At 40.4% G+C, this 52,691-nt stretch carries 47 protein-coding genes and 2 tRNA genes; 25 read left to right on the top strand and 24 right to left on the bottom strand.

Going from position 1 to position 52,691, the window contains the following annotated elements; all coding sequences use genetic code 11:
- The 7 genes from F1E73_RS09100 to F1E73_RS09070 form a co-directional block, all read left to right on the top strand.
- Window positions 1-1,044: sensor histidine kinase (locus F1E73_RS09100; protein WP_150451735.1), on the top strand; the 1,044-nt coding region annotated here is incomplete at its 5' end.
- Between the two features lie 25 nt (window positions 1,045-1,069).
- A complete protein-coding gene (locus F1E73_RS09095) occupies window positions 1,070-2,122 on the top strand; it encodes a response regulator (protein ID WP_150451734.1) in 1,053 nt (350 codons plus the stop codon).
- 166 nt (window positions 2,123-2,288) lie between these two features.
- The gene (locus F1E73_RS09090; RefSeq protein WP_086476992.1) at window positions 2,289-3,185 is read left to right on the top strand and encodes a universal stress protein; all 897 of its coding nucleotides are present in this window, start codon (window positions 2,289-2,291) and stop codon (window positions 3,183-3,185) included.
- A gap of 102 nt (window positions 3,186-3,287) precedes the next feature.
- Entirely contained in the window at window positions 3,288-4,133 is an 846-nt protein-coding gene (locus F1E73_RS09085; RefSeq protein ID WP_150451733.1) for a universal stress protein, read from the top strand.
- A gap of 53 nt (window positions 4,134-4,186) precedes the next feature.
- A complete protein-coding gene (locus tag F1E73_RS09080) occupies window positions 4,187-5,038 on the top strand; it encodes an ATP cone domain-containing protein (protein ID WP_086476990.1) in 852 nt (283 codons plus the stop codon).
- A gap of 91 nt (window positions 5,039-5,129) precedes the next feature.
- A complete protein-coding gene (locus F1E73_RS09075) occupies window positions 5,130-6,500 on the top strand; it encodes an MBL fold metallo-hydrolase RNA specificity domain-containing protein (protein WP_150451732.1) in 1,371 nt (456 codons plus the stop codon).
- Window positions 6,501-6,605: 105 nt separating this feature from the next.
- A complete protein-coding gene (locus tag F1E73_RS09070; protein WP_223883396.1) occupies window positions 6,606-7,241 on the top strand; it encodes a hypothetical protein in 636 nt (211 codons plus the stop codon).
- Window positions 7,242-7,367: 126 nt separating this feature from the next.
- Here F1E73_RS09070 and F1E73_RS09065 read toward each other — a convergent pair whose 3' ends face one another.
- Window positions 7,368-8,216 carry a 3-keto-disaccharide hydrolase gene (locus tag F1E73_RS09065; protein WP_150451731.1) on the bottom strand — a complete coding sequence of 283 codons (849 nt, stop codon included), beginning with the start codon at window positions 8,214-8,216 and terminating at the stop codon, window positions 7,368-7,370.
- A gap of 236 nt (window positions 8,217-8,452) precedes the next feature.
- Window positions 8,453-10,477: a S9 family peptidase gene (locus F1E73_RS09060; protein WP_150451730.1), complete on the bottom strand. Its 2,025-nt coding sequence runs from the start codon at window positions 10,475-10,477 to the stop codon at window positions 8,453-8,455.
- A gap of 364 nt (window positions 10,478-10,841) precedes the next feature.
- Between F1E73_RS09060 and F1E73_RS09055 the strand changes: the two genes are divergently transcribed.
- Window positions 10,842-11,618, top strand: a complete 777-nt coding sequence (locus tag F1E73_RS09055; RefSeq protein ID WP_150451729.1) for a DUF1206 domain-containing protein — start codon at window positions 10,842-10,844, stop codon at window positions 11,616-11,618.
- A 173-nt stretch (window positions 11,619-11,791) separates the two neighbouring features.
- On the opposite strand, the gene F1E73_RS09050 is transcribed toward F1E73_RS09055, so the two are convergent.
- The 4 genes from F1E73_RS09050 to F1E73_RS09035 form a co-directional block, all read right to left on the bottom strand.
- Window positions 11,792-12,289: a hypothetical protein gene (locus F1E73_RS09050; RefSeq protein ID WP_150451728.1), complete on the bottom strand. Its 498-nt coding sequence runs from the start codon at window positions 12,287-12,289 to the stop codon at window positions 11,792-11,794.
- Window positions 12,290-12,440: 151 nt separating this feature from the next.
- Complete coding sequence (locus F1E73_RS09045; protein WP_150451727.1) at window positions 12,441-13,142, bottom strand: LrgB family protein; 702 nt, start codon at window positions 13,140-13,142, stop codon at window positions 12,441-12,443.
- The gene (locus F1E73_RS09040; protein WP_150451726.1) at window positions 13,135-13,473 is read right to left on the bottom strand and encodes a CidA/LrgA family protein; all 339 of its coding nucleotides are present in this window, start codon (window positions 13,471-13,473) and stop codon (window positions 13,135-13,137) included. The genes F1E73_RS09045 and F1E73_RS09040 overlap by 8 nt, the downstream gene beginning before the upstream one ends.
- Window positions 13,474-13,882: 409 nt before the next feature.
- A complete protein-coding gene (locus F1E73_RS09035; RefSeq protein ID WP_150451725.1) occupies window positions 13,883-14,791 on the bottom strand; it encodes a serine hydrolase in 909 nt (302 codons plus the stop codon).
- A gap of 250 nt (window positions 14,792-15,041) precedes the next feature.
- On the opposite strand from F1E73_RS09035, the gene F1E73_RS09030 reads away from it, so the two are divergent.
- On the top strand, window positions 15,042-15,554 hold the full coding sequence (locus F1E73_RS09030; protein ID WP_150451724.1) for a YfcE family phosphodiesterase: 513 nt from the start codon (window positions 15,042-15,044) through the stop codon (window positions 15,552-15,554).
- Between the two features lie 781 nt (window positions 15,555-16,335).
- On the opposite strand, the gene F1E73_RS09025 is transcribed toward F1E73_RS09030, so the two are convergent.
- From F1E73_RS09025 to mutS, 3 genes are all read right to left on the bottom strand, one after another.
- Window positions 16,336-16,420: transfer RNA gene (locus F1E73_RS09025), tRNA-Leu, on the bottom strand.
- A 127-nt stretch (window positions 16,421-16,547) separates the two neighbouring features.
- Window positions 16,548-16,620: transfer RNA gene (locus F1E73_RS09020), tRNA-Gly, on the bottom strand.
- A gap of 167 nt (window positions 16,621-16,787) precedes the next feature.
- Complete coding sequence (gene mutS / locus F1E73_RS09015; RefSeq protein ID WP_150451723.1) at window positions 16,788-19,364, bottom strand: DNA mismatch repair protein MutS; 2,577 nt, start codon at window positions 19,362-19,364, stop codon at window positions 16,788-16,790.
- A gap of 205 nt (window positions 19,365-19,569) precedes the next feature.
- Between mutS and F1E73_RS09010 the strand changes: the two genes are divergently transcribed.
- Window positions 19,570-20,103 (top strand): RNA methyltransferase, encoded by a 534-nt coding sequence (locus tag F1E73_RS09010; RefSeq protein ID WP_150451722.1) that lies wholly within the window; start codon window positions 19,570-19,572, stop codon window positions 20,101-20,103.
- A 10-nt stretch (window positions 20,104-20,113) separates the two neighbouring features.
- Here F1E73_RS09010 and folK read toward each other — a convergent pair whose 3' ends face one another.
- Window positions 20,114-21,259 (bottom strand): 2-amino-4-hydroxy-6-hydroxymethyldihydropteridine diphosphokinase, encoded by a 1,146-nt coding sequence (folK, locus tag F1E73_RS09005; RefSeq protein ID WP_086475448.1) that lies wholly within the window; start codon window positions 21,257-21,259, stop codon window positions 20,114-20,116.
- Between the two features lie 228 nt (window positions 21,260-21,487).
- Here folK and sppA point away from each other — a divergent pair, with 228 nt between their 5' ends.
- The 3 genes from sppA (at window position 21,488) to F1E73_RS08990 (ending at window position 27,169) form a co-directional block, all read left to right on the top strand.
- Window positions 21,488-23,248, top strand: coding sequence for a signal peptide peptidase SppA (gene sppA / locus F1E73_RS09000; RefSeq protein WP_150451721.1), 1,761 nt, complete (start codon window positions 21,488-21,490; stop codon window positions 23,246-23,248).
- Window positions 23,249-23,469: 221 nt separating this feature from the next.
- Complete coding sequence (locus F1E73_RS08995) at window positions 23,470-24,189, top strand: queuosine precursor transporter (RefSeq protein WP_086475450.1); 720 nt, start codon at window positions 23,470-23,472, stop codon at window positions 24,187-24,189.
- 217 nt (window positions 24,190-24,406) lie between these two features.
- Window positions 24,407-27,169 (top strand): AsmA-like C-terminal region-containing protein, encoded by a 2,763-nt coding sequence (locus tag F1E73_RS08990; protein ID WP_150451720.1) that lies wholly within the window; start codon window positions 24,407-24,409, stop codon window positions 27,167-27,169.
- Here F1E73_RS08990 and F1E73_RS08985 read toward each other — a convergent pair.
- Window positions 27,162-27,956, bottom strand: a complete 795-nt coding sequence (locus F1E73_RS08985; protein ID WP_086475452.1) for a DUF2797 domain-containing protein — start codon at window positions 27,954-27,956, stop codon at window positions 27,162-27,164. The two genes, F1E73_RS08990 and F1E73_RS08985, sit on opposite strands and share 8 nt — an antisense overlap.
- Window positions 27,957-28,067: 111 nt before the next feature.
- On the opposite strand from F1E73_RS08985, the gene F1E73_RS08980 reads away from it, so the two are divergent.
- Together F1E73_RS08980 and F1E73_RS08975 are read left to right on the top strand one after the other, a co-directional pair.
- Entirely contained in the window at window positions 28,068-29,582 is a 1,515-nt protein-coding gene (locus F1E73_RS08980) for a GH3 auxin-responsive promoter family protein (protein WP_086475453.1), read from the top strand.
- A gap of 81 nt (window positions 29,583-29,663) precedes the next feature.
- A complete protein-coding gene (locus tag F1E73_RS08975) occupies window positions 29,664-30,209 on the top strand; it encodes a hypothetical protein (protein ID WP_150451719.1) in 546 nt (181 codons plus the stop codon).
- A 249-nt stretch (window positions 30,210-30,458) separates the two neighbouring features.
- Here the strand turns inward: F1E73_RS08975 and clpX are convergent, their stop codons facing one another.
- The 6 genes from clpX to F1E73_RS08945 all read right to left on the bottom strand — a co-directional run bounded on the left by clpX (window position 30,459) and on the right by F1E73_RS08945 (window position 36,158).
- Entirely contained in the window at window positions 30,459-31,694 is a 1,236-nt protein-coding gene (gene clpX, locus F1E73_RS08970; RefSeq protein ID WP_086475455.1) for an ATP-dependent Clp protease ATP-binding subunit ClpX, read from the bottom strand.
- 97 nt (window positions 31,695-31,791) lie between these two features.
- Window positions 31,792-32,472, bottom strand: a complete 681-nt coding sequence (gene clpP, locus F1E73_RS08965) for an ATP-dependent Clp endopeptidase proteolytic subunit ClpP (RefSeq protein ID WP_086475456.1) — start codon at window positions 32,470-32,472, stop codon at window positions 31,792-31,794.
- Between the two features lie 173 nt (window positions 32,473-32,645).
- Window positions 32,646-33,971, bottom strand: a complete 1,326-nt coding sequence (gene tig, locus F1E73_RS08960) for a trigger factor (protein WP_150451718.1) — start codon at window positions 33,969-33,971, stop codon at window positions 32,646-32,648.
- A gap of 98 nt (window positions 33,972-34,069) precedes the next feature.
- Window positions 34,070-34,420 carry a phage holin family protein gene (locus tag F1E73_RS08955; protein WP_086475458.1) on the bottom strand — a complete coding sequence of 117 codons (351 nt, stop codon included), beginning with the start codon at window positions 34,418-34,420 and terminating at the stop codon, window positions 34,070-34,072.
- Between the two features lie 250 nt (window positions 34,421-34,670).
- A complete protein-coding gene (locus tag F1E73_RS08950; RefSeq protein WP_086475459.1) occupies window positions 34,671-35,441 on the bottom strand; it encodes an alpha/beta fold hydrolase in 771 nt (256 codons plus the stop codon).
- Between the two features lie 3 nt (window positions 35,442-35,444).
- Window positions 35,445-36,158 carry a pyridoxine 5'-phosphate synthase gene (locus F1E73_RS08945; protein ID WP_150451717.1) on the bottom strand — a complete coding sequence of 238 codons (714 nt, stop codon included), beginning with the start codon at window positions 36,156-36,158 and terminating at the stop codon, window positions 35,445-35,447.
- 265 nt (window positions 36,159-36,423) lie between these two features.
- On the opposite strand from F1E73_RS08945, the gene F1E73_RS08940 reads away from it, so the two are divergent.
- The 8 genes from F1E73_RS08940 (at window position 36,424) to murI (ending at window position 44,636) form a co-directional block, all read left to right on the top strand.
- Window positions 36,424-37,080: a CBS domain-containing protein gene (locus F1E73_RS08940; protein WP_150451716.1), complete on the top strand. Its 657-nt coding sequence runs from the start codon at window positions 36,424-36,426 to the stop codon at window positions 37,078-37,080.
- 5 nt (window positions 37,081-37,085) lie between these two features.
- Window positions 37,086-37,967 carry an NAD kinase gene (locus F1E73_RS08935; protein ID WP_086475462.1) on the top strand — a complete coding sequence of 294 codons (882 nt, stop codon included), beginning with the start codon at window positions 37,086-37,088 and terminating at the stop codon, window positions 37,965-37,967.
- Between the two features lie 116 nt (window positions 37,968-38,083).
- Window positions 38,084-38,773: a type IX secretion system protein PorG gene (gene porG, locus F1E73_RS08930; RefSeq protein WP_150451715.1), complete on the top strand. Its 690-nt coding sequence runs from the start codon at window positions 38,084-38,086 to the stop codon at window positions 38,771-38,773.
- 7 nt (window positions 38,774-38,780) lie between these two features.
- Window positions 38,781-39,521, top strand: a complete 741-nt coding sequence (locus F1E73_RS08925; protein WP_150451714.1) for an isoprenyl transferase — start codon at window positions 38,781-38,783, stop codon at window positions 39,519-39,521.
- A 16-nt stretch (window positions 39,522-39,537) separates the two neighbouring features.
- A complete protein-coding gene (locus F1E73_RS08920) occupies window positions 39,538-42,105 on the top strand; it encodes a BamA/OMP85 family outer membrane protein (protein ID WP_223883397.1) in 2,568 nt (855 codons plus the stop codon).
- A 108-nt stretch (window positions 42,106-42,213) separates the two neighbouring features.
- Window positions 42,214-43,032 (top strand): OmpH family outer membrane protein, encoded by an 819-nt coding sequence (locus F1E73_RS08915; protein WP_394349914.1) that lies wholly within the window; start codon window positions 42,214-42,216, stop codon window positions 43,030-43,032.
- A 56-nt stretch (window positions 43,033-43,088) separates the two neighbouring features.
- Window positions 43,089-43,598, top strand: coding sequence for an OmpH family outer membrane protein (locus F1E73_RS08910; RefSeq protein WP_086475545.1), 510 nt, complete (start codon window positions 43,089-43,091; stop codon window positions 43,596-43,598).
- 249 nt (window positions 43,599-43,847) lie between these two features.
- On the top strand, window positions 43,848-44,636 hold the full coding sequence (gene murI, locus F1E73_RS08905) for a glutamate racemase (RefSeq protein ID WP_086475466.1): 789 nt from the start codon (window positions 43,848-43,850) through the stop codon (window positions 44,634-44,636).
- A 66-nt stretch (window positions 44,637-44,702) separates the two neighbouring features.
- Here the strand turns inward: murI and F1E73_RS08900 are convergent, their stop codons facing one another.
- Window positions 44,703-45,203 (bottom strand): dihydrofolate reductase, encoded by a 501-nt coding sequence (locus tag F1E73_RS08900; protein WP_150451712.1) that lies wholly within the window; start codon window positions 45,201-45,203, stop codon window positions 44,703-44,705.
- Window positions 45,203-45,589: a 2TM domain-containing protein gene (locus F1E73_RS08895; RefSeq protein ID WP_086475468.1), complete on the bottom strand. Its 387-nt coding sequence runs from the start codon at window positions 45,587-45,589 to the stop codon at window positions 45,203-45,205. Before F1E73_RS08895 ends, F1E73_RS08900 begins: the two co-directional genes overlap by 1 nt.
- A gap of 57 nt (window positions 45,590-45,646) precedes the next feature.
- On the opposite strand from F1E73_RS08895, the gene F1E73_RS08890 reads away from it, so the two are divergent.
- Together F1E73_RS08890 and F1E73_RS08885 are read left to right on the top strand one after the other, a co-directional pair.
- Window positions 45,647-46,723: an aminotransferase class V-fold PLP-dependent enzyme gene (locus tag F1E73_RS08890; protein ID WP_150451711.1), complete on the top strand. Its 1,077-nt coding sequence runs from the start codon at window positions 45,647-45,649 to the stop codon at window positions 46,721-46,723.
- A gap of 155 nt (window positions 46,724-46,878) precedes the next feature.
- Window positions 46,879-47,175: an isoamylase early set domain-containing protein gene (locus F1E73_RS08885; RefSeq protein WP_086475470.1), complete on the top strand. Its 297-nt coding sequence runs from the start codon at window positions 46,879-46,881 to the stop codon at window positions 47,173-47,175.
- Between the two features lie 185 nt (window positions 47,176-47,360).
- Here F1E73_RS08885 and egtD read toward each other — a convergent pair whose 3' ends face one another.
- From egtD to F1E73_RS08860, 5 genes are all read right to left on the bottom strand, one after another.
- Complete coding sequence (gene egtD, locus F1E73_RS08880; RefSeq protein WP_150451710.1) at window positions 47,361-48,344, bottom strand: L-histidine N(alpha)-methyltransferase; 984 nt, start codon at window positions 48,342-48,344, stop codon at window positions 47,361-47,363.
- A 31-nt stretch (window positions 48,345-48,375) separates the two neighbouring features.
- Complete coding sequence (gene egtB, locus F1E73_RS08875) at window positions 48,376-49,524, bottom strand: ergothioneine biosynthesis protein EgtB (RefSeq protein ID WP_150451709.1); 1,149 nt, start codon at window positions 49,522-49,524, stop codon at window positions 48,376-48,378.
- A 166-nt stretch (window positions 49,525-49,690) separates the two neighbouring features.
- A complete protein-coding gene (locus tag F1E73_RS08870) occupies window positions 49,691-50,515 on the bottom strand; it encodes a thymidylate synthase (RefSeq protein ID WP_086475473.1) in 825 nt (274 codons plus the stop codon).
- Window positions 50,516-50,792: 277 nt separating this feature from the next.
- The gene (locus F1E73_RS08865; protein ID WP_150451708.1) at window positions 50,793-52,064 is read right to left on the bottom strand and encodes an NAD(P)/FAD-dependent oxidoreductase; all 1,272 of its coding nucleotides are present in this window, start codon (window positions 52,062-52,064) and stop codon (window positions 50,793-50,795) included.
- 276 nt (window positions 52,065-52,340) lie between these two features.
- Window positions 52,341-52,691: nucleoside transporter C-terminal domain-containing protein (locus F1E73_RS08860; RefSeq protein WP_317132954.1), on the bottom strand; the 351-nt coding region annotated here is incomplete at its 5' end.

Here is a 52,691-nt window from a genome sequence, read left to right as displayed (position 1 = left end):
AAAGCGCATGATACCTATGTGGACGAGTTTAGTAAAACCCGCGATCAAAGGAGAATGGCCCATGGTAGAACACTTTACGGGAAGCGTAAGGATGGATTGCAATTTCCTATTGAGGTGGGGCTAAATCCGTTTAACTTATCTGGGGAGTCCTATGTAATGGCCCTTATTATTGATGTTACCGAAAAAAAGGAGCAGGAAAAAAAGATAAAGGACCTAAATGACCAATTAAAGCAGAAGATAAAGACGCGTACCAATGAATTGGAAGAAACCGTAGCCAAGCTCACTCAAGAAATAAAGCTGCGGGAAGCTGCGGAATCTAAAATTAAAAGTGCCCTCCAAAAGGAACGAGAGCTTAATGACCTAAAATCCGAATTCTTGTCCCTAGTCTCCCATGAGTTTAAAACACCCTTGAGCGGCATACTCACCTCGGCCACATTAGTGGGGAAATACACCAAGGAAGATCAGCAAGATAAAAGGGAAAAACACCTCCGCACTATTATTGGAGGAGTCCATCATCTTACCGGGATATTAAATGACTTTCTATCATTAGAACGATTGGAAAAGGGGAAAGAAGTGTATAAATTCACAGAGTTTTCCCTAAGTAAAGTCATAAATGAAGTGGTATATAATGCCAATATGCTCTTAAAGGACGGACAGAATATAAAATACCCTGAAAATATTGATGAAATAGAAATCTATCAGGAAGAGCGTATTATTACTTTGGTGCTTACCAATTTACTGCACAATGCCATTAAATATTCCTCGGAGGATACAGAAATAGCTATAAAGGTGGATTTACAACCCACAAAAATTATTTTTCATATTATTGACCAGGGAATAGGGATTCCTGAAAAGGCTTTGAAGTATATTTTTACCAGATACTTTAGAGCCGAAAATGCACTGCTTATACAAGGTTCGGGAATTGGCCTGAATATAGTAAAGAAGCATGTGGAGAATATAGGGGGAGACATTTATTTTAAAAGTAAGTTGGGGGAAGGATCGGAGTTCTCGGTTGAATTTCCTCTTAAGAATTCCTTAAATTAAAAGATAAATATTAAATTTACTGTTAATGAAACGTGTGTTGCTTATAGAGGACGATCCGGTATTGCGGGAAAATACCGCCGAACTTTTGGAATTGTCCGAATTCCAGGTAGTTACAGCTTCCAATGGAAACAAGGGGGTGCAACTTGCAAAAGAGCACTTGCCAGATATTATCATTTGCGATATTATGATGCCGGAGCTGGATGGCTATGGAGCCTTGCAGGCCTTGTCTCAAGAAGAGCAAACTAAACAAATCCCCTTTATTTTTCTATCTGCAAAGACAGAACGGAAAGACATACGCAAGGGTATGGATCTGGGGGCCGATGATTATATTACGAAGCCCTTTACCGAGGCAGAGCTGGTAGGAGCTATTAACAGCCGACTGGCTAGGATGAATATTTTAGCCGAGCATAGGGATACGGTTAATCCCAAATCCTCCAATATTGGCTTAGGAATGCAAACCATGGAACATCTCAAAAACCATCTGGTAGAGGAAGGGCGACCCTTCCAATTTTCCGTGGGAGAAGAGGTGTATACCGAGGGTAGCAACTCCAATTTTATTTATTTGGTAAATAAGGGGGTAGTGAAGACCCATAAATTGGATGAGTGGGGCAAGGAGTTGATTACGGGAATTTATAAGGCGGAGGATTTCTTTGGTTTTAGCTGTTTTACTAAAAATCTCCCTTACCAAGAAGCTGCAACAGCTATGGAAGAAGTGGACTTGATAGGGTTGCCGCAGGACGAATTTGTGAAATTGCTCCAAGAAAACCCTCAATTAGCCATGGAGCTTATGACCTTGCTATCGGAGAATCTAACGGACGCCAAAGAGCAATTGCTAGAGATGGCATATGGGTCGGTTAGAAGGAAAACAGCAACCACCATATTAAAATTTGCAGAGAAACTAGAAAAAGATTCACAGGGCAGATTGCATATTCTTCGGAGCGACCTAGCCAGTGTCGCTGGAATGGCAACAGAGACCCTGATAAGGACCTTGTCTAGCTTGAAAAAAGAGGGATTGATCCGCATAGAGGATCGTAAAATTCAGATTTTAGACAAAGAAGGTCTTGCAAAGGTTACCTAGCCTTATTATTCAAGTGGGTACTAAACGCATTTGAATTTTGAGGGTAAAATTATTTTTAACGCTAAAGGCCTGCTCTATTTGGAATAAAGCTACTACATGACCTTTGTCATTTAGGTTTAGGGTTTCGCGACTTACTTTTATCGAGTATAAGCAAACCCAATTAGCAATGAAGAACATTTTAGTACCTACGGATTTTTCCGAAAACAGCTTTAATGCCTTAAAATATAGTGTGCAACTGTTTAAGAAACACAGGTGTACGTTTTATTTACTGCATGTTAATCCTGTTCCCATCTATTCTAATATGGGGACTGCCATTAAGCCTTCGGAATTCCGTCCACAAAATGGTGCTCTAGAGGAAAGTCGCATAAAATTAAAGGATTGGGTGGGAAGGATTCAAGAAATCCTTCCCAATACCAAACATACCTTCCTGTCGCATACGGTACACGATTATTTTGTGGATGCCATAAAACGCGAGGTATACAACAGGGGAATAGACCTTATCGTAATGGGATGCAAGGGAGCTAGCGAAGTAAAACACGCGGCGCTTGGAACCAATACGGGGAACGTAATCACTAAGGTGAAATGTGCCCTGCTGGCAGTTCCGGAAGAAGCGATATATCAAAAGCCAATGAGGATAGCTTTCCCAACCGATTACCATTTAGGCTACGATATAAACGTATTGGAAAATCTTTTGGGCATTGTGCAATTGAACCAGTCTGCCCTGCACATAGTACATTATTCTAGAAGAAAAGAAGATTTAAGTCAGGATCAGTTGACCAATAAGGAGTTTTTAGACGATTATTTTAAGGATGTAGAACATAGCTTTTTCTCCCTTGGTGGTTCTAATTTGGATGGGGCAGTAGACTCCTTTTCAGAGGAAAGAAGCATTGATATGATTGCCATGGTAGCCAAAAATTTAAATTTCTTTCAAAAGATATTATTTAAGCCGGCATTGGATGAGATAAGCTATCATACCAAAATTCCCTTCTTTATTCTGCACGAGAAGTCTTCTTCCAATTCATTTTGGTCGGAGGTAAACAAACTTTCTAAATATAAAAACTGAAGGGGATACATAGGTTTTTGTAAACGAAAGTAGGTTCTCACCTATAGTTTGATGACGGTCTTAAAAGGTGTATGGTTTTATTAAAGGATAATTTATAGTCTTATGAGAAAAGTATTGGTACCCACAGATTTTTCGGAGAATGCCTTTAATGCATTAAAGTATGCCTGTCAGGTGTTTAAATATGAAAAGTGTGAGTTTTTTATTCTTCATGCCTTTGCAGATGAGGTGTATCGGAAAGCAGTGACAATGGATGCTGAAAGCGTGGAGGATTTAAAAGAAGAAACCCTGCAGAAAACTAAAAAGTCATTAGCGAAAGTAGTGAAGCAGTTAGCAGATTTTTCTCCTAACCCCAAACACAAGGTAAAGTCGTTAGCAGTTTTTGGTGACTTGGTAGACGAGGTAAACGAGCTGGTTAATGAGGAGAACATGGATATTGTAGTAATGGGCACCCGGGGCGATACCAATGACAGGAACCTTAGCTTTGGTAGCAACACCCTGCACCTTTTAAAATATGTACATTGCCCCGTACTGGCCATCCCGGAAGGGTATGAGTTTCATCCTCCAAAAGAAATTCTCTTTCCCACAAATTATATGGTTCCCAATAAAAGAAGGGAGCTGAAATTGCTTTGTGAAATGACGGGGTCTTTCCGCTCTACGGTGCACCTGTTGTATATAGATCCTATTACCAATCTATCTTGGAGGCAGGAGGACAATAAGGAGTTTCTGAAGAACTGTTTGAAAAAGCCTAAACTTAATTTTGAGACCACTTTAGAGAAAGATAAAACGGTAGCAATAACCAAACACATAGAACATCACGCCATCAATATGTTGGTCTTGGTCAATTCTAGACACTCCTATATGGAAGACATGTTGTACCAGTCTACCATCGATAAATTGGGGTTGCATCTTAAAATCCCCTTTATGGTACTTCAAAATGTATCCAGATAAGGTCTCTTTGTTAGGTAGCAAGGTAAGGGCCTTAATATACTTTAAATGAAGCCATGGAAAAAGTCAGTATAGATATTGTTAAATCTTCGGGAGAGAAGGTGCACTTCTCTACGGACAAGCTGCGCAGTTCCTTGGTGCAAAGTGGAGCGGATGACCAGTTGGTAGAACAGATTGTGGGGCAAGTGAAAGAGGAGCTTTATGACGGAATAACATCCAGGGAGATTTACAACCGTGCCTTTGCCCTTCTAAAGAATAAGAAATCTATTTATGCCGCCAAGTACAAAGTAAAAAGGGCAATCTTCGAATTGGGGCCTACCGGATTCCCTTTCGAGAAATTTGTTGCTGCCATTTTAGATTACTCTGGCTTTAAAACTACCGTAGGTAAAATTATGCGTGGAGTATGTGTTACCCACGAAATTGATGTTTTTGCCGAGAAAAATGATAATATCTACCTGTTGGAATGTAAATTTCATGGAGAAGAAGATCGCAATTGCAATGTGAAAGTACCGCTGTATATCAACGCTCGATTTCAAGATGTGAAACAGCAGTTGATAAAAGATGGGGAAATGGATAAAGAAAGGGTAATTGGCGGAGTGGTGACCAATACCCGTTTTACGGATGACGCCTTAAAATATGGTATCTGTATGGGATTACATCTTTTTAGTTGGGATTATCCAGAAGATGACGGACTTAAGGACCGCATTTATCGGTTGGGCCTGTATCCCATCACCGTATCCCAATTACTTACCAAAAGGGAAAAACAGTTTTTGTTGAGTCGGGATGTGGTGCTGTGTAGACAGCTAATAGAAGACCAGTTTTTCTTGGATCATTTGGGGGTTTCAGCAACGAGGAAACAAAAGATCCTCAAGGAAATAAACCAGTTATGTGGGCATGGGAAAAGGTAAACCTTCTTTCAGGCAGACCTTGTAGTAGAGTAGTTTGTTTGCAGTAGGCTTCCAATTTGGTATGGGGCAAATCTAACTTAAATCAATATCGATGAACAAGATCAAGATTCATTTTTTGGGAGCTGCGGGTACTGTTACCGGATCTAAATTCTATTTAGAAACTCCAGAACAAAACATTTTAGTGGATTGCGGAATGTTCCAAGGTCTAAAAGAATTAAGGGAGATTAATTGGCAGCCTCTTCCAATAGACGTTTCTAAAGTAGACTGTGTGCTACTAACTCATGGGCACCTAGATCATACCGGTTATTTGCCGCGTCTGGTGAAAGAAGGCTTCCATGGGGAAATAATAGGAACATCACCCACCTTAGCTATAACCGCTATAATATTACGGGATAGCGCTAAAATACATATGGAAGAAGCAGAAAGGGCCAATGAAGAGGCGTATAGTAAGCACCGTCCTGCAATTCCTTATTATACCCTGGAGGAGGCAGAAAAAACCATTGGAATGTTTAAACACGCAGAAAAGGACGAGTGGCTATTCCTATCGGAGAACATCAGGTTTAGATTTAGATATAACGGTCATATCATTGGAGCCACTTTTATTGAATTGGAACTCTGTGGTAAGCTATTTGTATTTTCTGGGGATGTAGGCCGTAGAGAGGACCCCTTGCTTTATTCTCCAGACCGACCAGAATGGGCAGATTATCTGTTTCTGGAAAGTACCTATGGGAATAAACTACACCCAGAAGAGAAGGTTGGGGATATTCTTTCAAGTTTAATAGCTAAAACCATTAACGAAGGGGGAAATTTGATTATTCCATCTTTTGCTGTAGAGCGACTCCAGACCTTAATGTACCTGCTATGGACGTTGTATAAGGAAAATAAGATTCCCAACATCCCTATTTTTATCGATAGCCCTATGGGGAACAATGTACTGTCTGTGTTTGAGACGTATCCACAATGGCATAAGCTTTCCTTAAAGGAATACCGTGCCATGTGTGACCATTTTAATATTATAACGTCCTATGGTGATACTTGGAAGACCATAGACAATCCTAGACCCAAGGTGGTGATTGCAGGAAGTGGAATGGTAACCGGAGGTAGGGTACTAACCTATCTTAAGCAGTTGGTAGATAGGGATGCTACAACCGTTTTATTGGTAGGGTATCAAGCGGAGGGAACTAGAGGCCGACAATTATTGGAAGGGGCCCATGAAATAAAACTGTTTGGAAAATATATTCCGGTTAAGGCAGAAATTCACCATCTAGAAAGTCTGTCGGCCCATGCAGACCAAGGAGAGTTATTGCACTGGCTGAAAGAAGTAAAGAATATTCCTGAAAACACCTTTTTAATTCATGGGGAGCCCAGTGCCTTGGATGCCTTTAGGGTTAAAATAAAAGATAGTCTTGGTTGGAAGGTGCAGGTGCCCCATCTTCAGGAAGTGCTGGAACTGACCATCTAATAATATAAAAGGAAATTACTAGAATAGCGTGAGATCTTCCTTTATTGGGGAGACAAAATAGAGGAGTACATCATATAAAAGTATATTCATTAACATATTTAGAAAGTGAAAAAGCTATTGGTATTTGCATTTATTATAGGAGTGTTGGGCTGTTCTTCCGTGGAAATGGTAGAGAATTACAAGAATCCAGACATCGTTTTATTTGATGCGTATAAGGTGCTTATTGTGGGGATGACCGATAATGCCGAGGTTAGGAAGGATTTTGAAACTCGATTTAAAAAAGAGTTCGATAAAAGAGGTATAGAGGCCATGAGGAGTATCGACCTGTTTGATGTAGCCTTTACCAATACCAAAAAAACGGAGGAGGAATTGGATCAATTGGAAGAACAGTTATTGGATAAAGGGTTCGATGCCATTATGTTTAGTAAGGTTTCCGGATCGGAAAACAAACAGACCTTTCGCAAGACCATGTCCGAACTTCAAAGTTTTTATGGGGGTTTTAAGGATGACTATTTGGGTAGCCAGGGAGTTTTTTACGATCGGGATTATTACGACCAATTTAAGGTATATCATGCAGAAACGTCCTTGTACTGTATCTGTGTAGATAAGGAAAGGGCATTGATATGGAGAGGGGCTATAGATATCACGGACCCCAAGAAAATAGACAAGACCTTGGAAGATTATATTAAATTGGTGGTACGGGCAATGGAAGAACAAGATCTTATTTTTCGAAATAAATAAGACTTAGGAGAAAATAGTTAGGGGTGTTGGTCCAAGGTAAAACTGGCACAACACCCCTAAATATTAATGGCTTGTTTGGTATACAGGTTAAACGCGCTCTGTTACCTTAGGGCGAAGCTCTAATCCTTACTGCTTGGGAATACGCTTCTCTGCCATTAACTTATCAATGGCTTGCTGTAATTTTTCAGGATCGTTTGCCACCTTGTCTAAATTAACAATCTCTACTTTTCTAAAATCAACTGGGTGACTCTCACTTTGTAGGGAAATGGTTCCGCCGGTTAATAGTTCCCCCTGCTTATTTCCGTCTACCGGATCTAGTTGGGGCTTGTTATAACGCATCACCTCTTCACCATTGGCATAGTGTACCACTAAAGAGTCCCTTAGGACCAACACTTCTACACGTACCCATTGGTCTCCGTGGAAGGTCTTGGAATTGGAGTTGGTGCAGTGCCTTGAAATAATCTCACCATCTTTTTCGTATTGAGTTCCTGGAGTACAAAGGTTGGCGTTAGAACGCTCATCCTTTCCGTTGCCCCCCAATAGTTGAACCTCTATGGAATTAGGGAAATCCTGGTCTAAGGTCATATCCGCTGGATCCTGACCGTGAATCATGATACCACTATTCCTATAAGCCCAACCTGGTCCGCCCTTTACTTGATCTCCCACAAAACGGTATTCTACCCCAATGAGGTAAGAAGAATAGGGCTTTTCGTAAAACAGATGTCCAAATTGCTCATCAAAGCTATCATACCCATCATATCGCACTTGTATCTGACCGTCATTTACCCTAAAAGTATTGGCGTAGTTTTCATTCAGTTGATGGTGCCTAATCTTAATATTCCAATTACTTAGGTCTTTCCCGTTAAACATTTGCTCCCACTTTAGATCTGGGGTTGTGCTGCAGCTATACAGAATAAACGAAAGCACCAAAAGGGATGCTAGTACTGGAACCGAATGGAAAGATTTATTTTTCATGGATAGGGTTTAAAATAAAACGATTTAAAATTAATTAATGAGTTTTTCGGCGGAAATCCGCCAAATGATAAAAGTATCAATTTTATTTGTAAATACCCCGGTAGATAAATCTTGGATTTTAAGATAAATACTACGCTCAATAGGATGCTGAACAATTTACATTGATTTTCAGCATCCTGTCAAGACCTTTCACCGTGCTATCGCATACAAGTTTTTTGTAAACTGGAGACTTATGATCACTCCTTATATTTATCAAACCAGGCTAGGATACTAGCAACTTTTGCGATAAAGTTACTGGGCTTATTGGCTATCCCATGGGAAGCGCCTGGTATTCTAACCATGGCAGTTTCTACATTTTCCAATTTTAAAGCCGCATAAAATTGTTCCGTTTCCGCTATAGGAGTCCTAAAATCCTCCTCCCCCGTGAGAAGCATGGTGGGCGTATTTATATTAGCCACATAGGTTAAAGGGGAGCGTTTTAAATAGCTCTCCGGATCTTCCCATGGCTTTTTATCGAACCAATATTTAGAGAAGTAGGCCACGTTATCGGCATATAATACAAAGCTATACCAGTTTATTACCGGCTTTACTACCACCGCCGCTTTAAATCGGTCTGTTTTACCTACTATCCATGCGGTAAGTACACCCCCGCCACTACCACCGGTGACAAATAAATTATCTTCATCGATAAATCCTTTTGCAATAACCGCATCTACACCAGACATAAGATCGTCATAATCGTTATTTGGATAATCGTGGTGTATCAATTGCCCAAATTCCCGACCGTAACTTGTACTTCCCCTAGGGTTGGCATAGAGCACTACATAGCCTGCTGCAGCGAATGCCTGTATTTCTGCAGAATATACAGAGCCATAACTGGTGTGTGGGCCTCCGTGGATCTCCAGAATCATTGGATATTTTTTGCTGGGATCAAAATTTGGAGGAGTTACAATCCATCCCTGTATTTTTCGATTGTCGAAGGACGATTCCCACCATATCTCCTCTACGTTCCCAAGGTTTCTAAAGGAGAATAAGTCATCATTGAGAGCGGTTAAACGCTTACTGCGCTTTGTGTCTGCCACCCCCAAGTCCGCAGGATGATCGGTTGCTCCAAGGGTATAGGCAAATTTATCGGTTTTAGAGGCACTGAAACTAGCGGCATTATAGGGCCTGCCTAAAGAAAGTCCGCCTAAACTTTCAGTGATTATAGATACCTTGCCAGCTAAAGAGATGTAGGCTAACTTGGTATCCCCCTTGTCGTCGTATTGAAAATAAAGCCCCTTGCCGTCATTTTTCCAATAAATATTTTGAATATCCCTATCAAAATCAGCAGAGATTATTTTAGAATCGCTGCCATCTATATTCATGGTGTAAAGGTTGGTCACTTGATACCCGTAATGCGTATCATCGAATCCTAAATAGGCAATCTTTTTCCCGTCTGGTGATAGTACGGGATTGGTATCAGGACCGTAGCGATTGGTGAGGGCCTTAATAGCCCCATCTTCTAAGGCTATCTGGTAGATCTCCCCATCTAGAGGCTCCATTTCTTCTGGTTTGTGGAAATTGGCACTAAAATATAATAAGGCATTGTCCTTAGACCAAATAGGGGCGCCATGATCAAAATCCGTGAAGGTTAGTTGCCTTGCGGTGCCTCCGTCTATGGGGATGGTGAATAATTGTACGTTCCCGCTTTTTAAGTATCCCTGTCCATCACCACGGTACTTTGTATCGTCAATATATATTGGGGGCGCATTCCATTTGGCTCCCTCGGGTTTATGGGGCATTTTTATGATGGATTCACGCTTCTTGGGTACAAACATGTTAAAAGCTAGGTGCTTATCGTCGTAAGACCATGCTACATCCCTGGGGACTTCGGTGCTATTGGTTATGGCAACATACTCCCTGGTATCCAACCACATCATATAGAGCTTCGTTTTGTCATCTGCCCTATTCGATTTAAAAATTATTTTTTTACCATCATGGGACCAGCGGGGATACGTGTCGTTGTGGTTTCCCGTTGTAAGAGGTCTATTGTTAGAGCCATCAAAATTTATCATCCAAAGATTAGAGAGATTTTTATCGGTCATTATATCCTTGAAGTTTCGTACGTAGATAACCTTGGTTCCATCTGGAGAAATTTGTGGATCCGATACAAACTCCATATTAAATATGTCCGTGAGTTCTAAATTGGATTGTATTTGTGCGTAACTAGAGGTAGTCATCGCTAACAAAAATGTAATGGTAACAAAGAGGTGTTTCATTATTAAACGATTTGAACTTATTGATTAATATTTTTCTGCGGAAACCCGCCAAATGATAAAAGTATCATTTTTATTCTTCATTACCCTAAAAGATAAATCCCGATCTGGTGATAGGGGCTTTTACAAACGGATCGGATTTTACTAGATGTTGTTTTCCTTATTATTTTGGATACATCCAAGATGTGATTACTGGGAGATACTATGAGATTAATAATCACTTTTCTCAAGGGGTGCTGTCACAAGTCTACTGAGATAGCTGAGATTATATCTAAACCCCTTATAATTGCATATAGTGTAGAAAGTTAGGGTATTAGGGGTAATAATATTGGCCTAAGTGGACTACCTTGAGGTCAAATTTGAAATCATGGACAAAAGAATTCGAAAAATTGCCCGAACCGGTTATGCCTCCAAGGGGGTGGTCTATGCATTGACAGGAATTTTAACGCTGGGGGCCGCCATCGGTCTTGGTAGTTCTTCCGAAGGGAAATTGGGCATCTTAAAGTTTTTGGAAGAGCAGCCCTTTGGGAAAATACTTTTGGGGCTGTTGGGCCTTGGATTGTTGTGTTACGCCTTTTGGCGCTTCTTCCAAAGCATTAAAGATCCAGAAGACATGGGTAACAGCGCGAAAGGAATTGGGAAACGCATCGGGTTATTAATTAGCGGATTGGTGTATTTAGGACTAGGAGTCTATGCGTTCTATGAAATATTTAAAGAAACTAACCAGGGGACAAATGGAAAAGTAAATATGCTCCCTTCGGAATCCCTTCCGTACCTCTTTTATGCAATTGCTGCCGGAATTGCCATCAAAGCCATTTTTCAGTTTGTACAAGCATTTAAAGGCGATTTCTTATCGAAATTTCATTTGAATACCTTATCCAACAGGAAGACCATTAAAAGCATCAAATGGCTGGGCTATGCTGGCTTAATTTCCAGGGGAATCGTAGAGGGCATCGTCGCTTACTTCTTCTTTAAGGCAGCAGATACGGCTAGTCAAGAGTCAATAAAAGGCACTTCAGAGGCGTTTTCCTTCTTGCGTCAAAATTCTGAAGGTCCTTGGCTGGTGGGTTTGGTAGCTTTTGGACTCATCTGCTATGGTGTTTATATGTTCCTTATGACCAAATATCGGGGATTTAAGGATTAATACCGTGGTCTAGATCAAAACAGGAATAATTCTATGGTCGGGATGGTTTAACAGGAAATTTTGGATGCTAAATAAAAACGGTAGAAAGATACCGGCATAGCTATGCAAAAAAATAAGGGTTCCCATAGAACTATTAAAGTCCTAAAGAAACCCTTAATTAGAAGGGCTTAAACTTATTTGGAATTGTCCATTGGTTTAAACTCTTGATTGCTGAAAGGTGAGAATTCTGGAACCTTAACAACATTATACCCCATGTCTACGGCTAGATGGCATTGGTTACAGCTTATTGTAAGCTGTTTGTAGCTCCTATTAAATAAATCGATATCCTTCTTTTCAATGGCTTTTTCAATACTATCCAAGGCCGGTTCTAACATGCCAATCATTTTAGTTTCCTCTCGGTCTGCTTGAAAGTTGAGAATGCCTTCAATAGCCTCCTCTATTTCGTGCACTTCAAAATCGGCAAGTTGCCAGTTGTGATTTTGTGCTGCAAACCATAGTTTGGCGTGATGTGTTTGTATGCTCCCCATAAAATCCCCAAATCCGGGTTTATAGGTGTTTGCAAGTTTTACTTCTAAACTGTCTATGCGGTTTTGTAAAGTTGTAATTTGGTCTTTCTGCTGATTACATGCAAAAAGTCCAAAGCTTAATAGTATGATTACTAGCTTTTTCATTTTTCCATATGTTAGATGATTCCTTAGCTAAATAGCTTTGCGTAGTGAAGATCGTTTCTTCCTTTTTTTACGTGTTTTGCGAAGATAGCAAATGATTATCGATTTCGTAAAAGTTGGGCTCCCCCATAGACCTGGGCATTTCAATGCAAGGTTATACCATAGGAAGGATTAGCTCTAGGAGGTAGGGCGTAATTAGGGCCGTTAACAAGCCATTAATGCACATGGCTAGTCCGCCATAGGCACCTGCCAACTTACCTTCGTCTAAGGCTCTGGCAGTGCCAATGCCGTGAGCAGCAGTTCCTAGGGCCGCCCCAATGGCATTTTTGTTCCTTATCCCTAAAATACGCAAAATACCAGGGCCAAAAGCATTGCCAAAGATTCCTACCGCAATTACAATCCCAGCAGCAATATAAGGCAATCCGCCAATAATTTTAGCAATTTCCAAGGCTATTGGAGTGGTGACAGACTTGGGTGCCAAGGATCGTATAATGGGTTCGGAAGCGCCAAGTAGCATAGCTAAAAGGCATACGGATAGTACGCTGATGGTGCCTCCAATGACCACCGAAGCTACAAAGGGCAGTAGGTTTAACTTTATCTGTTCGTATTTCTCGTAAAATAATACCCCCAAGGCCACCACGGTAGGCCCTAATAAAAATCCTAAATATTGGCCGCCCACATTGTACGCTTCAAAATCTATATTAAGTAGGAGCAAAAAGCCAATGATGGATACAACGGAAAGCAACACTGGATTGAAAAGTACAAACTTCCATTTACGAGCAATTATTTGGGATAATTGAAATACCAATAAGGTTATAAAAATTCCAAATAAGGGTTGTTGATAGATTTCACTCATCTTTTCCAAATTTTTGTAAGACGATACCAGTTACATACAAGGTGAGGATAGTACTTAATACCGTGCTCACTACTATGGCGACCCAATGCATTTTTAGCATGTCGTAAAAAGTCATTAAGCCTACTCCGTAGGGTATAAAAAATAAAACCATGTATTTTATAAACTGATCCGAGGCAGGCTTCACATCCTTTAATTTAATCACTTTTGTCTTTAAGGCTATAAAAATGGCAACCATGCCAACAATGTTGCCAGCAATGGGAAGATTAAATAGGGAAACTATGACTTCTCCAATTAGTAGGAATAAAAATATATATAGGACTCCTTTAAGCATTTTAATTAATTCTGATTTGGAATTGCACTCCTATTCCGGGAATATTAGAGCGAGTTATACGTAATTTAACAGGTTTATGCGATGGTTGTGAGGTGTATTTCCTTTTAACCTGAATCTTCCTGCTGCGTCCTTCTGTTTCGTACTGTGTTTTAGTTGATGTTGTGCGAACTGCAATTTTACGGGATGTACCCCTATTATCAAAAGAAACCAAAAAAAGCTTTCAAAAAAAAGTTGAAAATAACCTAATTGCGTGCAAGCTAAGTCATTCAAGAACTTCTTGATAGCACCCTATGTTGGCATGGATTTTTCAGTGGAATAAAACTCTTATCATTCAGTTTTTTTTCATGCACGCTTATATGGATTCTTCACGGATAGCCATAGACTTGCCGGTATATGGGTTTTATTGGCTTTAATTACTGCTTACATAGTCATACAAGGTTTTCGATATTCTGGCTAATTGTTCGGTCCCCTTATCAATATCTTTTAAATTCTTAGAAAGTAGTACTAATACATAGGCGTTGCCATCTGGCAAATACACAATTCCCGCATCGTGGTGAACCCCCGTTATAGATCCAGTTTTGTGCGCTACTTTCACCTCTTCGGGTAAATAAAAAGGAATTAGACTCTTATGCTGTTGATCTTTTAAGATGGTGATCATCGCCTCACAATCTTTAGGGGTTCCTGCAGAATTATTTGCGATAGATTTCATTATAACCATTAAATCCTTGGCGGTAGTAGAATTACTTAAGCCTTTTTCATACGCTTTTAGATCTTCAACGCCCCTCAAAACTTCTATGTTTTCTGCGCCTAAGTCTCGCATACTAGCGGTTACCTTTTTAGCATCTACAAGTTCAATTAATACATTGGTGGCCAAATTGCTACTTATCGTAACCATGCTATGCATTAAATCTTTGAGCGCTACTTTACTGCCAATTTGATTGTAGATAATATCGTCACTATCATCGTTTATGTCCATACGGTACAAGCTGCCATCTACAATGCTTTTAAATTCATTTTTCAAAACAATAGAATCTTGAAGATTTATTTTCCCTTGGCTAGCCTGCTTAAATAATTCGATCATCACAGGCACTTTCATGGTGCTGGCTGCATGAAACTTCTCGTCAACATTTATTAATAAACTGTCTTTGGGTTTAGATAAGCTATAAAATGCAACAGCAACGGTACCGTCTATGGAGTCTATTTGGGCCTGGATGGTCTTTTCTAATTCTTCTTTTTCAGAAGATTTAATGTGACAGGAGGTGATTAAAAGGAATAGGGAAGTTAGAGCGATGGCTAAAATAGGTTTCAATGATTTCATGGTTATTGATTAGTTTTTTTTATACCGATAAAGGATTGATGAAAATAAACTTTTAAGCTGGATTTTGAGCTAAGTAATATAGGAAGAAATTGGCTTTGGGGTGTATCTCAAAAAAAGGTTGATAGTTTATTTCAAATGAGCGACCTTATTTTTTGTAAATTAAAAGCAACTACAAAAAGTTTATGTTAGGAATGGATTAAAATCCGAGCTACAACTGTTGATGAATTAAATATTTAAAAACCCATCATCTATGAAAATCGCCATACTTTCCGATATCCACGACAACATCTGGAACCTTCAAAAAGCCTTGGCCATGCCAGCGCTACAAGCTACTGAAGCGATGCTGTTTTGTGGTGACCTCTGTTCGCCTTTTATAATACATTTATTAGGGCGTTCGTATTCCGACCCAGTTCACATGGTCTTTGGTAATAACGACGGGGATGTTGCTGCTATTATGCGTAACTCAAAGAAATATTCCCATATTCACATTCATGGGGAATATTTTAGAAGTCTTTTAGGTGGAATTTCCTTGGCCATGAATCACTACCCCGATAAAGCTAGGACAATCGCCGAGAATGGGGGATTCGATGTGGTGTGCTATGGCCATAACCATATCGTAGTAAACGATGAAATGGTAGATGACACCCTACTTATTAATCCCGGGGCCATCATGGGTTTTCACGGAGGGGATCTGGTGGAAATCCCTGCAACCTTTATGGTGTTGGATACCGTTTCACTAAAGGCGGAAGTTTATCACCTATAAATGGAAGGTTACAGTGTAATTGGCTGTTGATATTTAAATAAACCATCGTTTCTCCAAGTCCTTAAATAAGAAGACTGCGGTCTGTCTGAGGTGGCTGGTTTTGAGTAGATGGAGTAGTATGCTTAATAAAAATGGAAGGATCATTTATTGAAAAATAGTGGATTTATAACGGTCGGGTTATATTTTGAAGAATCTTAGGCAAGAAAGTGATTCTTGGGCAGGCTGGGCCTAAGCCCGTAAAATCGGATAGTTCAACCTGAGTTAGCTTAGCAACTTTATATCTATACCTCACAAACTGCCCAATGGTGCTTTCTCTATCCCACTTCATTTTATTATACCTTTTAGGGTATAAAAAGGGGTAGTAGATAGGTATTACACCCGTTTGGGTATAAATGAGAAAATTACCTTCGTAAAACATGTAGTTTGATAATGGAGATAATAAAGGAGTTAATATAACTTGGTGTTTTTTAGTAGGATCCCTGTCACAACTGAAAAAAGAGGATGTATAAAAGCCGGTTTACGAAGTATTATAAATTGGTTGGCAACTGGTTGGAATGATAGCAAAAAAACCGTAACACTTCATTTAAAAAGTTGTTACGGCATGTCTTCGTACTCGAGGCGGGAATTGCCTATCGGCGAGTCCCATTCAAACGTGTTGATAAGATAAGGCCAGTCCTTACAGGACTGCTATTTTTGTTCCTTACATGTATACCCAAATAAATTTGGTACACATGTAGAAACAAAAAAACCAAAGCTTTCACTTTGGTCTTTTCTTCATTCGTACTCGAGGCGGGACTTGAACCCGCACGGCCATAATGGCCATTGGATTTTAAGTCCAACGTGTCTACCAATTCCACCACTCGAGCCTCTGCTGTTTTGCAGGTTTCCACATCTGGTAGAACGTGGAGGTTTAATGAGCGAAAAACGGCCCCTATGCTTCGGGGGAACCCTTTGCCGACATAAATGTCGATGGAGGGCGGTTTTCGTCTTGCGAGCGAAAAACGGGATTCGAACCCGCGACCTCCACCTTGGCAAGGTGGCGCTCTACCAACTGAGCTATTTTCGCCTTTTTCTTTATGAACGTCGCATCCTTCTCGAATGCGGGAGCAAATTTAATATATTTCTACATATTGCAAAGCCTTTTTCACTAAAAAGTATCATATTCTTTCTAATTGGCATAGGATGAGTGGGTTGGGTAATAGCATCTTTCTTTCCTAGTAGGGCCAAAAGAACCTATGCATTCTTCTTTTTAGTGAGCAATCGTTTTATCTCGTTGAGCTTCATTAACGCTTCTACGGGGGTTAAGGTGTTGATATCTAGATGGGTTATCTCTTCTTTGATCTCTTCCAGTAAGGGGTCGTCCAAATTAAAGAAGCTTAGTTGCATCTCATTCTGCACCAATTGCAATTTATCCGTAAGCTCTTCGCTGGAATGTGATTTTTCCAATTTCTTAAGGATATTATTGGCTTTATGGATTACCTGTTGGGGCATTCCCGCCATTTTTGCTACATGGATCCCAAAACTATGCTCACTACCCCCTGGGGTTAGCTTTCGTAAAAAGAGTACGTTATCCTCTAATTCCTTTACCGCTACATTGTAGTTCTTTATACGTTCAAAGGTATTGGTCATTTCGTTGAGCTCGTGATAATGCGTAGCGAAAAGTGTTTTGGCCTTCGCAGGGTGCTCGTGTAAATATTCGGATATTGCCCAGGCAATGGAAATGCCATCATAGGTGCTGGTACCCCTACCTATCTCATCCAGTAAAACCAAACTGCGTTCCGAAAGGTTGTTAAGGATAGAGGCGGTCTCGTTCATTTCTACCATAAAGGTAGATTCTCCCATGGAAATATTATCACTGGCGCCTACACGGGTAAATATTTTGTCTACATAACCAATTTTGGCAGAGGTGGCAGGAACAAAGCAGCCCATCTGTGCCAAGAGGACAATAAGTGCAGTCTGTCTTAATATGGCCGATTTACCACTCATGTTGGGACCAGTAATCATGATAATCTGCTGTTCCTCCCTATTTAGGATAAGGTCGTTGGCAATGTATTCTTCTTCAAAAGGCAATTGCCTCTCAATAACAGGATGCCTACCGCCAACAATAGACAATTCAGTGGAATCGTCCATCACAGGAGCTACGTAATTATTATCAATGGCCAATTGGGTAAATCCGCATAAGCAGTCTAATTGAGCTACTAAGTGGGCATTATTCTGGACGGGAGCAATATACTCTTGCATCCATACCACCAACTGGGAGAACAGTTGCTGTTCTAACTCCAGGATACGCTCTTCTGCCCCCAGTATTTTGGCTTCGTATTCTTTTAGTTCTTCGGTAATATAACGTTCTGCGTTTACCAAGGTCTGTTTACGGATCCATTCTTCCGGAACTTTGTCCTTATGGGTGTTACGCACCTCTATATAATAACCAAAAACGTTATTGGAAGCTATTTTTAGGGAGGTAATACCTGTACGTTCGGTTTCGCGTTCCAGCATTTTGTCCAAGTAATCCTTTCCTGAAAATGCCAAATCCCGTAATTCATCCAATTCCTGGGAATACCCCTTGGCAATTGTTTTTCCCTTAGCAAGGTTTACCGGGGCCTCTTCGTTCAGCATTTTGTTGATCTTATCGCGTAACAACTCGCAACCGTGCAGCTGGTCCCCTAAAAGGGCTAATGCCTCGTTCTTGGTTTTTACGGTCAACTCCTTAATGGGGACAATGGCTTCTAGAGAATTCTTTAACTGCACCACCTCCTTGGGGTTTATTTTACCCGTAGCTACCTTGGAAATTAGTCGTTCCAAATCTCCAATTTGTTTAATGGAGTTTCTCAGTGGATGAAGCACCTCCTCATTGTCCTTTAAATGGCCAATTACCTGGTGTCTCCTGTTAATTTTCTCGATGTTTTTCAACGGTAGGGCCAACCATCTTTTTAACATCCGTCCGCCCATAGGGGATAGGGTTTTGTCTATAACATCTAGTAGGGTTACGGCATTTTGATGGGTAGAATGGTATAATTCCAAGTTTCGGATGGTAAACCGGTCCATCCAAATATGTTCTTCCTCCGCAATACGTTGTAAACTGCTTATGTGTTGTAGCTGTTTGTGTTGGGTATCGGATAGGTAGTGCATTATCACCCCCGCAGCCACAACCCCATGGCTTAAGTGATCTACCCCAAAGCCTTTTAAGCTCTTGGTCTGGAAGTGGTTGGTGAGCGATTCTAAGGCGTAATCTTCCTGAAATACCCAGTCTTCCGTGTAATAAGTGTGGAATTGGGTGCCAAATACAGCGGAAAATTCTTTTCTGTTAGATTTTGATACCAAGACTTCATTTGGGGAGAAGTTCTGCAGTAATTTATCAATCTGCTCCTCATTCCCCTCCGATGTTAGGAACTCTCCGGTAGAGATATCCACAAAGGCAATGCCCAATCGCTTTCTGCCAAAATGGACCGCACAAAGAAAATTGTTGTTTTTCGCCGTTAGGATATCATCGTTCATAGCTACCCCAGGAGTCACCAATTCTGTAACACCCCTTTTTACAATGGTTTTGGTAAGTTTGGGGTCTTCCAATTGGTCGCAAATAGCCACTCGTTGACCTGCTTTCACCAATTTAGGTAAGTAGGTATTTAAGGAGTGATGTGGGAATCCAGCTAATTCTGTCTTATCCCCACCGTTGTTCCGATGGGTAAGGATGATTCCCAAAATTTGTGAGGCCTTAACTGCATCTTCACCAAAGGTTTCATAAAAGTCGCCCACTCTAAACAATAAAAGGGCATCTGGATATTTCACCTTTATGGTGTTGTACTGCTTCATTAAAGGTGTAACCTTTTTTGTCTTTCCTGTATCTCCCAAAAGCGAATTTATTAACTTATTTTTGTGTCCAATCTAAAATAACGAAATTAAGGCTTATCTATTGGAATGCCTACTTTTGTTGATATTTTGAGGATAACTTATTGAAAAAGCGACCGAATTTATTTCCGCTAGGAAGTTAAATGGAGGTGTAATAAAGTAATTGGGAATGCGTAAACTGGAGAATAGTGAATTAGACCGACTTAATGTAGAGGAGTTTAAAAAACAACCAAAGACGCCTATATGTATAGTGTTAGATAATGTGAGGAGTTTAAATAATATTGGTTCTGTTTTTAGAACGGCCGATGCTTTTTTAATCGAAAAAATTTATCTCTGTGGTATTACTGCCACCCCGCCCCATAAAGATATTCATAAAACCGCACTGGGAGCTACAGACAGCGTGGCGTGGGAATACTGTAAGGATGCCTTAGAGGTAGTGGAGAAGCTACAGCAAGAAGGGTATGCTGTATATTCTGTTGAACAGGCAGAAAATGCCAGTATGTTAAACCGCTTTGAAGGGGAAAAAGAGATGAAATACGCCTTGGTCTTTGGAAATGAGGTGAAAGGCGTCTCTCAAAAGGTGGTCTCCAAAAGCGATGGCGTTTTGGAAATACCCCAATACGGAACCAAGCACTCCCTTAATATTTCAGTAAGTGTAGGGATTGTGGTCTGGGACCTGTGGTCCAAGTTACAAGGGGAGTAGATTGGTAGACCTAAACGGATAGCTGTACGGCAAATTGTTGAATCTTGTAGAGGATGTGTTCGTAATCTTCTTTGTTCTTAACAAAATCCAATTCACTTATATCAATGATTAAGTTGTTCTGTTCCGGAAAACTCTTGATGTAGTCAAAATAACCGTGGTTGATTTTTTCCAAATAAGCTCCCTCTATATGTTGCTCGTAACTTCTTCCTCTTTTTTTGATGTTTTGGATGAGTCGTTCCGTATTCTGGTATAGGTAAACAAACATTCTAGGTCTTTGCACCTCCTTATACATCATGTGGAACAATTTGCGGTAGAGGTTAAACTCTTCTTCTTGAAGGGTAACTTTCGCAAAAATCAAGGATTTATGGATGTCGTAATCACTAACCATAAAGTTTTTGAACAAGTCGTACTGAGACGTATCGTCCATGAACTGCTGATACCTGTCGGCCAAAAAAGACATTTCCAAGGGAAACGCAAATCGTGCCGGGTCCTCGTAAAACTTAGGTAGAAAAGCATTGTCTGCAAATCGCTCTAGTACCAACTTTGCATTGTAGTCCTCTCCAATCTTGGTGGCCAAGGTGGTCTTCCCAGCGCCAATATTTCCTTCAATGGAGATGAAATGGAGTTGAGAAAACAACTGTGTTCTGTTGATGTATAATTTATGGGGAGTCCGCACTATTTCACTCTTATCCTTGCATTCCTGCAATAGGTTCCTAGTATCTTTATTAGCGATAGGATGGTAAAATTGTGGTGCTATGTCTGCCAATGGCCGTAATACAAACCTTCTTTTAGAAAGGTTAGGGTGGGGAATCTCCAGGTGTTCTGTTTTAAGGATCTCCTTGTCGTAATATAGAATGTCCAAATCCAAGGTCCGAGAGGCATAACCACTAATTAGTTTTCGTTCTCTGCCTAATAAAACTTCAATTTGAAGCAACTCCTCCAGTAGTTCCGGGGGTGATAACTGGGTTTCTACACAGATACAGGCATTGTAAAATGGATCCCCGTCAAAACCCCAAGCGGGAGTTTCGTACACATGGGAGGTCTTGGTAACCTTTCCAACACGGGAATTGATTTGGAATATTCCATCTTGTAAAAGGTGGAGTCTATCCCCTAAATTGCTCCCGAGGGAGATGTATGTAGTGGTGCTTGGGTTCATCTTAGGCAGGCAAAGTAAATAAAAGAAATCAACTTCATAAAAGGAATGTTATTAACAAAGCGGTAAAACGCATTAAGAATGGGAGCGTTTTGGGCTGGTAACCCCCTAGATTGGCAGGGTGTCTTTGCTTGTAATAAAAAGATGGACCATAAATATTTTGTAAGAATTTTAAATAACATAAAAATCCTAATAACTATCTTTGTGAGTTATCGTTAATTCCTGATTTAAATGAAGTTTTTAAGAAATTTACTAGCCTCTATTATAGGCGGACTTATAGCGTTTGGGATCCTGTTTGTGATGTTTATGGTCTTTATGGCCTTAGTCGGGAATAGGGATGGCACCGTGGGAGTAAAAGATAACTCTGTACTGGAATTACAGTTGCAGTACCCCATCGAGGACTATGTTGGTATGGATGATTCCGACCCATTTGCTGGACTCTTCAATATTAATCAAGGGTTGGATGAGTTGTTGCATGCTATTCGGGTTGCCAAGGAAGATCGGAAAATTAAGGGGATTAGTATCAGTAACAGTGTTTTACTTGCTGGACTTTCTCAAACCCACGCCATACGCAATGCGCTAAAAGATTTCCAGGAAAGTGGAAAGTTTATAGTTGCCTATGGAGATTTCTTTACCCAGAAAGATTACTATCTGGCAAGTGTGGCCAACGAGGTTTTTTTAAATCCTGTGGGGGCTATGGATTTTAGGGGCTTGTCTACTGAGGTGCTGTTCTTTAAGGAGTTGCAGGAAAAAACCGGTGTTAAAATGGAGGTTATTAGGCACGGGAAGTACAAGAGTGCGGTAGAGCCTTTTATTGCCAATGAAATGAGCGACGCCAACAGGAGTCAGATCAAGGAATTATTAGATGCTCTATGGGGCACAGTGCTCACGGATATTTCGGAGAGTAGAGGACTTTCTGTAGATGACCTAAATCAAATAGCGGATACCTTGGGGGCTAGGACTACTACCTATGCTTTAAAATCTGGTTTAATAGATCAATTGGGGCATTACGACGAGTATGAAACAAGGATTAAGGAAAACCTTGGATTGGATTTGGAAGAAGAGATTAACTACGTGGCTTTAGAAGATTACATAAAGACCGCTAAAAAGAAACGCCTCCATACCGGGAAGGATAGGATAGCGGTAATTTATGCCCAAGGGGAAATATGGTACGGCGAAGGAGGACCCAACGTAATTGGGCAAGGAATCATTAACGAGGCCTTAAAAAAAGCTAGGAAAGATGAAAGTGTTAAAGCTATTGTGCTTAGAGTAAACTCCCCAGGAGGTAGTGCGCTTGCCTCCGATATTATCTGGAGGGAAATAGAAATTACGAAGGAAGTGAAGCCGGTCTTGGTCTCTATGGGAGATGTAGCGGCCTCGGGAGGGTACTATATTGCAGCTGGAGCTAACAGAATATTTGCCGAGCCTACTACTATTACCGGATCTATCGGCGTTTTTGGTACGGTGCCCAATGTAAGCGAATTGGCAGAGGATATTGGAATAAATGCTGAGCAGGTGGGGACCAATAAAAATGCAGTGGAGTATTCCTTGTTTAAGCCAATGCAGGAGACTTTTAGGAACAATGTGCAAGAGGGGATAGCGGAGGTGTACAATACCTTCTTAGACCGCGTGGCGGAAGGAAGGGGAATTACCCTAGCCCAAGCAGATAGTTTGGCGCAAGGACGTGTATGGAGTGGGGTAGATGCCAAACGATTGGGGCTGGTAGATGAATTGGGAGGACTGGATGATGCTATTGCCGCTGCAGCAGAGATGGTAGACTTAGAAACGTACCGTATACAGCGTTTGCCCAAGTACAAGTCTGGCTTCGAAAAATTTATGGAAGATTTTGGGGGAACTGGTGCTAAGGGTAAGGAAGCCTTGATTGAAAAGGAAATTGGGGCAGAAGCCTACAAAATTTTAAAGGAAGTGCGCTCGGTTATGGAAAATAAAGGAGTGCAGGCTCGTATGCCCTTTACGTTACAGATTAAATAAAATAATAGAGCTGCCTTGGAGGCAAGGTAGCTCTATTATTTCTTATACCCATATATTGTTGGTAGTTGAGAATGTCACCAAATTTTTGATTCCACGAGGCAAGAGGATATTGCAACTATTCACTTTGGGTTGTTTACATTTGTTCTATCGTTAAACGACAGATATCCCATACAGGTGATTTTGTCATAATCTATGGTGATATTAAAAAATATACAACAGTAATGGAGGAAGGTAGTTTAAAGGAAGCGGATAAGAAACTGGCCTTTAAAATATACCTCTACCTTGGGGCTTTGTTCATCACTTCCCTAGTGGTGTCTAACCTTATATTTCAAAAATTTTTTTATTGGAATCCTTTTGGGGATTTCACGGTTTTTGGGGCGCCATTGTTCGAGATTTCGGTGGGAGTATTGCCCTATCCTATCACCTTTTTAATAACAGATCTTATATCGGAGATTTATGGAAGGAAAAAAGCGAACCAGGTGGTGACCGCAGGGATTTTTGCCTCCATTTTTTCCATGGGAATTGTTTTGGTGGCTAATTTTGTACCAGCAATAGACGGCTCTCCAGTAAACGATCAGGTGTTTAACCAGGTGTTTTCGCTTTCTCCTATTGCGGTTATCGCCTCTATGATGGCTTATCTGTTTGCCCAATATATAGATATAGGGATCTACCACTTTTGGAAAAAAATGACGAAAGGAAAGCACCTATGGTTGCGAAACAATTTTTCAACCTTTCTTTCTCAGTTTATAGATACCTTTACGGTGGTGGGGCTTTTGTGTGTTTTTGGGGTGCTCCCATGGCATATGTTTTATGGCCTAGTGATTAGCGGGTTTGTTTTTAAGGTAATTGTAGCTTCCTTGGACACCCCTTTTCTCTATTTTTTCGTATATCTATTTAGAAAGCGATTTAAATTGGATGTAAATCAGGAATTAAAGATATAAGGATAATAAAATTGGCTTTTTACGGTTCTGAGGGTGCGGCCCTGTAACCGGTGCTGCAATGGTCTGTAAAGATTAACGGCAAGAGATTGTTACCTGCAAAAACAATAGGCGTGCCCTGAGACTGAATTGGGTTGCCTTGAATGAGCCAATATTGAAATTGAAATAGGCAATTAAGTTAGTTGCTCAAGATTATCTTGTAAAAAAATAGGTTTATAAAATGAAAAATAAGGTTTTAAAGGTTATTGGAGGTATTCTTTTGATAGTCGTTTTGTTGCTAATTGCAACCCCATTTTTCTTAAAGGGAAAAATTGCGGACATTATTAAAAATAAAGTAAATAGTAGTATTAACGCGTCGTTCGATTTTTCCGATGCAGATCTTACCTTGTTTTCTAGTTTCCCGTATGCTAGGGTTACCATGAAGGATATAACCCTTATTAATAGGGCTCCCTTTGAAGGGGATACTTTGTTTGCTGCCAAGGGAGTGACACTTAATATGTCTATAAAAGAACTGTTGAAAGACGCTTCCGAGCCCATAATATTAAAGAGCCTTAAGGTGGATGGGGGTAGATTAAATATAAAGGTTGATAAGGAAGAGAACGCCAATTATGATATTGCCTTGGAGGAAACTGGAGGGCAGGAAACAGTTAGTGTCGATCCCTCCCAAAGCCAATTTACCTTGTCTTTGGAGTCCTATGAAATTAAAGATGCTATTATTCAATATGGGGATGCTTCCACAGGAATATTCCTTACGGTGGAGGAGATGAACCACATGGGGACGGGCGATCTGTCCTTGGCTACTTCAGAGCTAGATACGGAAACCAGTGGACGGGTATCTTTTGTGATGGATAGTACCCAGTATCTAAATCGAAATCCCGTTAAGCTAAAGGCGCTGATTGGGATAGATCTTAAAGAAAACAAATATACTTTTTTGGAGAATGAAGCTCTTGTAAATCAATTGCCTCTTGTTTTTGATGGGTTTGTAAAGTTAAACGAGGATAATCAGGAAGTGGATATTAGCTTTAAAACACCTTCCTCCGATTTCAAGAACTTTTTAGCTGTGATTCCAGAGGTGTATTCCAAAAACATAGAAAAGGTGACCACTACCGGGAATTTTACGGTAGAAGGGGAGTTTAAAGGTGTGGTGGATGAGAAACACATTCCTAAATTTAAAATCGATATCAACTCTGAGAATGCTTCCTTTAAATACCCCGATTTGCCAAAATCGGTCAGGAATGTTTTTATTGATACAGAGATAGCCAATACTACTGGGATAACAGAAGACACCTTTGTAGATATTAGAAGGCTGTCTTTTATGATAGATGAGGATAAATTTAATATGGTTGCCAAAATTCGTGATTTAATGGGCAATACTAAAGTAGATGCGCAGGTAGATGGTAAAATGAATTTGGCAAATATATCTAAAGCCTATCCAGTGCCTTCGGGAATGGATTTGAAGGGTGTTTTGAATGCTGATATCGCTACTGCTTTTGATATGGCCTCCATAGAGCGCAAGGAATATGCGAAAACTAGAACCAAGGGCACCCTTTTATTGAAGGATTTTGAATATAAATCCGATGAAATTCCGAGTCCCGTTATACTGCAGTCCACCGCGGTTTCCTTTAATCCTACTACGGTAAGCCTTACGGAGCTAAAAGGGAAAACTGGGAATACAGATTTTGATGCTACGGGTACCATCGATAACCTGTTGGGCTTTATGTTCAATAATGAAAAGGTGGAAGGTAGGTTTAACCTAAAATCGAATGTCTTTGATATTTCAGATTTTATGGTAGCCACTGACGAGGGAGAAAATAAAGGGGAAGAATTAGCAGCCTCTAGTTCCTCAGTTCCTTCCGAGGAAAAAATCAAGATTCCGTCGTTTTTAGATTGCACCATAAATGCGAGTGCCAATACCGTGGTCTATGACAACCTGAGATTGAAAGATGTAAAGGGAACACTCAAAATAAAGGATGAAACGGCTACTCTCTCTAATATGTCCTCTTCTCTGTTTAATGGGATCTTGGCGGTTAATGGAGAGGTGTCTACCAAAGGGAAAACACCCACCTTTGCCATGGACTTAGGGATGAATAATTTTAGTATAGCGGAAACGTTTAATGGGCTAGAGATGTTTAGGACTTTGGCTCCTATAGCTAAAATACTACACGGTGCCATGAATTCCGAAGTGCGTATTTCGGGGAATTTAAAGGACGATTTTACCCCTAACTTATTGTCCGTAACAGGAAGTATATTGGCAGAGTTAATGACAAGTAAAATTGATGCCAAGGATGCTCCGTTGCTGTCTGCCCTGGATGGGAAGTTGAATTTTTTAGATCTAGAAAACCTAAATTTAAAAAATTTAAAAACCGATCTAAATTTTGAGGACGGGGTAGTAAAAGTAAAACCATTTACGCTTAACTATAAGGATTTTGCTATTGATGTTGCGGGAAGCCATTCTTTTGATCAGGAATTAAATTATAGAGCCACCATTCAGGTGCCAGCCAAATATCTAGGGAAAGAGGTTGAGCAATTAATGGCACGCATCAACGAGTCGTCCCTAGAGGAGCTCACAGTTCCGGTTACGGCAACTATAGGTGGGGCTTATACCAATCCCAAAATCAGCACGGACCTAGCCTCTGGTATTAAGAATATTACGGCGCAGTTGGTAGAAATAGAGAAGCAAAAACTAATTAATAAAGGAAAGGATAAGGCGAAGGATGTTATTGGTGATATCCTTGCCAAGAATCAAAAGAAAACGGATTCTACCAAGAAAGAGAATGCCGAAAAGGTGAAGGATGTTTTAGGCGGAATTCTTGGTGGCACCACTAAGAAAAACGATACGGTCACCAAAAAAGATTCCGTGGAGACAGGTAGTAGAGAAGCACAAAAGGAAGCACAAAAAGAGGCTGCTAAGAAAATACTGGGCGGCCTCTTTGGAAAGAAAAAGGAACCAACGGAGGAAACAAAAAAGGATTCTGTTAATTAAATTCTAGTGACACCACTGAACCCTCGTTGCTACGAATGTTAAAGACCGTATTGTCTTCAAAAATAAGATATTGACCCTTAATCCCTTTTAGGACCCCCTGGTAAGCAGGGGTCTTGGTTAGGTTTAGGCTTTTAACCTTGGTGGGGTATTGAAGCACAGGAAACTCTAATTGGGTTTCCTGCTTGTTTTCCAAGTAATATTCCAAGGCCTCTTCAGGTAGGTATTGCTTTAGTTTGTTGCGGACTTCTACCAGGTCTTCGTCTACCACGTTGTTGGTGAGCATTTTGCGCCAGTTGGTCTTGTCGGCCACATGGTCTTTAAGTGCTACCTCCGTAATTCCGGCCAGATACCTGTTGGGAACCTCCACTATTTCTATAGCTTCATGTGCTCCCTGGTCTATCCATCTTGTAGGGACCTGGGTTTTTCTTGTTACGCCCACCTTAATGGTACTAGAATTGGCTAAATAGACAATGTGTGGCTGTAGCTGAACTTTTTTTTCATACTCAAGATCCCGATCCTCTTGGTCTAAATGCGCGGTACTTAGCTCTGGACGCATAATCCATTCCCCGGCCGAGGGGATGTCGAAAAAACAAGTCCTGCAAAATCCTTGTCGGTAAATGGGGCGTTCTTCGCCGCAATTTAAGCATTGGTATCCAAGATGTTGTATCTTGAGCTCCTTATTGAGTACCTGGTTCATATTTAAGAAATCGCCATCAAATAGTAAGTAGTATTGAATGGGTTCTCCTATTTCTGTTTCCATCTTTCTTAACACTCCCTGGTACTGCATATAACTTTTCTTATGTAAATTCTATTTGATTATGAATTCAATTAAAACTATTTTTAGCTAAAATAAAAAAATAACTTCCCGTCCTTAAATTCGGGATAAAGATACCTAAAAATGCCCATACCCCTATTTAATTCAATTGCTTCCTGGTTATTGAAAAAGCGGTACCATCAGATAGAACTTTTTTTAAAATATCCGGAGGAAGTTCAGGATGAGGTGTTGCATCAATTGCTGTCCATTGCCGAAGGTACCGAAGTGGGTAAGCAATACGGATTCAACTCCATTTCCAATTATGAGGCCTTTGTAGAGCGTGTGCCTATCACCACCTATGAAGAGGTAGAGCCTATGATAGAACGGACTAGAAGAGGAGAACAGAATATTTTTTGGCCCACTAATATAAAATGGTTTGCCAAAAGTAGCGGGACTACCAACGCCAAAAGTAAATTTATTCCAGTGAGTACGGAATCTTTGGAGGATTGCCATTATAAATCGGCCAAGGATCTACTTTGCCTATATCTGAATAACAATGAGAACTCCCAGCTTTTCACCGGTAAAGGACTTCGGTTGGGAGGTAGTACGGAGGTGTATCAGGACAACGGTACTTTCTTTGGGGATCTTTCTGCTATTCTTATAGACAATATGCCTTTCTGGGCAGAACTTAGCAGTACGCCTAGTAATAAGGTGTCCCTTATGAGCGAATGGGAGTGCAAGTTGCAGGCAATTATTAAAGAGAGTATTCAGGAGAATGTTACCAGCTTGGCGGGCGTGCCTTCTTGGATGTTGGTATTGTTGAACCAAGTATTGGAAGAAACGGGGAAACAGCACTTATTTGAGGTTTGGGAAAACCTAGAAGTGTATTTCCACGGAGGTGTAAGCTTTAATCCGTATAAGGATCAGTACCAGGCCATGCTCCCTAGAAAAAGCTTTAATTATTACGAGATTTATAATGCTTCGGAGGGCTTCTTTGCTATACAGGATAGGAACAATTCCGATGATCTTTTGTTGATGTTGGATTATGGTATATTCTATGAGTTTATACCTATGGATACCTATGGCAGTGCCCAGGAAACCACCGTCCCCCTTTGGAATGTTAAGCTGAATACCAATTATGCCATTGTAATTACTACTAATGCCGGACTTTGGCGCTATAAGATTGGGGATACCGTTCGCTTTACCTCCCTAAACCCTTACAGGATAAAGGTTACTGGAAGAACCAAACATCATATTAATGTTTTTGGGGAAGAGTTGATTATAGAGAATGCAGAGGAAGCGCTTAAGCAGATCTGCAAGAAGACCGGTGCAGAAATTATAGACTATACCGTAGCGCCCATATTTATGGTGGGGAATGATAAGGGGGCTCATGAATGGATCATAGAATTTAGAAAGGAACCAGAAGAACTGGCATCCTTTGTGGAGTTCTTGGATAACTCCCTGAAATCATTAAATTCGGATTATGAGGCAAAGCGATATAATAACATTACCCTGCGCTTGCCCAAGGTTCATATTGCTCGGGAGAACCTATTTTACGATTGGCTGAAATCTAAAGGAAAATTGGGTGGCCAACATAAGATTCCCAGACTGTCTAACACACGGGATTATATCGAGGAATTACTTCATATGAACAAATAAATAAGGTATGTAAGTAAAAAAATCACAACTTGTTTCCGCAATAGTACTCTCCCCCGTTTTTAATAATTTAAATTAATTGTTATGGCGAAAAAATTAGTGATACTTTCGGACAAGTGGGGCTCAAAAAAGGGCTTGTGGATTACCTCTTATTTAGGATATCTTCAGCAATATTATGACATATCTTATTACGACATTCAGGAATTAGCCAATATTCATTTAGAAGTGAATTCAGATGAGAACGTAGGTAAGGCGTTTGATGAGGGTGGCATAGTAACTGCTGCAGCACATTTGGTAAAGAATGTAACAGAACCTAGTCACTTTTTAGCCTTTGGTATGGGAGGCGTCATTGCTTGGAAGGCCGCTCTAAAAGGGCTTCCAATGAAATCATTATATGCTATTTCCAGTACAAGATTGGAAAAGGAGTCTCAGGCTCCTACGGCCGATGTTAAGCTTTTGTATGGCGAGTGTGATATGTGTAAGCCATCCCAACAGTGGTTGGCTCAGATTGGGGCTAAGACCGAAATAGTAAAAGGTTTTGGGCACGACCTCTACTCCGATGAGAAAATTATAATCAAGGTGTGTCAAGAATTATTGACCAAAATCACAAAAAAACAGTTTGTCGCTTAACCTAGGGCTTAGGTTTGTACCCTCGCTTGTCCCTTGTTGCATCAACTTACATAGAAAGGCTGTCTCCCATTGTTGTGAGATGGCCTTATTGCCGTTTGGGTGTAAGAGGTCTATGCTTCTTGGGCGCAGGTAGATCTATTGGCTCAGTGAGGGAAGGGGCAGCACCTATCTGTTTAAGTGATCTAGGGGAGGGGCCTAATATAGAGGGGTAGGTAATATGGATTAATCCTTATAAAGAAAAAAGCAGTCTTAAGAGACTGCTTTTAATTTATTGATTGTTTCGTAAGAGAGCTTATCCTCTGCATAGGATTTAGTTACCTTAAAGGTAGTTTCTTCCGAGCTGGGCAACTCAAACATGGCATCGGTAAAAATGGCCTCACAAAGAGAACGAAGTCCCCTTGCTCCCAATTTGTACTCAATGGCTTTATCTACGATGTAGTCTAATGCTTCATCAGTTATTTCAAAAGAGATATCGTCCATATTGAACAATTTTTCATATTGCTTTATGATTGCATTCTTGGGCTGGGTTAAAATGGCCCTTAAGGTCTTTTTATCCAAGGGGTTCATGTGTGTGAGAACAGGCAATCTTCCTATGATTTCCGGAATTAGGCCAAAATCCTTTAAGTCTTTCGGGATAATATATTGTAGAATATTCTCCTGATCTAACTTTTCCTCGGCCTTGGAAGCGCTGTAACCAACAGCTTGCATATTCAGTCTTTTGGTAATAAGACGTTCAATACCGTCAAAGGCCCCTCCGGCAATAAACAGGATGTTCTCTGTATTGACCTCTATAAACTTTTGGTCTGGGTGCTTACGGCCTCCTTTTGGGGGTACGTTTACTACCGTTCCTTCCAAAAGCTTAAGCAATCCTTGCTGTACGCCCTCTCCAGAAACGTCTCTGGTGATAGATGGGTTGTCGCTTTTACGGGCTATCTTATCTATTTCGTCAATAAATACAATCCCTCGCTCTGCCCTTTCTAAGTTGTAATCCGCAGCCTGCAGTAAGCGGGTAAGGATACTTTCTACGTCTTCCCCAACATAACCTGCTTCTGTAAGTACCGTAGCGTCTACTATGGTTAAAGGTACATTAAGCATTTTGGCAATGGTTTTAGCCATTAAGGTTTTACCGGTACCGGTTTGCCCTGCCATTATAATATTACTCTTTTGGATCTCTATGTCGTCTTCCTTGCTCTTTGGTTGTAACAATCGCTTATAGTGATTGTAAACTGCAACAGACATTACTCTTTTGGTTCTGTCCTGACCAATAATATAGGTGTCTAAAAACTCCTTGATCTCCAAAGGCTTTTTTAGGGTCAATTCGGAAGATAGGTCCTGATTTTTTGTTTGTTTGGATTCTTCGGCCACAATACCATGTGCCTGTTCTATACAACGGTCACAAATATGGGCGTCTAAACCTGCAATCAATAAATTGGTTTCCGGTTTTTTTCTTCCACAAAAAGAGCATTCTAAATTTTCTTTTGCCATATCATTTTATCACTTTCAATAATAGAAACGAACTTGTTCGTTTTTTTCTGTTCTGCATCTATGGGCAAAACTTTATTTTCCTAGCAGTTAGTCGGTCTTATTCGGTTTCCCTTACCAAGATTTCATCAATCATGCCATACTCCATGGCCTCATTGGCTTTCATCCAGTAATCCCGGTCGCTGTCCTCGGTAACTTTTTCTAGTGGCTGTCCAGAGTGTTTTGAAATTATTTGGTACAGCTCATCTTTTAGTTTTAAAATTTCCCTTGCGGTAATTTCAATATCACTGGCTTGGCCTTGCGCTCCGCCTAAGGGTTGATGAATCATAACCCTAGAGTGGGTAAGTCCACTGCGTTTTCCTTTTTCGCCAGCACATAATAGGATGGCTCCCATAGAAGCAGCCATTCCTGTACAAATAGTGGCTACATCGGGTTTTATGAACTGCATGGTGTCATAGATGCCCAATCCGGCATATACACTTCCACCAGGAGAGTTGATGTATATTTGAATGTCCTTGGATGCATCGGTACTTTCTAGGAAAAGCAATTGCGCCTGCACTATGTTTGCTACCTGATCATTGATACCTGTACCCAAGAAGATGATCCTATCCATCATAAGTCTGGAGAAGACATCCATTGCTACCGCATTTAGCTGCCTTTCCTCTATGATGTTAGGGGTTAGGTTAGTGGGGTACATGCTATTGAGAATGTTGTCATAGTACATGCTATTGATCCCGTGATGGTTAATAGCGTAGTTTTTAAATTCTTTCCCGTAATCCATATTTTTTATTCGAGGTTTTATAAGATAAAAAAAGTGTCGAAAATAATATTCCCGACACTGTAAATATACTTATTTTTCGTGTAACTTAACATTAACCGCTGTTAAGGAGGGGCCAAAACTATCAAGGTCTTGGCCTTTCCCAAGCAGTATGTTTGTTTTTAACGGAATTGGACTTAATTGCCGTAAGCTTCCTTTACAAAGTCTTCAAAAGTAACTTCCTTAACTTTCAGGTTGGCTTTCTCCTTGTAAAGGTTCAATAATTTTTGGCTCATCAATTGCTCGCTCAACCTTTTTACTTCCTCTTGGTTGGAAAGTACTCTGGCAGCAATATTGTCTAATTCCTCTTCTTTTGGATCTAACTGGCCAAATTGAGCCATTTGTTGCTTGATAAATCCTTTGGCATACTCTTTTAATTCTTCAAATTGAATTTGAATGTCATTTGCCTCTATGATTTTTCCTTCAATCAACTGATAGCGTAATCCCTTTTCAGATTTTTCAAATTCTTCAGCAGCTTCTTCCTCGGTTAATGGTTTTTCGCCTGTAGTCTGAATCCATTTGGTTAAAAATTCTGTAGGAAGGTCAAACTTTGTGTTTTCAATAAAGTGCTCGGTAATGTCGTTAAGCAACTTTTGATCGGACTGCTGCTCAAATTGCTTTTCCGTATCTTCCTTGATTCTGTTTCTTAACTCTTCCTCGGAAATAATGGTTCCCTCTCCGTAAAGTTTGTCAAACAACTCCTGATCCAATTTGGCAGGCTCTGTTTCGTTTATTTCCTCAATGGTGAAAGTAACCTCTATGTCTAAATCTTTAGCTTTTTCTGCTTCAATGCCTAAAGCACCTCTCAGTAAATGCTCTTCCTTAAACAAATCCTTTGTTTTAAGGGTTACTGCATCTCCAACTTTTTTACCCAATAGACTGTCTATGGCTTCCTTGCTTTCAATCTTTTCGATTTCTATAACAGTCTTGTTTTCAATCTCCTCGGCCTCGTTGGTGAACGTACCGCTCACTTCATCTTTATTGCCTACTTCGGCCTTGCTGATAAGTTTACCGTATTGCTTCTGAAAACGCTCTATTTGTTCATCAATCATTTTGTCATCAGCAACAATCTTGTAGTGGGTTAAGGCTTCCTTAGTCTTAAGATCTACCTCGAAAGAAGGAGCTAGGCCCAATTCAAATTCGAATGCAAAGTTTTCGGCATCCCAATCAAAATTGTCTTGTTGCTTAGGTAATGGATTCCCTAAAACGTCTAACTTCTCTTCGGTAAGATATTTGTTTAGGTTGTCTTGTAGCAGTTTGTTTACCTCATCTACCAAAACAGCTTTTCCATATTGCTTCTTGATCAACCCCATAGGAACCTGTCCTTTTCTGAATCCAGGGATATTGGCTTGCTTTCTGTAGTCCTTTAATATAGTCTCTACCTTGTCTTGATAATCCTCCTTGGATACCGCAACGGTTACTACTGCATTTAGTTCGTCTATCTGCTCTTTAGTGATATTCATGTGTTATCTGTATTTTGCTAAAATAAAATGGGATGCAAAAGTACTGTATTTTATAATTTTCAACAAGTTTTTAAACCACTGAATGTCAAAAAGGTATCTTAAAGTTTTTTGTCGTCGTTTAGAAGCTTATAAAATATAGATTGCAAGAAGGATAGCAATAGGCTAAAAAGGAGTGCCCACCAGATATTCCCTACCACAAAACCGTCAACTAGGCTATCTGTTAAAAGGATAATTATAGCGTTGATTATTAGTAGGAAAAGTCCAAGGGTGAGAATGGTTACCGGTAGGGTGAGTATAATTAGGATGGGTTTAACAATGAAATTCAATAATCCCAGTACTATGGCTACTATAATGGCGGTAGTGTAGCTGGCTACTGTTACTCCAGGTAAAATAGCGTCTAAAATAACTATGGCAACGGCGGTAAGAAGTATTCTTAATAGTAGTTTCATGATTTGTTTGTGGGTTAAATAGGGTTAATCTACTTTATGATAATAAAAATAATCATTTTTTTAAAGGAAGCATCCCCCCGGCATTCAATATTGCGGTAAAAAGCATCTTGGTTCCTAGGAGTGGGGGTGGAGTGGGTTAGGGATAAAATACAGGAAATGTTTTATCCCTAACCGTGTCCAAATTGGTTATTGGTAAAATGATGCACGTTGCCTGTAGCACTTAGGCATGCTGCATGTTAAATCTTGGGAGCTATTCTTTAAAAAAGGGGATGGATTTAGCCAAAAACTCCTTCGGGTTTTCCGCGTGTAGCCAATGGCCGGCATTGCTTATGGTCTCCACGCTTGCCCTTGGAAAATGTTTTTGAATAGCTCTTGTATCATCATCGGTAATGTAGTCAGATTTATCTCCCCTAAGGAATAAAGTGGGCCCTTCATAGGAGTCCGTGGCCCCTATGTTTGTGCCAATTTCCTCCATGCGTTCGCTTAGTACCTCTAAATTAAACCTGAAATCTAAGACTCCTTTTTCTGCCCAATAAAGGTTTTTTAGTAAGAACTGCCTAACTCCAGGTTGGGTGATATACCTTGTTAAGCGATCGTTGGCTTCCTGTCTAGACGAAATTTCGCGAACTTTTATAGCCTTTAGTCCGCTAAGAATTTCCTGGTGGTGTGGCGGATAGTATTTAGGTGCAATATCGGCAACTAGTAGTTTTTTTACCTTCTCTGGGTGTGTACAAGCAAATTGCATGGCTACTTTGCCGCCCATACTATGTCCTAATAGGATAGCACTACTTAAGTTGTGATGTTCCATATAGCGGTTTAAGTCTTCTGCCATCACATCGTAATTAAACGTTGTGGCATGAAAACTTTTACCGTGGTTGCGTTGGTCTATCAAATGTACTTCAAAGCCTTCCTCCCCGTATTGTTTTCCTAGGGTTTTCCAGTTGTCCAGCATTCCTAAAAATCCGTGAAGGATAAGAAGGGGTTCTCCTGCTCCTATGATGTTGGAATGTAATACCTCCATGTTTTACTTTAATTTATTTAGATACATATTTACTACGTTCTCTAAGCCTAGGTAGAGCGACTCCGAAATTAGGGCATGGCCAATAGAGACCTCCAGTAAGTGAGGAACACTTTCTTTAAAGTACTGAATATTGTCCAGGCTTAGGTCGTGCCCAGCATTAATGCCCAACCCTAGTTGATGTCCAATATTGGCTGCTTCCGCAAACGGAAGTACCCCCGTCTTATTCCCGTTTTCGTAGGCAACGGCGTAGCTTTCTGTATATAATTCGATGCGATCCGTACCTGTTAAGGCAGCGCCTTCCACCATTTTAAGGTCTGGGTCTACAAAAATAGAGGTGCGTATGCCATTGCTTTTGAAGGTGTGGATAACCTCTTTTAAAAAGTCTTTGTGTTTTATAGTGTCCCAGCCTTCATTGGAGGTAATGGCATCTGCGTCATCAGGAACCAGCGTAACCTGGGTGGGCTTTAATTCCAATACAAGGTCAATAAATTTAGGAATAGGGTTCCCTTCTATATTGTATTCTGTGGTAACTACCTTTTTTAGGTCCCTAGCATCCTTGTAGGTAATATGCCTTTCGTCTGGTCTAGGGTGGATGGTGATCCCTTGCGCGCCAAAAGCCTCAATATCTTGGGCGGCTTTTACAAGGTTAGGAACGTTGCCTCCCCTCGAGTTTCTAATTGTAGCAATTTTATTTACGTTAACGCTAAGCTTTGTCATAACTTACTTCTATGTTTAAAAGACAAAAATACAAATTAGGCATACCTTTTGTTCCTTTTAAAGTGAAAGAATTTATCTGAAGGGCTAGCGGGGCGAGCTTCCTTGGGTAATGAGCTTGGAAAGTGGTTTCCGGCCTTTCCTAAAAACAGAATGCAATGCGTGCTAAAAAGTGGTGAGAAGTTGATGCTCTGGGCAAGATTACTTGTTTCAACTTTGGCGCTAAGGATTTTTTATTAGTATTTTGCATTATAATAGAAGTAGAGAGATGCAGATTCAAGAAAGCATATTAACAATATTGCCGGTATTTAAAGTGACGGATTCGATGAAAGAAGCGATTCAGTTCTTTGAACAGACCACCTATTCCCATGTAGCAGTAGTGGATAAAGGGGTCTATATAGGAATGTTGGAAAAAAATGACCTGGAAAGTTATAGCCCGGATAAGATCATTGAGGTAGATAGGTATCAGTTAGCTACATTTTTAGTGAGGCCAGAGGCTACTTGGTTAGATGCTTTGGCAACGTTTTCTAAAAACGAAGCCAATCTTGTGCCGGTAGTAGACAATGCAGGGAAAGTGATGGGGTATTATGACCTTATAGATATCGTGAATCTGTTTATTGATACCCCGTTTTTTACAGATCCTGGAGGGATTCTGGTATTGGCAAAAGGGATTAAGGACTATTCGTTTAGTGAGATTGCACAGATTGTAGAAAGCAATAATCTAAAATTGATCGGAGCCTTTATTACGGACAGTAGGAGTGATGTAATACAGATTACCATAAAGATTAGTGCTACTAATCTAAATGAGGTGATCCAAACCTTTAGACGATATAACTACACAATTTTATATGGTAATGATGACGATCAGCTGCTGGAGAACCTAAAACAACGATCCGATTATCTGGATAAATACCTTAACGTTTAACAATTATGAAGGTAGCCGTTTACGGAATAGCTTACCAAGAGTCTGCTGTAGAATATGTTTTGGAGCTTATAGATGAGTTGCAAAAGGAACAAGCGGAAATTTATTTTGAAGAATCATTTTACAACTTTATAGTGCAGCGTCACAAGGTGGACGACTATCCCACTTTTACAAATAAAGTAGGGTTAGATAAAACCTTCGATATGTTTGTGAGCTTCGGTGGGGACGGTACTATTTTAAGGGCTACTACCTATGTTCGGGATTTGGGAATTCCTATAGTAGGGGTAAATACGGGCCGACTAGGGTTCTTGTCTACCTTTAAAAAGGAAGATGTGCGTAAGGTGGTCCAAGAATTTGTGGCCGGAGCCTATATTATTGAGGAGCGTTGTTTAGTGGAAATCGCCGAGTCTTCCGATATTCCCGAGTTTAAGGAGCTGAATTTTGCTCTGAATGAGATTACCGTGAGTAGAAAGGATACCACCTCTATGATTACTATAGAAACCTATCTTAATGATGAATACCTAACCTCCTATTGGGCAGATGGATTTATAGTTTCTACCCCAACAGGATCTACCGGGTACTCCCTAAGTTGTGGAGGTCCCGTTATGGCGCCCTCGGTAAAGTCCTTTGTCTTAACCCCTATTGCCCCGCATAACCTTAACGCCAGGCCCTTGGTTATATCAGACGATACAGTAATCCGACTAAAAGTTTCCGGAAGGGCCAAAGGACATTTGGTATCTTTAGACTCCCGGATTGCTACCGTACCCAATGGGAAAGAAATTTTGGTGCGTAAGGCTCCCTTTACAATTAAAATGATAGAGTACACCTCGGAGAGTTTCCTAAAAACACTTAGAAATAAATTGTTGTGGGGAGAGGATAGACGTAACTGATTCTTTTCGGTAAACAATAAAAAAGTGCAAAACCAGTTTATCAGGTTAGAACAAGAATGTAATTAATTGATGATCTAAGTGGTTCAATTGGTTATATTTGCAAACTTTTAAGAATTATGAGGTTATTTCCTGTAGTGCTTCTTATATTTATTTTTTCCGGTGCATGGGGGCAAACCTATGAGGTTGGACTCTTTGCAGGGGGAGCAAATAATATAGGCGATGTGGGAAGAACCAATTATATAATGCCCTCCGGACCCGCTTTCGGAGGGCTGTTTAAATGGAATAAGAGTCAGCGTTACGCCTGGAGAGGTAGTGTTATTTATGGAGAGTTTGTAGCCGATGATGCTAAGTCCGATATGCCTTCCAGACAACAACGAGGGTATAGAATGACGAATAGTGTACTGGAGTTCTCTGCGGGACTCGAGTTTAATTTTGTGGAGTATAATTTACATAGGCTGGGGCCGGCATTTACCCCTTACCTATATACAGGAGCTACCTACTTTAGGTACGGGTATCATCATTTTGATGGTTCTGGTGCTTTGCAGGATGTAGGGCAAAAGGACGGGGCCTTTGCAATTCCTATGACCGTAGGGGCAAAGCTTAGAGTGAGTCAGTTTTTTGTGGTAGGGGCGGAGATAGGAGCTAGGTATACCTTTACCGATAATTTGGATGCTAGTAATCCTTCCGGTTCTAATTTTGACGAAAATAAATTTGGAAATATTTATAGTGATGATTGGTATGTTTTTTCTGGTATAAGTTTTACGTATACCTTTGGACGAAAACCATGTCAAGATCCCTTCCAGTAATAGATATATGAGTACTACAACAGAAGGAAATAATAAAGCGCTGCCAAAACATATTGCCATTATTATGGATGGTAATGGCAGATGGGCAAAAAAACAAGGGAAATTACGCGTGTTTGGCCATGAGCATGGCGTAAAAACCGTAAGGAGAACCGTAGAAGACTGTGCAAAGTTGGGGGTGGAATATCTCACCCTATACACCTTTTCTACGGAAAACTGGAACAGGCCTAAGTTAGAAGTAGATACGCTTATGCGCCTTCTAGTCGCTTCCCTAAAAAAAGAACTAGTAACCCTTACCAAAAACAATATTAGGTTAAACACCATAGGGAATATTGCTACCTTGCCCAAAAGGGCGCATAAGGAGTTGTTGGATGTAATGGAGAAAACCAAGGGTAATTCCGGAATGGTATTAACTTTGGCACTTAGCTACGGTGCTAGGGAGGAGTTAAAGACTGCTATTCAACAAATAGCAACCAAAGTTAAAAATAATATAATTTCTATTGAAAATATTGATGAAACCATTATAAATAACCATCTTTACACGCATGATTTGCCTGATGTAGACCTCCTTATACGCACTAGTGGCGAGCAAAGGATCAGTAATTTTCTACTTTGGCAGATTGCATATGCTGAATTTTATTTTATTGATGTATTTTGGCCCGACTTTACGGAACATCACTTATTAGAAGCCATTGAAAATTACCAGAACAGAGAACGACGATTTGGAAAAACAAGCGAACAACTTATCTAGCGGCATGGGCAGAATCATGAGCCTACACTTTTTAACCGCACTTACCTTCTTTTTTTTTACAACCCTAAACTACGCACAGGACCCCTCCTATGAGGATGGGAAAGAATATATCCTTGGTGGTTTGGAGGTCACCGGTCTGCAAAGCTATAACGAGCAGACCGTAAAGACCTATACAGGCCTTAGGATAGGACAGCCCATAACTGTGCCCGGGGATGAGATCAGTGCCGTAATTAATAAATTATGGGGGTTAGAGCTATTTACGGATATTAGCTTTTACATCACCAATATTGAGGACGGTAAGGTGTTTTTGGAGCTCAATATTATTGAGCGGCCCACGCTTACAGATGTAACCGTTTACGGGGTGAAGCAGCGTAGAGTTGCAGAGATTTTAAAGGATACCGATCTTAAAAAAGGTAAAAAGATTACCGAAAGTTTAATTGCCAATACCAGGAACTACCTCCAGAACAAATATAAAAAGAAGGGGTACATAAACGCTTCAGTAAATATTGCCACGGCTAAGGATACGGTAGATACCAATACCCAGAAAATGGTGATCAACATTAAGAAGGGGGAAAAGGTAAAGATTAACAATATTATCTTTGAAGGCAATGAAGAGCTGTCCAATAAATCACTTAGGAAGGCCCTGAAAAACACCAAAAAGAAGAGGTTTTATCGCTTCTGGAAAAAATCTAAGTACATAGAGGAAGATTATAAGGAAGACTTGGTTGCTTTGGTAGACAAGTATGCCGAAAAAGGATACAGGGATGCTAGGGTTGTATCGGACACCTTTGTAAAGGTAGATGATAAGCTTATAGACCTAAAGATTAAAGTAGAAGAAGGAAACAAATACTACTTTGGGGATATCAACTTTGTAGGGAACACCGTTTATACCAATCGCCAATTGGCCAGTGTTTTGGGAATTAAAAAGGGGGATACCTATAATGGGGTGCTGTTAAGGAAGCGTATTGCCGACGCTACGGATCCAGATGCAGCAGATCTTACCAATCTTTATCAGAATAACGGATATATGTTCTCTAACATTAGTCCGGTTGAAATGTCTGCCGAAAATGATACGATCGATTTTGAAATTAGGATCATTGAAGGGAAAGAAACATTTTTAAGTCATGTAACAGTCTCCGGAAACGATAAGACCAATGACCACGTAATCTTTAGGGAACTGCGTACTAGACCTGGACAACGTTATAATAAATCCGATATTATTAGGAGTATCAGGGAATTAGGTCAGTTGGGCTTCTTTGATGCAGAACAGATTGTTCCTGATATTCAAAACCCAAACCCAAATACTGGTACGGTAGATTTAGCTTGGAACTTGGTAGAATCTGGTTCTAGCCAGATAGAACTACAAGGAGGCTATGGTGGCGGTGGTTTCATTGGTACTTTGGGACTTTCCTTCAGTAACTTCTCGGTTAAGAACTTATTTAATGGGGAGGCGTATAAGCCAGTACCCATGGGAGATGGCCAAACCTTTGCCTTGCGTTTGCAGGCCAGTAGAACGTATAGGGTGTATAGCCTTAACTTTTCCGAGCCTTGGTTAGGAGGGAAGAAGCCAGTGCGATTTAATATGTCGCTTTCAAGAACACAGCAATTCTACTATAACCCGTATGTAAGTAGAAGGCCAGATAAAAACAGGACCTTCTCTATTACCGGAGTGTCCGTAGGATTGGCTAAAAGGGTGCAGTGGCCCGATGATTTCTTTACCATTTCCCACTCCTTGGGCTACCAATTGTACGATTTTAAAAATTATAACCTGGGACTTTTTAATTTTGGTAATGGACAATCCAATTCCTTCGCTTATAGCTTGGGGATCTCCAGGAATGCTACTGGGGGAGGACGTATTTTCCCTAGGTCTGGTTCCAATTTTGAGGTGACCGCTAAATTTACACCACCATTTTCCCTGTTCAATAATAAGGATTATGACAAGTTGAATTCCGATCTTGAAATCGCTATCAAGGATAAGAACAATGCCGAAGTAGAGCGCATAGATCAGGAGCGATTTAAATGGTTGGAGTTCTATAAGGTGAATTTTAAAGGGGACTGGTATACTACCCTAGTAGATAAATTAGTACTTAGAACCAATGCTGAATTTGGATTTTTAGGTAGCTATAATGCAAAAGTTGGAAAGGTACCCTTTGAGCGTTTTTATGTTGGAGGAGACGGATTGGGAACCTATACCTTGGACGGTAGGGATGTAATTCAATTGAGAGGATATGAAAATCAATCCCTAACACCCTATAGTGTAGATCCAGTTTCTGGACAACAAATTCAGGATGGTGGGGTAATCTATAACAAGTACTCGTTAGAACTAAGATATCCATTAACCCTTAAGCCCTCTGCATCCATTTATGGTCTGGCGTTTTTGGAAGCTGGTAATGCCTTCAACAATTTTCATAGCTTTAATCCGTTTGAAATGAAAAGATCGGCCGGAGTGGGGCTTCGAATTTTTATGCCGGCATTTGGACTTCTTGGAATCGACTTTGGTTATGGATTTGATAAGGATTATAACCCTAATTCCGTTGGGCCTAGCGGGTGGCAAACCCACTTCATTATTGGACAGCAGTTTTAATTAATACAATTAAGAGGTCAGTTTTTTATTGACTACTGTGTGTTTGAGAATGGAAATATACTTTTTGGCACGATATTTTCTATAGTCTAAAACGAAGATAGTATGAAAATTAACGGAAAAATATTTTTAATTCTATGTGTTGCCTTTGCTGCAGCTAATCTTAGCGCCCAAAGAGGAGTAAGGATAGGGTATGTGGATATGGAGTATATCCTAGAAAATGTAGAGGAGTATAGGGAGGCCACAGAGCAGTTAGCCAACAGGGTGCAACGCTGGAAGCAGGAGCTGGAAAAGGAGAAGGCTGTAATAGATCAGATGAAAAAGGATCTTATGGCAGAAAAAGTGCTGCTGACGGCCGAGTTGATTGAGGAACGCGAAGAAGAAATCCAGTTGCTGGAAAAAGAAATGCTGGAATACCAGCAAAATAGGTTTGGGCCTTCGGGCGATTTGGTTCTCCAAAAAAGGAGGCTGATACAGCCAATACAAGATCAGGTATTTAATGAAGTGCAGAAAATAGGTGCCAATAAAAATTATGATTTTATTTTTGATAAATCGGCAGATGTTGTAATGTTGTATTCGGAAAAAAGGCACGATATTAGCGACTTGGTACTACGGGGGATCTCACGGACCAGAAAAATAAGTGCCCCTAAGAAAAACGATAGAAGAAGTCTTACCGACTTTGAGGAAGAAGAAGAGCCAAGTGAAGCGCTCTTAGAGCGACAAGAAAGAGCACAACAAGCGGAAGAGGCTAGAAGAAAGACAGCCGATGAAAGACGGGAGGAGCAGTTGAAATTAAGGGAAGAACGTCGCAAGGCGTACGAAGCTAGAAGAAAACAACTGTTGGAGGAGAGAGAAGCTAGAAAGCAAAAAGAAGTAGAAAAAAGAAGTGGTAAAGTAGACGAAGAGGAAACAGATAATCAAAAGGAATAACTTCAATCAATATATAACTATAATTAAAAATTAACATTCAAACATTAATGAGAAACATGAAACAAATAAAGAAAATCGCGGTAGCCATTGTGTTGTTTGTAGCAGCGACTGGTTTTGTTAACGCCCAGGCTAAAATTGCTCATATAAACGTTCAGGAATTACTTTCTTCCATGCCAGAGATGAAAGCTGCCGATGCAGAACTTAAAAAGCTGCAAGAAACGTATAGAGCCGATATTGAAAGCTCTATGACCGAGCTTAGAAACAAGTATACTCAATACTCTAATGAATCTGCTTCTAAATCTGAAGAAGAGAACCAGAAGAGAGCTTTGGAATTACAAGGATTTGAGAAGAATATCAGTGAGGCTCAACAAACAGCTCAGCAAGAATTGCAAAAGAAGCAAGCAGAGCTTTTGGGTCCTATTACCGAAAAAGCTAAAAAGGCCATTGAGACCGTTGCAGCTGCTCAAGGTATAGACTATGTAATAGACGCTACCCAAGGTGGTGGACTTATCGTAGCAAAGGGGAAAGACCTTTTGCCAGCAGTTAAGAAAGAGTTGGGTTTCTAAACCTACCCCACTAAGAGTTTAAAGAAAAGAGCCATGCCATCGCATGGCTCTTTCTATTTATAAATAAGGTTAAAATTTGGGTTTCCACATTCCCTTTGGCAGCCTTCGATGGCGCTAGAATCGTTCTCGTGCCTTAAGGTCACCAAAACCAAAATGACGCTACGATCCGTTAAATAGCTTCTTTTTGTCTGATATATCCCTTTGTCCAAATCAATATTAATGTAACTTTAAAGGCTTAAATGTCTTTGCATGCATACAGGTCCTATAGGTATATTTGATTCGGGTATTGGAGGTACCTCCATCTGGCGCGAGATTAATAGATTGTTGCCGGAGGAGTCCACTATTTATCTAGCCGATAGTAAAAACGCCCCCTATGGAGAAAAGTCACAGGAAGAGATTTTACGGCTCAGCATCAAGAATGTGGATCTCTTAGTCCAAAAAGGATGTAAGTTAATTGTGGTGGCTTGCAATACCGCTACTACCAACGCCATAAGTCATCTCAGGGCCAATTACAAACTGCCCTTTATAGGAATAGAGCCCGCAATTAAAACAGCTGCATTAAACTCTAAAACAAAAAAAGTAGGGGTCTTGGCCACCAAAGGAACGCTTTCTAGTAGCCTGTTTCATACTACCTCCAAGAGCCACGCTAATGGGATACAGATATTAGAGCAAAAAGGGACGGGCCTAGTGGGGCTAATAGAGCGCGGAGAGCTTAATTCCTTAAAAACCAAAACGCTTCTAGAGCGCTATCTTTCCCATATGGTGCAAGAGGGAATAGACCAGCTGGTCTTAGGGTGTACCCATTATCCTTATTTAATTCCCCTGCTCAAGGAACTATTGCCTAGCAATGTGAAGATTATTGACTCTGGGGATGGCGTGGCAAGGCAAACCAAAAAGGTGTTAGAGGAATTTAATTTGCAATGTCCGGAAGGCTCCCATGGGGAATTCCAGTTTTATACCAATAGGGAGGTAAAGGTTCTAGAGAGTTTTATAAAAGACGCCGGGGTACCCTATAAAGTGTCTTTTTTGGATTTTTAAACCCCGGTTTTACAAGTATTGGGTTGTTTTAATCCTGTTTTTTTACCAAGATGCTGTATAACGCCACTATGATTTTCTTTGGTAGGTTAAAAAGGTGAAATCATAGGCGTGCCGGGCATCTTTGGGATGAAACTCCTTATTTGTGAGGGTCCATTCCGCTTCATCAAATTCGGGAAAGAAGGTATCTGCTGCTTCAAAAGATTCGTGAACACGGGTCAGCTCTAAAACATTGGCATGCTTTAATCCCATACGGTAAATTTCTCCGCCTCCAATGATAAAGGCAAGCGATTCGCCTTCCACTAATTTTAACGCCTCCTCCATGGAGTGCACCACAATGCAGTCTGGATGTGATATGTGATAATTGCGGTCCCTGGTAATTACAATATGCACCCTGTTGGGAAGGGGTTTGGGGAAGGTCTCAAACGTTTTCCGTCCCATTATAATTTTGTGGCCGGAGGTACGATTTTTAAAAAACTTAAAATCATCGGGTAAATGCCATAATAGGTCATTATCTTTTCCCAAAGCATTGTTTTCACCTGCTGCGGCAATCATGGATATAATTTGCATTATTCTAGCTTTTTATTAATGTTAGATAATGGGAAATCTGTTTCTATTTCTTTCTGCAACTCGGCAATTTTCTGCTTTTGTTTTAATACCAAGCGTTCCCTCTGTGCTCTTTCCCATTCGGGACTCATAAACTTAGTGGTAACATAGACATTAACAAAATGAAGTACAAATAAGAAGGCCCAAAACACTATGGCCCAAATATACCAGTTGTATTCTATCCCATATCCAAGGATCTTATTGATTAAGAAAATGAAAATACTGCCTACTAAAAAGACCATGAAATGAGAGAAAAGACGTTTTTTTTGTTTTATCCTCGCTTGGGCCGCCTCTAATAATTGGTGTTGTTCCAAGTCTATTTTGGGAGTAATTTTACTTTTTGCAAACATGTTAATCGGTATCTTTAGGGTAAAGATACCAAAATACGAATTTTGAACAATCGGATCATGAAAAACATCAGAAAGCAGTTCCCTGTCCTCAATCATTATATTTATGCAGATACCGCTACTGCAGGACTGCTGTACGATGGGCTGTTTGATTGGCGTCAGGAGCACGATCTGGATGTATTGATAGGTGGCAAAAAGCTAAATGCAAAGCTGGCCAAGATAGTAGCGGATACCAGAGGTACGGTAGCTCAGTTTTTTAATTGTAACTTAGAGAACGTCGCACTTGTGCCCAATTTTTCCATAGGGTTTAATCTTTTATTGGAAGGGGTAGGCAAACAGGAAAAGGTGCTTTTGATAAAAGGGGATTATCCTTCCTTAACCTGGCCTTTCAAATCTAGGGGGCACTCCGTTAGCTATTTAGAAATTACGGCTAATTTGGAGGAGCAAATCTATGAAAAAGTAAAATCGGAAAAGATTGGGATCCTAGCCCTTAGCTTGGTACAGTGGCTCAATGGATTTAAAATTGATTTGGAATTCCTAAAAACCCTGAAAAGGGATTTTCCAGGCCTCATAATTATTGCTGATGGAACCCAGTTTTGTGGTACCCAAGCTTTAAATTTTAAAGATTCTGGGATAGATGTGCTGGGGGTAAGTGGGTATAAATGGTTGTTGGGAGGATATGGTAACGGATGTGTGCTATTTGCTGATGGGGTAGCAGATCGTTTTAATTGCGCCACTATAGGGTTTAATAGCGCTAGGGGAAACTTAGAGGGTAGAGATCAAATTACCTTTGCTAATAGGTTTGAGCCCGGTCACTTGGATAGTACTTCATTTGGGAGTCTCAACCATTCCCTAAAATTTCTGCTCGGTATTGGGTTGGATGTGGTAAACGAGCAGGTGGTAAAACTCTCTAAATTGGCATTTGCAGAATTTGGGAATTTGGGGCTATTGCAGTCAGAGCTACTAGAAAGGGAGCATCACAGTACTATTTTCAATCTTTCGTTGGGAGAGAAACAATATGCAAAGTTAATGCAGCATAGGGTGTTGTGTGCACAGCGGGGCGATGGGGTTAGACTGTCGTTTCATTTTTATAATACCGAAAACGAAATAGAAGAAATTGTTGATTTACTAAAATAATAAAGGTAATTCCGCCTTTCATGAATTTGTGCTTGCTTAATTGAGGATGCCCTCTTGGAGTAATTCTTTTTTTATGAAATTGATAAAAGTTTTCTTGGGCATTGGCTATGAGGAACTTAATAGTGTAAGTTTGCAATTAATTAAAAACCAATATTATGGCTATTACTAAACAATATTTAAAGACTAAACCAATTTGCAAGGTAACCTTTACTGTTGCTGCCAAAGAGGCAAAAAAAGTGGCAGTGGTGGGCGATTTCAACAATTGGGATCCCAAGGCCAATACCCTAAAAAAGCTGAAGAACGGCACCTTTAAAGGAGCAATTAATTTTCCAAAGGACACAAGTACAGAATTTAAGTACCTGATAGATGAACAATTTGTGAACGAAGAAGATGGAGACGGATTGCAGTGGAACGATTACGCAGGCACGGAAAACTCTGTGTTAAAGTTGTAATTTTATCTTAGTGACCATTCCTTGTTGAGGCTATGTATGCAAGATGCATCCATAGCAAATAGCTAATGGAGTTGTCTTATTGGGAACAACAGTTATTGTGTGATGAAGTCAATTAGATGGTGGTAAACTAATCCAAGGGGAGGGGTTCATCGGTTAATTGGGGCCAATGCCCAGTCTTGTGTTTATTACTTAGCGGGCGTTGTTTTCATAAGCACGTAGTTCTTAAAATACTCTTTTCGGTCCGAAAATTGATTTTCAATCCGTAAGCCTGCGGACTTGGCTAATTCGGCAATAAGCGCATCGTCGTATTTTTGGGATATTTCGGTATGGATGGTTTCCCAAGGGGCGAAGCTTATTTCAAGATCTAGGGATTCAATGCGTACCCTTTGTGTAATTTTGGATACCAAAAAACTTTTGGCAGTGCCTGTTTCAGGGTTATAAGCCTCCCAATGTAAAAAATTATCCAAGTTAAAATTGGCATCTAACTCCTTGTTGATCCGCTGCAGTAAGTTTTTATTAAAGGCCTCGGTTTTACCATGGGGGTCGTTATAAGCGTCTAAAATAGTTTGGGGGTTCTTTTTCTGATCGCATCCCAAAAAAATCATGTCATTTTGGTGCATTTCTCTAGCCAGTTGTGCTAAAAACTCAATCGCTTTCTTGTGGGGGAGGTTGCCAATATTGGAGCCCAAAAAGAGGATGACATTTTTAGTAGATGTGGAGGAGGTGATCGTTTTAAGCTTATTAAAATACGTACCCTGCTTGGGCTTTACTTTTAAACCTGGAAATTCTTCGGATAGGGAGTTTTGTAAGCGCCGCAGGGCATTGTCGCTGATATCTATAGGGACATAATGAAAATTTGCATCCCGATGCTGGAGTTCTTCCAAGATTATTCTGGTTTTTTTGCCGTTCCCCGCACCTAGTTCCACCAAGTTTAAGGAGCGGGTATTTTGTAGGAAAAGATCGGTAATTTGGGCTTTGTGAATTTTTAATATGTCTAATTCACAGGAGGTGAGGTAGTATTCTTGTAGGTTCATTATCTCCTCAAATAACAGATCTCCCCTTTCATCGTAGATGTATTTGGAGGCTAGGTGCTTTGGGGAATCCGTAAGGCCCTTGTAGACATCTTGGGCAAATTGTTCCTGGATCTTGGCAAAGGTAACTTGGTTCATAAAAACTTAATTTTAGGTGGAGGAATCTCGTTTATCGGGCTAACCTTATTCCTGTATATTGCCATTTTAAATGCGTTTGGAAAAAATTACGGTAGGTAATTCTTTCGTGGAGGGGAGGGGTGGCAACAGAACTACCTCTTAATACTTTTTGGTTTACCATAAACTTCCCGTTGTACTCTCCTAAGGCGCCTTCAGCCTTTTTGTAGGAGGGGTATGGTAGGTAGGCACTTTCTGTCCACTCCCATCGAATACCCCAGCTAAATTTAGTCGCCGCTATTTCCCATTCAAATTCTGTAGGTAGCCTACACCCCTTCCATTGCGCAAAGGCAAAGGCCTCAAAATAGGAGATATGACTTAGGGGCTGACTGTTTTCAATAGGTGTAAGTCCGCCTAAAGTGTAGTGATGCCATTGGCCATCTATTTTGTGCCAGTATAAGGGAGCGTTAATTTTGTGGGAGTTTACCCATTCCCATCCATCGGAATGCCAAAGATCAAATTTCTCATAGCCTCCGTCATTCATGAATTCTAGGTATTCTTGGTTGGTCACCAATTTATTGGAAATTTGATAGGGGGAGAGGTATACCTTGTGTCTGCCTAGCTCATTGTCATAACAAAAACCATCGCCCAAATGACCAATTTCATACACGCCTTCGGGGATGGAAATCCACTCTTGTTCTTGGTTTTCAATGGGATGTTCTACCAGGGAAGGATTAAAGACGGGGAGCAAGGGGTTGTTGCCCAAGATGTATTTAATATCGGTGAGTAGTAATTCTTGATGTTGTTTTTCGTGATGGATGCCTATTTCGGTAAGTTTTAGCACTTCTTCGCTAGGGTGGTTGGTTAAAAGGGCTTCCATGTGTTTGGTTACAAACTCCCTATATTCATACACCTTTATTACAGAGGGCCTGGACATATTTCCGCGATTGGATCTTACCACTCTTTTTCCTAAACTCTTGTAATAACTATTAAATATATAGGAGTATTCTGGGTCAAAAACCGTGTAGGAATCAATATGCTTTTTAAGAATAAACTCTTCAAAGAACCAGGTTGTATGCCCCAAATGCCATTTGGGTGGGGAGACTTCTTCGATGGGTTGTACTACATAGTCTTCTATTTCCAAAGGCTTGCACAGGTTTTTGGTAAGGGTCCTTGTTTGTAGAAAGAAGGCAGTAATATCCATGATAGTAGCTAAAGCATATTATTTGTTCCTTAAAAATACGGAATAAATCATATACCATTTTGACCCAAAAACAATAGTGTTGACCCAAATAAATAAAAAATGGGTCCTAATCCGTTAATTCCGGAATGACCCATTTCTAATTTTTTGCAAGTAAATAAGTTTTGCTTTATACAGCTACCGCTCCTTTTATATGGGGGTGGTGCTGGTAGTCTTCTAAGCTGAAATCCTCAAATTTAAAGTCGAATATGTCTTTAACCGCTGGATTCAACACCATCTTAGGAAGTGGTAGTGGACTGCGCTCCAATTGAAGCTTAACCTGTTCCATGTGATTGTTGTAAATATGGGCATCTCCAAAAGTGTGGATAAACTCTCCAGGCTGTAAGTCGCACACCTGGGCCATCATAAGGGTAAACAAGGCGTAAGAGGCTATGTTAAAGGGTACTCCTAGAAAGATGTCGGCACTTCGTTGATAAAGTTGACAGGATAATTTTCCATCGGCAACGTAAAACTGAAAAAACGCATGGCAAGGAGGTAATGCGGCCTTACCATTGGCCACGTTTTCTGAAAAGGAAACACTGGTGTCTGGCAATACGCTCGGATTCCATGCAGAGACCAACATACGCCTACTGTTGGGGTTGTTTTTAAGGCTGTGGATCACTTCCTTTATCTGATCTATTTCTTCCCCGTTCCAGTTTCGCCATTGGTAGCCATATACGGGCCCTAGATTTCCTTCTTCATCGGCCCACTCATTCCAAATTCTCACCCCATTTTCCTGGAGATAGGAAATGTTTGTGTCTCCCTTTAAAAACCATAATAGCTCGTGTATAATGGATTTTAAATGTAATTTTTTGGTGGTAACCATGGGGAAGCCTTCGGCCAAATCAAAACGCATCTGGTACCCAAAAACGCTTTTGGTGCCCGTTCCGGTACGATCTCCTTTTTCAAAGCCGTTTTCCAATACATGTTTTAGTAAATCGTGGTACTGTTTCATAATCCAATCCTAATATTACTTAAAAAATGCCCCAAACCAACTTGGTGGTTGGTGTTGTGGCAACAATTTGCAAATTAACGAAATATGCCCGTAAGTGGGAGTTGTTTTTAGCAAGTTATGATAAAATTATCAACTGTGTGCAAATAGGTGTTTTAGCAGCATATAACGGTCGGTAATATGGGCTAGCAGTCTGCTGTAAACCCCAATTAACGGTGGTAGCTTAAACGACGCAAGGGAAAATTAGAAAGCGAAGCTTTCCATTGTGTAAATTAAAATCTTAGGATTTTCTTTCGCTGGGCTTAATGATCATCCTAAACGATTGGTCTTTGTATATATAATATCCTATCCAATTGTATAAGGTGCGTACCTTATTTTTGAAATTGACCAAGCCCATAATATGGACAAAAATCCAAATAAACCATGCTACAAATCCTTTTAGGTGAATGTTCTGATTTGGGGAGTCCATAACTGCCTTATTCCTTCCAATAATGGCCAGCGAACCTTTGTCTTTATAGGTAAAGGGCTTCCACTCCTTATTGGCTAAACTTAGGTTGTGGGCCAAATTTTTAGCCTGTTGTAGGGCGGGTTGTGCCAATTGAGGGTGTCCTTCCGGAAAGTTTTCATCCCCGCTTACCAAGGCGCAATCTCCTAAAGCATAGATATTGTTATAGCCATCCACCAAATTAAAGGCGTTTGTCTTTAACCGCTTGCCCCGTCCATAACTCTCCTCGGCAAATCCCTTAAAGGTTTTGGCAGATACTCCGGCTGCCCAAATTAGGTTCTTGCTCTGTATTTCCGTACCGTCTGATAGGTACACGGTATCATCCTTAAAATCCTTAACTAAGGTATGGAGTTTAATTTTAACGTTTAGTTTTTCCAGTTGCCGATGGGTGTACTTTTGTGATTGCTTGGACATAGGGGCCAATACCGCATCTTGACCGTCAATAATATAAATATCACCCAAATCTTCCTTGCTCAATTCGGGATAATCCTTTGTTAGAATAAAAGACCGCATCTCCGCCAAAATACCGGAGAGTTCTACCCCGGTAGGCCCGGCACCTGCCACAACAAAGGTGAGTAGTTTTTTGCGGTCCTCGTTATCTTTTAGTCGGGTGGCCCTATCCAGTCTGGTAAGGATTACATTTCTAAGGGAAAGGGCGTCGCTAATGGTTTTCATCGGTAAGCTCTTTTCCTCAATATTCTTGTTGCCAAAAAAATTGGTCTCCGCCCCGGTAGCCATGACTAGGATATCGTACTTTAACTCACCATTTTGTACGATTATTTTATTTTCTGTAGGGACCACCTCTTTAAGAGCCCCTAACCTAAATCGGACACTTTTCTTATCTCTTAAGATTTTCCGAAAGGGATAGCTGATAGCAGAAGGCTCCATAAACCCAGTGGAAACTTGGTAAATAAGTGGCGGGAAAAAATTATAATTATTGCAATCTACTAAGATGATGTTGTATTGGTTGGAGTTTCCCAAGGTCTTGATAAATTCCAGACCTGCGAAGCCACCACCTACTACCACTACGGTCTGCTTCTCTTTCATAATATTAAGAATATCTACAAAGGTAGGGGCAAAAGGTGGAAAATTCCTTACAACAGATATGAAATGTGGGAATTTTCAAAGGTCTTAAAATTAAGAGGTGTTATTTTGAAGCCTTGCGAACGCTTTGTAATACCAATTCTCAAATAAGTATTTTTAGAATGCTTTGGTGCTGCTGCCTAATAAGAAAGAGGATTAGGGGTCTGTGAAAAACCTCTAGGTTTTTGCTATGGTAATATAATCTTCAAATACGATTGTATTTAATAGGGGCAGTTGCTTTTAACCCAATATCATCCCTGCGATGGCTGCGGATAGGAGCGAAGCCAAGGAACCACCTAATACGGCCTTCATGCCCAGCTCTGAAAGTGTTTTCCGTTGTCCCGGTGCCAAAGATCCAATCCCACCAATTTGTATCCCGATAGAGGCAAAGTTGGCAAAACCACAAAGCATATAGGTAGCCATAATGATGGACTTGTTATAGGTGAAGTGAACAGCGTTGGAGGCTTCCTTTAACTCTGCCAATTGTATATATCCTATAAATTCACTGGCAGCCAGTTTAATGCCCAATAATTGTCCCATGAGCATCATATCTACGGATTCTACCCCAATAATCCACATTAATGGGGCAAA

Origin of the sequence: Arenibacter lacus, from assembly GCF_008711145.1 — a bacterium.
Lineage (GTDB): Bacteria > Bacteroidota > Bacteroidia > Flavobacteriales > Flavobacteriaceae > Arenibacter > Arenibacter amylolyticus.
Note: the sequence above shows the minus strand (reverse complement) of the source record. Positions and strands in the feature narration are given on the sequence as shown.

Excerpts from the sequence above, each read along its gene's own strand:
- F1E73_RS08980 (WP_086475453.1), top strand. The coding sequence starts at position 28,068 with ATGCCCATACCCCTATTTAATTCAATTGCTTCCTGGTTATTGAAAAAG.
- F1E73_RS08945 (WP_150451717.1), bottom strand. The coding sequence starts at position 36,158 with ATGACAAAGCTTAGCGTTAACGTAAATAAAATTGCTACAATTAGAAAC.
- F1E73_RS08870 (WP_086475473.1), bottom strand. The coding sequence starts at position 50,515 with ATGAAACAGTACCACGATTTACTAAAACATGTATTGGAAAACGGCTTT.
- F1E73_RS08925 (WP_150451714.1), top strand. The coding sequence starts at position 38,781 with ATGAGTACTACAACAGAAGGAAATAATAAAGCGCTGCCAAAACATATT.
- F1E73_RS09040 (WP_150451726.1), bottom strand. The coding sequence starts at position 13,473 with ATGCTTAAAGGAGTCCTATATATATTTTTATTCCTACTAATTGGAGAA.
- F1E73_RS08900 (WP_150451712.1), bottom strand. The coding sequence starts at position 45,203 with ATGCAAATTATATCCATGATTGCCGCAGCAGGTGAAAACAATGCTTTG.
- F1E73_RS09080 (WP_086476990.1), top strand. The coding sequence starts at position 4,187 with ATGGAAAAAGTCAGTATAGATATTGTTAAATCTTCGGGAGAGAAGGTG.
- egtD (WP_150451710.1), bottom strand. The coding sequence starts at position 48,344 with ATGAACCAAGTTACCTTTGCCAAGATCCAGGAACAATTTGCCCAAGAT.
- F1E73_RS09075 (WP_150451732.1), top strand. The coding sequence starts at position 5,130 with ATGAACAAGATCAAGATTCATTTTTTGGGAGCTGCGGGTACTGTTACC.
- F1E73_RS08920 (WP_223883397.1), top strand. The coding sequence starts at position 39,538 with ATGAGCCTACACTTTTTAACCGCACTTACCTTCTTTTTTTTTACAACC.
- F1E73_RS09085 (WP_150451733.1), top strand. The coding sequence starts at position 3,288 with ATGAGAAAAGTATTGGTACCCACAGATTTTTCGGAGAATGCCTTTAAT.
- F1E73_RS09065 (WP_150451731.1), bottom strand. The coding sequence starts at position 8,216 with ATGAAAAATAAATCTTTCCATTCGGTTCCAGTACTAGCATCCCTTTTG.
- F1E73_RS09095 (WP_150451734.1), top strand. The coding sequence starts at position 1,070 with ATGAAACGTGTGTTGCTTATAGAGGACGATCCGGTATTGCGGGAAAAT.
- folK (WP_086475448.1), bottom strand. The coding sequence starts at position 21,259 with ATGAACCCAAGCACCACTACATACATCTCCCTCGGGAGCAATTTAGGG.
- porG (WP_150451715.1), top strand. The coding sequence starts at position 38,084 with ATGAGGTTATTTCCTGTAGTGCTTCTTATATTTATTTTTTCCGGTGCA.
- F1E73_RS08890 (WP_150451711.1), top strand. The coding sequence starts at position 45,647 with ATGAAAAACATCAGAAAGCAGTTCCCTGTCCTCAATCATTATATTTAT.
- sppA (WP_150451721.1), top strand. The coding sequence starts at position 21,488 with ATGAAGTTTTTAAGAAATTTACTAGCCTCTATTATAGGCGGACTTATA.
- F1E73_RS08995 (WP_086475450.1), top strand. The coding sequence starts at position 23,470 with ATGGAGGAAGGTAGTTTAAAGGAAGCGGATAAGAAACTGGCCTTTAAA.
- F1E73_RS09030 (WP_150451724.1), top strand. The coding sequence starts at position 15,042 with ATGAAAATCGCCATACTTTCCGATATCCACGACAACATCTGGAACCTT.
- F1E73_RS08895 (WP_086475468.1), bottom strand. The coding sequence starts at position 45,589 with ATGTTTGCAAAAAGTAAAATTACTCCCAAAATAGACTTGGAACAACAC.
- clpP (WP_086475456.1), bottom strand. The coding sequence starts at position 32,472 with ATGGATTACGGGAAAGAATTTAAAAACTACGCTATTAACCATCACGGG.
- F1E73_RS08865 (WP_150451708.1), bottom strand. The coding sequence starts at position 52,064 with ATGAAAGAGAAGCAGACCGTAGTGGTAGTAGGTGGTGGCTTCGCAGGT.
- mutS (WP_150451723.1), bottom strand. The coding sequence starts at position 19,364 with ATGAAGCAGTACAACACCATAAAGGTGAAATATCCAGATGCCCTTTTA.
- clpX (WP_086475455.1), bottom strand. The coding sequence starts at position 31,694 with ATGGCAAAAGAAAATTTAGAATGCTCTTTTTGTGGAAGAAAAAAACCG.
- F1E73_RS08985 (WP_086475452.1), bottom strand. The coding sequence starts at position 27,956 with ATGCAGTACCAGGGAGTGTTAAGAAAGATGGAAACAGAAATAGGAGAA.
- F1E73_RS09010 (WP_150451722.1), top strand. The coding sequence starts at position 19,570 with ATGCGTAAACTGGAGAATAGTGAATTAGACCGACTTAATGTAGAGGAG.
- F1E73_RS08940 (WP_150451716.1), top strand. The coding sequence starts at position 36,424 with ATGCAGATTCAAGAAAGCATATTAACAATATTGCCGGTATTTAAAGTG.
- egtB (WP_150451709.1), bottom strand. The coding sequence starts at position 49,524 with ATGGATATTACTGCCTTCTTTCTACAAACAAGGACCCTTACCAAAAAC.
- F1E73_RS08990 (WP_150451720.1), top strand. The coding sequence starts at position 24,407 with ATGAAAAATAAGGTTTTAAAGGTTATTGGAGGTATTCTTTTGATAGTC.
- F1E73_RS08955 (WP_086475458.1), bottom strand. The coding sequence starts at position 34,420 with ATGAAACTACTATTAAGAATACTTCTTACCGCCGTTGCCATAGTTATT.
- F1E73_RS09050 (WP_150451728.1), bottom strand. The coding sequence starts at position 12,289 with ATGAAAAAGCTAGTAATCATACTATTAAGCTTTGGACTTTTTGCATGT.
- F1E73_RS09035 (WP_150451725.1), bottom strand. The coding sequence starts at position 14,791 with ATGAAATCATTGAAACCTATTTTAGCCATCGCTCTAACTTCCCTATTC.
- F1E73_RS08885 (WP_086475470.1), top strand. The coding sequence starts at position 46,879 with ATGGCTATTACTAAACAATATTTAAAGACTAAACCAATTTGCAAGGTA.
- F1E73_RS09090 (WP_086476992.1), top strand. The coding sequence starts at position 2,289 with ATGAAGAACATTTTAGTACCTACGGATTTTTCCGAAAACAGCTTTAAT.
- murI (WP_086475466.1), top strand. The coding sequence starts at position 43,848 with ATGCATACAGGTCCTATAGGTATATTTGATTCGGGTATTGGAGGTACC.
- F1E73_RS08910 (WP_086475545.1), top strand. The coding sequence starts at position 43,089 with ATGAAACAAATAAAGAAAATCGCGGTAGCCATTGTGTTGTTTGTAGCA.
- F1E73_RS08935 (WP_086475462.1), top strand. The coding sequence starts at position 37,086 with ATGAAGGTAGCCGTTTACGGAATAGCTTACCAAGAGTCTGCTGTAGAA.
- F1E73_RS09055 (WP_150451729.1), top strand. The coding sequence starts at position 10,842 with ATGGACAAAAGAATTCGAAAAATTGCCCGAACCGGTTATGCCTCCAAG.
- tig (WP_150451718.1), bottom strand. The coding sequence starts at position 33,971 with ATGAATATCACTAAAGAGCAGATAGACGAACTAAATGCAGTAGTAACC.
- F1E73_RS09060 (WP_150451730.1), bottom strand. The coding sequence starts at position 10,477 with ATGAAACACCTCTTTGTTACCATTACATTTTTGTTAGCGATGACTACC.
- F1E73_RS08950 (WP_086475459.1), bottom strand. The coding sequence starts at position 35,441 with ATGGAGGTATTACATTCCAACATCATAGGAGCAGGAGAACCCCTTCTT.
- F1E73_RS08975 (WP_150451719.1), top strand. The coding sequence starts at position 29,664 with ATGGCGAAAAAATTAGTGATACTTTCGGACAAGTGGGGCTCAAAAAAG.
- F1E73_RS09045 (WP_150451727.1), bottom strand. The coding sequence starts at position 13,142 with ATGAGTGAAATCTATCAACAACCCTTATTTGGAATTTTTATAACCTTA.